Source organism: Candidatus Rhodobacter oscarellae (genome assembly GCF_001078595.1).
Lineage (GTDB): Bacteria > Pseudomonadota > Alphaproteobacteria > Rhodobacterales > Rhodobacteraceae > Rhodobacter_B > Rhodobacter_B oscarellae.
In genome coordinates, this window is sequence record NZ_LFTY01000001.1 from 13,031 (window position 1) to 68,856 (window position 55,826).

Sequence of the window (55,826 nt, forward strand, 5' to 3'; positions counted from 1 at the left end):
TTTGGCATCTATCACGTAATTGAAGTTAATTCAATTCCAGAAAATTACATTAAAGAAAATAGCATACCAGTTCCAGAAAAACAAATAGCTATAATTGCAATCATATTAATTGTAATAGCAGTATTCGGTTTAATTAAAAGAAGACAGACTAACTAGAGATTTTAGGGCCTGCCTCAACTATATCAGATGAGACATTCTCAAATTTTTTAAAGTTTTCAACAAACATTTGTGCCAATTTTTTTGCTGAAAGGTCATACGAATCTTTGTCATTCCAAGTATTTTTAGGATCTAAAATTTCTGAAGGTACCCCTTCTAATTCAGTCGGAACATCCAAGTTCAACAAATCATCATGCCTGTATTTGACTATACCAAGTGCTCCTGAAATAGCAGCTGTAACCATTGCTCTACTATACTTAATCTTAATTCGGGTTCCAACTCCATATGGACCTCCAGACCAGCCAGTGTTAACAAGATAAACTACAGTGTTGTGTTCATTGATTTTTTCTCCAAGCAGATTTGCATAAACTGAAGCAGGTCTTGGCATAAATGGAGCACCAAAACATTGGGAAAATACGGACTTTGGTTCTTTGATTCCTCTTTCAGTTCCTGCCAATTTACTGGTATATCCAGACATGAAATGATACATTGCTCCTTTTTTTGTAAGCCTAGAAACAGGGGGCAATATTCCCATCGCATCAGCAGTCAAAAATATGATTACCTTAGGATTTCCACCAACACTAGGAATTACTGCTCCAGGAATGAAGTCCAAAGGATACCCAACTCGCGTATTTTCAGTTAATGAGTTATCATCATAATCTGGAACATTGTCATTCAACACAACATTTTCTAAAAGAGCACCTGGTCTAATGGCGTTCCAAATTTCAGGTTCTGCTTCCTGACTTAGATTAATGCATTTTGCATAACATCCACCTTCAAAATTGAACGTTCCCTTATCAGACCAACCATGCTCATCATCACCAATTAGTTTTCTGTTAGGATCTGCTGATAGAGTTGTTTTTCCAGTACCAGATAGTCCAAAGAACAGGGCAGTATCACCTTTTTCACCTATATTTGCAGAACAATGCATTGGGAAAATACCACGATCAGGTAACAAGAAATTCATTATACCAAACATTGACTTTTTCATTTCTCCAGCATACTCAGTTCCTCCAATCAATACAATTTTTCTCGTTAAGTCAATTAGAATAAAGACATCGGTTCTCGTCCCATCAATTTCCGGAACTGCTGTAAAGTCATTAATACACAATATAGTAAACTCGGGATTGTGATTTTCTAATTCTTCAGTTGTAGGTCGAATGAATAGATTACTTGAAAACATATTTTGCCAAACATGATCATTAATCACCCTAATAGGTAAACGAGTTTCAGGATCAGCACCTACAAATCCATCAAAGACAAAAAGTTCTTTGTTGTCAACAAAATTTTTCATTTTTTCAAATAATTTTTCAAATTTTCCAGTTGGGAACTGATGGTTGATCTTACCCCAATCAATTGTATCATGTGTTTTATCATCGTATACAATGAATCGATCATCAGGAGATCTACCAGTATATTTTCCAGTGTTAACTGAAAGAGAACCAGTTGAATTCACCACGCCCTCTTTTCTTTCAACTGCAAGGGATACCATTTCGTCTACTCCCAAATTTCTGTGAACCTTGGAAGGTTTAACACCGAACGAATTTAATTGTGATAAGAACTGTTCTGTGGCGGCATTGCCTAATAATTCAGTCAAAAGATAATACCTCTAGATACGATTCTAGTAACAAACAATTTCACAAATTTGTGATTTGAATTTCCTTATTATATTTTCTGATCCAAAAGATTTTCTTGTCTAGGAACGTATTTATTCTAAAATTTGAGAGTCAATCTGATGCCAATTAACAAAGAAAAGATTGCAAAGAGGCAAGAAGTTAAAGAACATAATCCAGAATTCATCAGACCAGAAAGTTGGCGTTATGTCAGACTTCAAACAAATTGGAGAAAACCAAAAGGTATTGATCATCATCAACGTAAACAAAAGAGCAGAGGTCGCCCAGGTCTTGTCAAAGTAGGATATGGCGGACCAAAGAATGCAAGAGGATTGCACCCTTCAGGATATACAGATAACCTAGTTTACAATTTAACAGATTTGGAGCAATTAGATCCTAAAAAGGACGGAGTTAGATTTGGACACAGTGTTGGAACCAGAAAGAGAAAAGAGATCATCATTAAAGCAATAGAGAGTAAATTCAAAATTTTTAATGCGAGAGTGAGTGCAAGTGGTAGTAAATCTTAAGGCTAAAAAAAGACTCGCAGCCAGAGTCACTGGTGTCGGAGTTCATAGGATAAGATTTGATACTGATCATTTAGATGATGTTGCTGATGCTATCACAAGAGCAAATATTCGAAGTCTCATCACAGCCAATACAATCAAAATCAAATCGTTCACTGGTACATCAAGAGGTAGAGCACATGAAAAGAAGGCTCAGAAAAATAAGAGAGGTACAACTCAAGGATCAAAGCAAGGAAGAAAAGGTGCCAGAGTAGGTAAAAAAACAGTATACGTTGCAAAAGTTCGTGCATTGAGACGGTTACTAAAGATAGCAAAAGATAGAAAAGATTTGACTAATCCTGAATTTTGGATCCTCTACAAAAAAGTTGGCGGAAATACAGTAAGAAACAAAGCTCATCTTAGAACTTTGATGGATGACATCAGAGATAAGAGAAAAGATTAGAACCGATGAATAATATTTTCTAAGTCCAAAATCTTTCCATTTTTGATTTCTACACCCTCATTGTTTAACATCTTGGTTTTGACGTGCTCTCCATACGCATAACCACCAATTTTGCCCGTAGACATTACAACTCTGTGACAAGGAATAATGACAGGATATGGATTCTTGTTCAGGATTTTACCAACAGCTCTTTGTCCGTTTTTTAAGCCAACAGCTTTTGCCAATTCTCCATAAGTCGTGATTTGACCTTTTGGAACTTGTAATAATTTTTTGTAAATTCTTTGTTGAATATTCAAAGTTTGATCACATCAAGATCTGTTGATTTAAGTAAATTTAGTACTTTATCTTTATTAGATCCCAATCCTTTCCAATCCAAAAGGACAGTTTTTGCCATATTATTTTGTGTAAGAATATGAGAAAACAATTCCTCATCAAGAAAATCCAAAGTATGTTTCGGCATTACGGTTCCAAGGGAATATTTTCCTTCCAATAGCTCATAAGTAAATTTTGTAGGATAGTGAGTTCCACCAAAACAAATTGCCACAGGATGTTTTTTGATTGGTTGAGACAGTACCTGATGGACCAATGTAGCCACAGAATTACACAATGATACATCAGTCCATTGCTTTTCAGTAGTACCAATTTCGATAAATATCGAGGGTTTGGTTAGTGCAGTAGGCCCATGATGAGTTGCCTCAATTGTTATTTGAAATTCTGAGAATTGGGATTGATTTTTCTTCAGAGTTTGAAGATATGTTTTTTGCAGATCAGGCTTAGGAATTGCAATTTGCCTACTATTTCCTCCAAATTTTGCATCGGAAAAATTCCCAGTGCTATGACAAGTTAAAGCTAAAACGCCAGACTCTGCTGCATGTTTTGAAAGAAAAACAAATCCATCATAATCATATTTTTCCTCCAACCAATCAGCAAAAATGGTAGGAGTTGGAATAACAATTAGGTCGTAATATTTCCCACGAAAGATATTATCATCCAAAGTCATTTCTTTTGAAAGAAATTTTGCCATGTTATGACCTGCAGGATCATCTCGATATGCAATCAGTAGGTCCATGCGATAAGAGATATAAGGACACCTTATTAATTTCCAGCAATGAACCCTAGGCAGACTTTGAAAAATATGGCCAACACAATGAAAATGGCCAAAAAGCCAGACAAAGAAGAGTATCAACAGCATCTCAGACTAGTATTATTAGGAATAGCTGGAGTTGGGGCTATCGGTTTTACCATTCAGTTTGTCTTCTCCGTAATTACGTTTGGTAGATAAAATTGTCAGAAGAGATAAAATCACACTTATTTGCAATTAGAACTACAGGAGGACAAGAAAAGGTCGTAATGCGATTATTAGAAGCAAAAGCTAACGCTAATCAAATTAACATTCAATCGGTTTTGCTGGTAGACAATCTTAAAGGGTATGTTGTCATTGAAGCAATCAATCCTAGTGATGCTTACATGGCGGTTGAAGGAGTCAGACATATTCGCGGTCAACTAAGAGGAGAATTGGAATTCAAGGATATCGAAGGTTACCTTATCAAAAAATCAACAGTTTCGCAATTAACAGTAGATAACATAGTGGAAATTACAGGAGGTCCATTTAAGGGAATGAAAGCAACAATTACCAGAATAGATGTAGACAAAGAAGAAGCAACGGTGGTTTTGTTAGATGCATCATACCAATTACCAGTAACAGTTGACGCAAACTACCTAAAGATCTCAAGTGAGGCTTAGGAAGGATTAAATTTTCATATTGATTTGATTTAACATGGGAGAACAAAAAGTATCATCACTTGTAACTGGCGGAGGAGCATCAGCAGGTCCACCACTAGGTCCAGCATTAGGTCCTTTGGGTGTTAACATTATGGAAGTCATCAAGGCAATCAACGACAAGACTAAAGATTTCGAAGGAATGAAAGTTCCCGTTACTGTAATTGTCGACACAGACACTAAAAAATATGAAATTGAAATTGGAATTCCTTCTGCTGCAGCACTGATTATGAAAGAAGCAGGAATTCAAAAAGGTTCAGGAACATCAGGAACTGAATGGGTAGGAGATGTAACTATAGACTCCATCATAAAGGTGGCAAATACTAAACTTGAAAAATCCTATGCTTCATCGTTAAAGTCAGTTGCAAAGACAATCATTGGCACATGTGTAGCATTGGGAGTCAAGGTAGAAGGAAAGACTCCAAAAGAAATCACTGCCGAAATAAATGAGGGTAAGTGGGATGAAAAACTCCAATAATTACTGAGTCAGATAAACAGGATTTTTATTGGTTTTTTGTAGTTCTACAAAGGTTTCAGTATTTTGAATGCCTTCTACTTTACCAATTTTTTCAATCACCACAGAATGAAGAGCCTCAAGATTTTTTGCATAAACTTGAATCATTATGTCAAACCTACCAGTAATTTCTGAGATAGAGACAACTTCAGACGTATTCATGAATTCCTTGTGTATAGAATCTTTAAACTTTGGATCTCTATTTATTCCGACTGAAGCTTTCACACCTATCCCCAACAAGGATTCATCTATTTCTATAGTGAATTTTTNCATAACTGCCGTCGGCGCGGGATGCAGCATCCGACATTTTGGGCTCACACCTATCCCCAACAAGGATTCATCTATTTCTATAGTGAATTTTTTTATGAGTTTTTTTTTCATTAATCTCTTGATTCTACTATACAGTACAGAAGCATTAATTCCAAGTTTTTTAGACAATGTGGGAACAGAGATAGAACCATCAGCGGTTAACTCATAAAGCAATTTCATATCTAAATCATCAAATCGGTGCAACGTATTAGAAAAATATGGTTATCATTTAATATATTTAAGTTTTGGGCAACATTCCATTTAGAATTACAAATATTTTGATAAAAAATGTAATTTTTTAAAATAAATGAATATTAAAAACTTCAACCTCTAAACGATTTTAAGTAGGCTTTCTTCAAACTGGTTGTAATGATTACAGATGCGCAGCTTGCAGAAATGATTAAACAAGTAAAAACTACAACAAAAGAAAGAAAATTCAAACAATCAATAGAGTTAATCATTAATTTCAAAGATATTGATGTAAAGAAAGGTTTTGCACTAAATGAAATTGTACAATTACCAAAAACAAGTTCCCCTGCAACAGTATGTGTCATTGCTACAGGAGACATGAGTCAAAAAGCGAAAGAGGCAAATGCCGATTCTGTAATTGGAACAGAGGAACTAGACAAGTTTGCAACTAACAAGAGAGAATCACGAAAATTCATAAACAAATATGACTTTTTCTTGGCAGACACAAAAGTCATGCCTTTGGTAGGAAAAACTCTGGGTCAGCTTTTAGGTCCAAGAGGAAAAATGCCAACTCCAGTTCCATTTGATGCACCTATTGAATCATTTTTAGCAAGATTCAGAACATCAATCAAAGTCAGAACAAGAGCATCTCTGTCAATTTCATGTAAGATTGGAGATGAATCTATGGAAGATTCAGATTTAGTAATTAATGCACACACAGTTCTTAGTGCGATTGAAAAGAAATTACCAAACGGTGAAAAAAACATTAAAAAAATCATGGTAAAAGCTACAATGAGTAAGCCAGTAAAACAAGTTCAGGAGATTAAGAAGAAATATGCATGAAAATAGAACATCTTATCCTAAAAGAAAAACTGAGATGTACCAGCAACTGCAGGAGCTTCCAAAAAAATACAAAGTTTTAGCAGTAATCAAAATGGACAAAGTTCGTTCTACACAAATTTTACCCCTGAGAAAAACACTGAAAGGAGATGTAGAGTTTTTCAGCATAAAAGATAAAGTTGCAAAAAGAGCATTTGACAATCTTGATGTACCAGGGGTCAAGGAGATTGCAGACAAGCTGAGAGGACAATGTATGTTCCTATTTACCAACATGTCACCATTCAAGCTAAACGTACTTCTTGCCAAAAATAAAATCATGATGGCGGCAAGAGGAGGAGATATTGCAAGTATAGATATCACAGTTCCTGAAAAAAATACAGGAATTGCACCTGGACCAATGCTTACAGAATTTAAAGAAGCTGGAATTCCAACCAAAATTGATCAAGGAACGATTTGGATTGCAAAAGACACCACCCCAGTTCTAAAAGGTGAATCGATTAATGAAAAACTAGCATCAATTTTAGGTAAATTAGACATCAAACCAGTAGAGGCAGGAATTTCACTATATTCAGCATTGGAAGAAGGATCTGTATATGCTGAAGAAGAAATGATTATTGATGTTGAGAAAATTAGGGAGCAATTTGGCCAAGCACACCAAGAAGCAGTGTCATTATCTATTGAGGCAGCATACGTTACTGCAGATAACATTTCACAAATTCTAAGCAAGGCAGCTCAGTCTGCACGTTCCGTGTCTGTTGAATCAGGATTTATGACAGATGACACAAAAGAACAGATATTGCAAAAAGCAGATGCCCAAGCGAAGGCAGTAATTAGTCAAGCAAAAGATTACAAAGCTGCATAAGTTTTTTGTTATTAATCAAAAGTGGTATAACATATTATTCTAATTTATCACGTTGGATATATACGACATTGCAATTGTTCAAACAGTTTACACAACAATACCGATTAAAAGGATAATAGAAATTTGAAGTTCAATCAATTTGTATTAATATATTCATCTTTGAAAAAACTTTGAATTTCTTTGACAAAAATATTTCATCAAATACATTATTGGATACTGCAAATCAACCAAATATTATTAAAGTAAAACTTGAATCTACAAAAAAAATACGAAGCAGAACAGCGATCTACAAGATTAATAGTATCAACAAAAATAAGAATCAAAAATTGATTAAAAAAATTTCTAACCAAACAGAGAAGACAGTCCTTCCATGGCTGCTTCTTCATTCTTAGGTTCTTCTTTCTTTTCCTCTTTCTTCTCTTCACCACCTGCTGCTGCATCTGCTGGTGCGGCTGCTGCTGCAACTGCTACAGGTGCGGCTTTAACTGCCTCATCGATATTAACATCGGCTAAGGCTGCAACTAGAGACTTAACTTGGGCTTCATTAACTTCAGCACCAGATGCTTTAACAACTGAACTGAGATTTGCCTCGTTAACTTCTTTGTCTAGTTTGTGAAGAAGTAAAGCAGCGTAAACATATTCCATTATGTCGAGATTTCCTTAGGGCATAATATAAAACTATGGAGAAGTAACACCTAAAAAATTAAAATTTAGTTCAGGATTTTAAGACTTCTACAAACCGCATATAATGTTCGTTTCAAAGTGGGATCAGTCAAAGTATCCATTCTATTTTTTAAGACACGCTTTGCCTCATCTCTTTCAGAACCAGGAGGCAATGACAAAACAGTATTGATAAACTCTGGTAACGATTCTCTAATCCACCCATCAAGCATCGCATATATTTTTGGAGGAAGAATATCACATTTATCAACATCAAGATCTATGACTTCTGCAAAATTTTCATGTTCAACCCTGTACACCAAGGCCAACACTACATTATCAGGAGTAGGATGAAGTAGAATTTCTTGTGAACGCTCCCCAGTTTTTCCTTGTGCAATTTTATTTTTCAAACCTACAGGATTTACAATGACTCCGTTGATTCCCACTTTCCTACCATCGACTCCAGTAACGATACCAAAAATAAAGTCATTGAAGTCACCATTCTTTTTGAGAGAGAAAACAGGAGTCCCTTCTTTTAAAGAGGGTTTTTGTCCAAACATGAATAAACTGCATAAGGGATTGTATTTAATGTATCATTATTCATACTTGTTCAAGACAATATCAAAAATATCACATACCACATTCATCTTTGGAGTAAATCGAACTATCTTTGTTGTGATGCTTTGTTTCAGAATCACAATAAAATAAGTAAAAAGAATAGAACCTAAACAGATATCATTAATCGACAATTCTTAATATTGGACTAGAGCAGCCTCATCGTTGAATAAAAAAGAGATTCTAAAAGAATTTTCATCAGATCCTGATAAATACTATAATGTCAAATTGTTCCAAGAGCAAGGATTTGTCAGAAAAGCTTGTACAAAATGTGGAAGGTTCTTTTGGACTCTGAATGCGGGGAGAAATCTATGTCCTGATGATGGAGATGACACATACTCATTCATAGGTGAACCACCAACAACTAAGAGATTTGATTATACACAAGCATGGAAACAAGTGGAAGAATTTTTTGTAAAAAATAATCACAAATCAGTAAGTAGATATCCAGTAGTTTGCAGATGGCGAGATGACTTGTATTTTACAATTGCATCAATTGTAGATTTTCAAAGAGTGATGGGTTCCAAGGTAGTTTTTGAATTCCCTGCCAATCCACTTGTAGTTCCACAAACCTGTTTGCGTTTCAAGGATTTAGAAAATGTGGGAGTTACAGGCAGACATTTTTCAAGCTTTTGCATGATTGGGCAACACAGTGTTCCAGACCTAGGAGGATACTGGAAAGATGAATGTGTAGATTTGGATTTCAGACTGTTGACAAATCAGTTTGGGATCAAAAAAGAAGAAGTTGTTTTTATGGAAGACGTTTGGGCCGGTGGAGGCTCTTTTGGCCCATCGCTTGAATATTTTGTCAGGGGATTGGAACTTGGAAATGCCGTATTTACCGAATTTCAAGGCGAACTAGGACAGCACACTACACTTGATCAACGAGTCATAGACATGGGAGCAGGATTGGAGAGATTTGCATGGATTACAACTGGAAAACCTACAGCATATGATTGCTGCTTTGGTCCTGTAAACCAAATATTATTTGAAAAGANTGGCATTGATTCAGATTCGGAAATCTTGAGAAAATACTTTACAGAAATTGCAAAAGAGATTGATCATTTTGATGATCTAAATGAGGTCAGACGTATTGCAGTAAAAAATGCAGAGATAACGGACGAACAACTAAACAAAATGATAAAACCACTAGAAGGAATGTATCTGATTGCAGATCATCTCAGAACATTGATTTTTGCAATCACCGATGGTGCTTTGCCAAGCAATGTAGGTGGAGGATACAACCTCAGGATGATGTTGCGAAGAATTAATGGAACGATTAATCGCCTAAATCTAAAATTGGATGTTGATGAATTAATTGATGCCCATGTAGATTATCTCAGAGACACATATCCAGAACTTGATGAGAAAAGAGACGACGTAAAGAAAATCCTGAAGTTGGAATCTGCAAGATATGAAGAATCCAAAGTTCATATGAAAAAAAAGGCAGAAAAGATTCGCGAGAAAGGAGTACCAACAGTTGATGAACTTATTACTCTGTACGAATCAGATGGCATTACCCCTGAATATCTCAAAGAAATCAACGCAATTTCAGAAATCCCATCATCATTTTATTCTAAACTATCTGATTTACACCAGTCTGAAAAGAAAAAAGCAATCACAGAACTTCCATTAGAAGAGTTATCTGAAACTGATACTCTATTTTATAAAGACGACCCAATGGAATTTGATGCCAAAGTAATCAAGGTCTTTGATGATCAAGTGGTACTAGATAGAACTTCATTTTACGCAAGAGGTGGAGGACAAGAACCAGACTATGGTAGCATAGCAGGATTCAAAGTAGTAAATGTGGACAAACATGCAAACATTATAGTTCACAAGCTAGAAGGCGGCGTTCCAAAAGAAGGAGAAACTGTTTCATGCAAAGTAGATGAGACTCGTCGTGCAAACATTACTAAAAACCATACCAGTACCCACATCATCAATGCAGCATCAAGAGGAGTGTTAGGTTCTTGGATTTGGCAACACTCCGCATTCAAAGACGATGATCACGCAAGATTAGACATTACTCACCATTCATCATTGACTGATGAGCAGGTAAAACAGATTGAAGAGGCATCTAATCAAATGATAAAAGAAAATTATCCAGTAAACATTGATTATTACAATAGAGGAGCTGCAGAACAAAAGTATGGATTTAGAATTTATCAGGGCGGAGTAGTTCCAGTAAAATCAGTTAGAATTGTATCAATTGAAGATAAAGACATTGAAGCATGTGGTGGAACACACGTAAAGAAAACGGGAGATATAGAACTGATTAAAATTACAAAAACAAAAAGAATTCAAGACGGAGTAATTCGTATAGAATTTGTCTCAGGACCAACCGCTTTTCAATATGTAAAACAGCAAGAAAAAGAATCTAAAAAACAAGCAGCCGATTATATTGCAAAAGAGAAACTAGATAAACAAAGAGAAGAGAATAAAGAAAGAGCAAGAGAGCAGATTCCCATACTACTGGAGAAAATAATTTTGGGAGAATCAGTAGAGTCAGATGGAATCAGTACAAAGGGGAAAATTTGTTTTACATCCAGTGAGAATTATGAGGATTATTTTTATCAAAACTTTGGAAAGAAACTCGTTGCAAAGGATAACGCTGCGGCATTTTGTGGAATTTTTGAGGCAGGTCAAACTATTCGAGTAATAGTGTTTGCAGGAGAGCATTCAGGTGTGAATTCAGGGGAAATTGCCAAGGAGATAGCCTCAATTTTGGGAGGTTCTGGTGGAGGTGACGCTAAGTTTGCTCAAGGCGGAGGAAAAGACACATCTAAAAAAGAGCAGGCAATAGCCAAAGCAAAATCAATGATTTTAGGATAATACTATGATAAACTGGAATGAGATAGAAACGAAATGGCGAAACAAGTGGACAGAATCCAAAGACTTTGAAACAAATCCAAACAATAAACCAAAAAAATTCATTACCGTTGCATATCCGTATCCCAATTCCCCGCAACATATAGGACATGGACGAACATACACGCTGGCTGATGTTCACGCAAGATTTTATCGAATGCAAGGGTACAATGTACTGTTCCCAATGGGATTCCATTATACGGGCACTCCAGTACTTGGAATGGCCAAAAGAATTGAGAAAGGAGAAAAAGAAATCCTTGACGGGTTGAGAAATGTATATCATGTTCCTGAAGAAGCGATCAAAACATTTGTAGAGCCAATAAAGATTGCAGATTATTTCCATGAAGAGATAAAATCAGGAATGATTGAGATGGGTTATTCAATTGATTGGAGACGAGAGTTCACCACGATAGTTCCAGGTTATCAAAAGTTTATCGAATGGCAGATTACAATTTTAAAAGAAAGGGGTAGAATCATTCAGGGCAGTCATCCGGTTGGATGGTGCCCCAAAGATCAAAATCCAGTATCGCAACACGATACAATGGGTGATGTGGAACCAAAAATTGATGAAAAGAATTTTTTGATTAAATTCAAGCTAGGTGAATTTATTTTCCCTGTAACAACACTACGACCTGAAACAATTTTTGGAATTACAAATTTGTGGGTCAATCCAAAAACAGTATACAAAAAAGTAGCAGTTGATAATGAAACGTGGATTATTTCTGAGGAATGTGCATACAAAATTGAATTCTTTGAAAAAGAGGTAAAAATTATCGGAGACATTCCAGGTAGTGAAATTATTGGAAAATTTGCAACAAACCATAATGGACAAGAGATTCCAATATTGCCTGCGGACTTTGTAGAGCCAGGCATGGGAACGGGTCTTGTAATGTCAGTTCCTGCACATGCACCAAAGGATTACCAAGCTTTGATGGATTTGAAGGCAAAAAATCACGAATTAGCCTCCAAAATCGAGCCTATACCCATCATAGTTACAGAAGGATATGGAGAAATTCCTGCAAAAAAGATTTGTGAAAAATTAGAAGTGTCAGACCAAACGGATTCCAAACTAGAAGAGGCTACAAAAGAATTGTACGTTAAAGAATTCACAGACGGAAAGCTGAATAAAAAATGCCTACAATTCAATAATGAAAAGGTGCAGTTTGGACGAGACAAAATAAGAGAATGGCTCCAAGATAATGGTACCCTAGAGAAATTCCCAGTCCTCGAAAATTCTCCCGTACATTGCAGATGTGGTGCTGAATGTGTTGTAAAAATATTGAACAACCAATGGTTTCTCAATTACGGGGATGAAGAATGGAAGGAACTTGCTCGCAATTGTTTTGATAAGATGAATATTCTACCTAGCAATATCAGAACAGAGTTCAAAGAAGTAATAGAATGGTTACACGAGCGAGCTTGTGCAAGACAACAAGGATTAGGAACTAAACTTCCATGGGATAAGGACTGGATTGTAGAGTCACTATCGGATTCTGTAATTTACATGGCATACTATACAATTTCACGATTTGTAAATGATGGAACTGTTTTGCCTGAGAATTTAACTCGAGAGTTTTTTGATTATGTTTTGCTTGATAACGGAGATATTGCACTAGCTGCTAGCACATCCAAACTTTCTGAGGATATCATCAATACAATGAAAAAGGAAGTCCAATACTTTTATCCAGTTGATTCAAGGCATTCAGGACGAGATTTGGTGCAGAATCATCTATCATTTTTTGTTCTCAATCATGTTGCAATATTTGAGAAAAAATTATGGCCACAAGAAATCGTAGTTAATGGAAGTGTACTGATGGATGGTGCTAAGATGAGTAAAAGTATGGGAAATATCATCCCATTACGAACTGCAATCAAAGACCATGGTGCAGATCCGATTCGGTTGGCAATAATATCATCAGCTGAATTGTTACAGGATGCTGATTTTAACATGGAATCAGTCTCAGGAATTCAGAGCAAGCTTGCATCTCTACTTGAGGAGTGCTCTAGGCTCAAAAATGAGCCTATTTTGGAGCTGTATGCTGAAGACAAGTGGATTTTGTCTAAAACTCAAATCTTGATTGGAGAAGTTACCGAAGCTGTTGAGAAGATGAGATTGCGGGAGGCCTTGCACGATATTTTATTTTCGTTTGAATCTGATTTGAGCTGGTATGCTAAAAGAGTAGAAGCAAAAGGACGAGGAAATGTTTCCGGAATTCTTTACAAGATTAATTCTGCACGAGTTGCAATGTTATCTCCATTTGCACCACACATAGCTGAAGAAATGTGGGAGAAACTTGGAAAAGAAACACCAGTATCAAAATCAGCTTGGCCTGAATATTCCAAAGAAGACGTAGATGTTTCTGCAATTCAATCAGAAGTGTTATTGAAATCAACTATAGATGATATTACAAACATTCTCAAAGTTACAAAAATTATTCCAAAAAAAATTGTTCTCTATGTAAATTCGGATGACACAAAATCGAAAATATATCATAAGATGTTGGAAATAATGGTAGGAGGTCAAAACAACATGGGAATTGTAATGAAGAAACTCATTGCAAATCCAGATACAATAGATGCCAAAAAGATGCCAGACTTTGTACAAAAAACAATCAAGGATTTGCATTCAGAGTCTGAAGAAATTAAATTAATGAAGCTTGAATCTGAAAGCTTTGATGAGAAAAAATTCTTATCATCTGAACTATCCAGCATTGGCAAAAAAGAATTCGGGGTTGACATTACAGTATATTCAGAGTCTGATAACGACATTTATGATCCCAAAGATAAAGCAAGACAGGCAAGACCTTTCAAGCCTGCAATATTGATTGAATAGTTTAAGATGAATCTAATCCAATATGATTCGATTTTATGCATTAAAAAAATTGATGCCTACCTTAGACATGGATTTTAGCATAAATAATTTTTAATGACATTAATTTTAAAATTCTTAATTCAGAATTAATATTATGTTAAAAACATAACCAATTTTTTATATTTAAGAATAAATTACATTTTATGTCTGAAATTGATGAACTTAAGAAATTATTATTAAATCATAAAAAAAGAATTAGTAAATTCGAATCTGACAAGTCTTCTCAAAAAAACTTCTAAATCAAAAAGTATCTATGATAGAATGAGATTATAGAGCAATTTTAACATCCAACCTACATATCAAAATACATNGGAATAAGAAAGGAAAACTAGAGCTTTAGCCTCTAAACGACTAGCAACGATACCTTTGAGCGTGTCAAGCTGCTTGAGATCTTTTCCAATCAGATACTTTTCCGTCGACGTTGCTCGGTACTTGAGGACATCGTATAGACTATTTGTCGAGATTAGCTCCGTTTAGGCCTTACCGTGCGCGCGGCTATGCCACCGTAGACAAAGCACGTTCCCAACGGAATCAGCTTCAATCTCGATTCGGTCACTTTCATAGAAAATCCCGCGTTGACGTAGGCGTGCGCGTTCTGATAGCGAGGCATGATTTTGAACGTTGCAAACTTTTCCGTGGCGTCTTCAGCGGGAATGATAAGACTGACAATCATCTATCGCACAAGCAATACGTTGTTATCCATGCGTTCTTCCCTCTTGCGCGACGACTTACTTTTGACGTCATGTCAGTGACAAGAAACTCGGCAATATCGTATTCTTTTACCCCATCGACGACGTCAACTAAATTCGAGATTTCCGTTTGCACGCGAAATTAAATTTTAAAATGTAAACTAAATACAGAATTAAAGAAAATAGAAAGGCTAGAGTTTAAGATCAATCCCTATAAAGGACTGATGACATCTCTTTCGCTTAAGATCTGAAACGTTTGTATTCAGATGACAAACCACCTTTCTAAACTAACTACGCAGTTGTGATATTTAAGATACTCTACTATTTCGTACTAACTAGGATCATCCAAAAATCTAGCACTAATGAAATTTCCAGATAGTATATTTATTAGGCATGAATGAATTTCAATTCATCTTGAAAATAGCAGTAATGGGAATGGGTGTAGCTGGCTCTTATCTCATGGCCAGACTAAAGAACACCGAACATGAGGCTGTTGGATACGAAAGAATGACTGAAGACAGACACGACTCCATCTGCGCATGGGGAACTATAAAGTCAGTACTGGACGGATTTTGTAAAAAGACAGGAAGAAACTTTGATGACTTTTTGATTCATAACGGAAGGAACATGCACGTCAAGATGAATGATGATGTAAAATTTGACATTGGATTAAAAGGATTATGCACGTATAACAAGCTAGGACTGATCAAGGATTTCATTAAGGATTGCAAGATTATCTATGGGGCCCCACCAAGTATTGAAGAGTTAGAAAAAGAATATGATATGATTGTGGATTGTACAGGATTTCACAGGGTATATCTACCAAAAATGAAAGAAGATTTCTTTTTACCAACATATGAGTACAAGGTTGAATATGAAAACGGCGTACCATATGATGACTTTTACATTGAACCGTTTCCTGGCATGTCAGGATACTTTTGGTATTTCCCACTAGGGGACAATTTTGCACACATTGGTGCAGGAGATTACAACAAGAATCATATCAAAGCCACTGATGCATTCTTGGAAAAACATGGAGGAAAAATAGTCGCAACCAAGGGACGTCCAATTAGATTGGCAACTCCAGACAGATGTAAGCCATACTATTCAGGTAAAGTAGTAGGAGTTGGAGAATCAATAGGAACCGTATATGCACTATTGGGAGAAGGAATTATTCCATCCATGCAATGTGTAGAAATTTTTCTAGAAAACATGCATGATTTCAAGGCATATGAAAAAGCAGTAGAAAAACATTACAAGGTTTATGCAAAGGTGTTTAATTTTGTCAGAGCAAAGATTCACAAAGATTTCAGCTTCTTAAAGGCGCTGCCAGACTTTATGTCAATTTTTCTATACATGAAAAAACACGAAGACAGGTTTGGAATGAACATCAAGATTGCAGATTTACTAAAAGTGGCAAAGGCCTAGACATCATCTAGTTAAAACTTACAGAGCTATAAGATTCCCGATTGGTGCGATTTGATGCCATGTTATAGTCATAAATAATTGTAGAATAAGATTTAAGCTCATCCTTCATTTGATCTAGATTATCTGCAAGATAAAATCCTGGACAATCTCCAGTAAACTGATATGTTGCATGTACTCGTGCAATACCTTTTTCATTTTCCAGCCAGCTTGCAAAAGGATACAGATAACATACACCAGGTCTATCAGGATGCATACTACATCCACCCTCATCATCCAAGAACCTACATGAAATATGGGTTCCATCTTCGGCTTCGATTTCATCATCTTTTCTCTTAAGATTGATGGTAGTCATGGTAGTCATCTGTCCTGACGGACCAGGTTCTTCATATGTAACGGTGAGTGTTTCATTTTTGATAAAATCCGAAGTGCTTTTGTATTTGAGACCTTTTCCAATTGTAATCAAATCGTCTGAAGTCAGAGGAAGTCTACCTTGTCTATCACAACAGTTGTGACAGTCGGGCCAAAAACATTTCCATAGAATATATTTTTTTTCTGAATTCAAATAGGGTACGTGAAAAACTACATCCTTAACCTTGATTGCAAAGTCAGACACATCTGTAATATTTCCTAGCACAAACTTTTTTAATATTGGGTCAAAGTCCCAATCCTTTTCCAACAAATCTAATGATTCTTGAATTTCTTTTTGAGACAACTCTTAAGTAATAACATCTTTTGCAGATGTTATTAATGTTGAGCGATAAAGGAAAGTATGCATCAGCTACAGAGAATAGGAGATTTGTATGGAGTGAAATTGTTTGGCCTTTGATTTTAGAAATCAACGATGTAGCATTTTCATTAAAACAATTTCAAGCAAAGCGAGAACAAATCTGCAAGGAAAAAAATATGACAAAAACTATTCCTTCTAGAGGACTAGTATCACTGATGCAAAAAGGAATCATTCTAAAAGAAAAAAACATCTATTCTATTCATTTCAAATTAATTCCATACATGCGGTTAAAAGCAGTGTGTGATTATGCAACTGCAATTCATGAAGTCAGAATTAGATAACACCTGCAAATGATTATATTCCAAAACACATCAATTCATTTTGGTAGCCCGATAGTCTAGCGGTCAAATAATTACAATTTAGATCAAGGATTCTGCCCTCTGGATCTCAAGAGTGGATAGGCGGAGACGGCAGTTCGAATCTGCCTCGGGCTACTTTAAAAATTATTTAACTATCGAGATGCTTGTGCTATACGTTCCAGCTCATGTTTTTTCTTAACTGATGGCGCACTAGAGTCATTTGATGCAGCAAGCATTAGTTGTTCAGCCATATGTTCCTCAATTGGTTTTGGATTGGAAAAAGTTGCCTCTTTGATTGCATCAGAAATAAATTTCAAAGCTAAATCAACTCTTCGTATTGGAGCAACATCTACTGATACGTGATAGACTGTACCACCATAGACTATTCTGGTTGTATCCTCATTTGGAGCAGAGAACTCAATAGCTCGGACCAAAACCTCAACAGGATTCTGGCCAGTTTTTAATGCAATAATATCAAAAGCAGTTTTTACAGTGTTAAGTAATTTGGTTTTCTTACCAGTCATTCTACCAGTATTCTTTGCGTATTTCTTTCCAAAATGCATCGTCTTGTTGATCAGTCTCTCAACAATATTGACATCAGCTTTATTGAACCGTTTAAGAGCTGAACGACCATACGTATAGGGCAAAATTTGTTTTCTTAACGAAATAGCAGTTTTTAATCCAGGATCCTTAACTTCTATATCGGATAAATCCCATTTTCTAAATAACAAAAGATTCTTTGTCTGAGCCATTTCTCTATCTCCTAGGTTTCTCCTTCTTTCCTATTACCAACTCATGTAGCGCAGTACCATTAACTTTGAAAACTTTGAATCTAACTCCCGGAATATCCCCCATTGCACCACCCTGAGTTGCACCCATACCTTGAATGTGTACCTCGTCATGTTCATCAATAAAGTTCATTGCGCCGTCTCGGGGCAAAAAAGCTGTAACCGTCTTTCCATTTTTAATTAATTGTACCCTTACACATTTTCTAATGGCAGAGTTTGGTTGTTTAGCAGCAATACCAACCTTTTCTAAGACAATACCACGAGCTTGCGGAGCACCGCCAAGTGGATCAGATTTCTTATCAATACCTAATTTTCGTCTTTTAAAAGTTGAGATTGCCCATCTTTGTTTCTTCTTTTTATTCGTAAGAACCCTACCAGCAAATAATCCAAGAGGTGATTTTCTCATATCTTACATCTCCAAAGTTGTACGTTCAGGACTATTGATCAATACACTGCTAATATCAAAATATCGTTTTGCAAGTAATCTTGCCTTTTCGGCATTTCTACCTTCCCTACCAACAACAATTCCTTTCTTTCTTGGATCAACCATAACAATTGCCTGTTTTGTTCCATCTACTCGTTTATTTATTTTTACTTCGGAAATAAGTTTTGAATTAAGCAAGTTAGTCAAAAACTTTGCAGGATCTTCATCAAATTCTACTAACTCTACATTTCTCTTTACAATATTCTGTAGAGATTTAATGTGAACACCACCCTTGCCAATTGCAAGTCCCATCTTACCAGTATTAACCACAAAAATTACTCTATCTTGCTTTTCATCCTCCACACAATCACGAGCAGTTGCACCCGTAACATTTTGAAACAAAGACATCATACGCATTTGATCAGTTGTGAGTTTGATAGATTGCGCCATTAGAGTTCCTATTTATCTCCGACAAAAAATGTCTCATTTAAACTTTCATTAAGTAAATTGCAATTATTCATTTTTTTTTTCAGCCTCTGTATCTTTCAAAATTGATTTGATGCTTGCATCATCAATGGAAGTAAATGAAATTGTTGAAATTCTAAATTGTAAGCCACATAACCTACCTAATGCGACTGATGTTCCCTGAAAGTTTACCAATGGTATTTTTTCTTTTTTTGGCATCGGCTGTCTGTGTCGGCATTTTAGTCCCCCGCTCCATGGCGCGCGGCGATCTGGCATCGGCGCATATTTTCAATTCTTGAGATAAAAATTTAACGGTTTACACAGGACTTGAGGTGAATCATTAAACATTAACAAAGTAGCTGTCTACACTGCTCCACTTGAGAATATTGCAAACAACTGAAATCACATTATTTTATCTGTACTTTGTCGCGCCGAGGGATACTTCAGACCAGGCCGCCTTCGTCAACGGCGACCATTCCGGTTGCGCAACGTCACGAAACATCCACCCAGGGCTGTGGATTCGGATTGACCATCGGGCGCTTGCCCCCTCGCGCAACATCGCTACGCAGCGGGGGCGGGAGGCGTGCAAGCACACAGCCTACCGGCTTGCTGCAACATGCTTGCAAACTTGCCCAACCGCACGTATACGCGCGCACGTCAACAAGGCGGATCAACCGCGGGACACATGAGCAGGGCCGGGAACCTCCGGCCCTCTTTGTTTTCTCGGGCCCGTCTGACCAAAGAGCAACCGTTCCGCGCCGGCAAACCGGCGTGGGCCTTAGCAAAGACCCGTGGAGCCAACCGCGCGGCCCGTTAAATCCCGCCCCAAACTGGGGTCTGAAAAGGAAAAGTTAGATTGGCTAACGCAACCATGGAGGAATTCGAAGCCCTCCTCGCAGAAAGCTTCGAAATCGACACGCCCGCCGAGGGCAGCGTCGTCAAGGGCAAGGTCATCGCCGTAGAGGCCGGACAAGCCATCATCGATGTCGGCTACAAGATGGAAGGCCGCGTCGATCTGAAAGAATTCGCAGAGCCGGGCGAGGCGCCCAATGTGAACCCGGGCGACGAGGTCGAGGTCTATCTGGACCGCGTCGAGAACGCCCGCGGTGAGGCCTCGATCAGCCGCGACAAGGCCCGCCGCGAGGAGGCCTGGGACCGCCTCGAGAAGGCCTATGCCGACGAGAACCGCGTCGAGGGCGCCATCGTGGGCCGCGTCAAGGGCGGCTTCACCGTCGACCTGGGCGGCGCCGTGGCGTTCCTGCCGGGCAGTCAGGTGGACGTGCGCCCCGTGCGCGACGCCGGGCCGCTGATGGGCCTCAAGCAGCCGTTCCAGATCCTCAAGATGGACCGCCGCCGGGGCAACATCGTTGTGTCGCGCCGCGCCATCCTCGAGGAGAGCCGCGCCGAGCAGCGCGCCGAGGTCATCGGCAACCTGTCCGAGGGCCAGTCCGTGGACGGCGTGGTCAAGAACATCACCGAGTACGGCGCCTTCGTCGACCTGGGCGGTGTGGACGGCCTGCTGCACGTCACCGACATGGCCTGGCGCCGGGTGAACCACCCCTCCGAGATCCTCTCCATCGGCGAGACGATCAAGGTGCAGGTGATCAAGATCAACAAGGAAACGCACCGCATCAGCCTCGGCATGAAGCAGCTGCAGGCCGATCCTTGGGACTCTGTGTCCAGCGCCTACCCGCTGGAATCGACCCATACCGGCCGCGTGACCAACATCACCGACTACGGCGCGTTCGTCGAGCTGGAGCCGGGCGTCGAGGGCCTGGTGCACGTCTCCGAGATGTCCTGGACCAAGAAGAACGTGCATCCCGGCAAGATCGTCTCCACGAGCCAAGAGGTCGAGGTCATGGTGCTGGAGATCGACGAGGCCAAGCGCCGCGTGTCCCTGGGGCTCAAGCAGACCATGCGCAACCCGTGGGAGGTCTTCGCCGAGCAGTTCCCGGTGAACACCGAGGTCGAGGGCGAGGTGAAGAACATCACCGAGTTCGGGCTCTTCATCGGGCTGGACAACGACATCGACGGCATGGTGCACCTCTCGGACCTGTCCTGGGACGAGCGCGGCGAGGACGCGATCCAGAACTACCGCAAGGGCGATCTGGTGCAGGCGGTGGTCACCGAGGTGGACACCGACAAAGAGCGCATCTCGCTGTCGGTCAAGGCGCTGGGCGGCGACAAGTTCGCCGAGGCCGCGGGCGGCGTGAAGCGCGGCTCGATCATCACCGTGGCGGTCACCGCCATCGAGGATGGCGGCATCGAGGTGGAGCACGAGGGCATGAAGGCCTTCATCCGCCGCTCCGACCTGTCGCGTGATCGCGCCGAGCAGCGCCCCGAGCGCTTCGGCGTGGGCGACAAGGTGGACGTGCGCGTCACCAACGTGGACATGAAGTCCCGCCGCCTGGGCCTGTCGATCAAGGCGCGCGAGATCGCCGAAGAGAAAGAGGCCGTGCAACAATACGGCTCCTCCGACTCCGGCGCGTCCCTGGGCGACATCCTGGGCGCGGCGCTGAAAGGCGACGAGTAACGCCCGTAGGGCGGGACTTGTCCCGCCTTCACCCCAAAAACAAGAAAGGCCCCGCCAACCGGTGGGGCCTTTTCTTTGCTGACGGCGCCCCCGCGGCAGCCGCCCCCAACAACGCCGCCCGCACCAATCAACGCGTTCGGACCATTGACGGCATCAGGCGATCAAAACAAATGGAGCGGAGCGCCACACCGGGCCACCGCAGAGCATGCAACGGCCAAATGGCAGGTCTGAGCCCAGAACCACCGATGCTGCGCGATGCAAGAATGGCGGCATGAACCGAATTGCCGAACAACAACTGTCACGCGAACGCAAGCTGTGGATCAAGCCGCGATTATCCGCTGACGTGTTTTATGTTGTGCAAGGTGGGATTGAAAAATTGGACATGTCCAATGGCAACTCTGAGCCCTCTTTGACCGATGCTGCAACCTGAATGAACGTCAGCTTTGTAGCTCGGCTCTATTTAACCCGAGCGATGCTGTGACGCTGCCAGTGCGCCTCCAAGCGCGATCAGGATGCCGCCGCCTACCGCTTCTATCAATTCAATGACACGCTCCTTCATGAGGCGTGCAGACAGCGCGGAAGCAAAGCCGTAGAAGACAAGTATTGGAAGTTCCAACAGAACCGAGACGACGCCAAGAATAACTAGCTGGGCGGCGACATTCCCGTCAGGTGATATGAATTGCGGGAGGATCGCCACAAAGAATAAGATATTCTTTGGATTTGATGCCTGAAGGGTGAATCCCTGCCAATAAGATTTGACCGGAGTTTGCGGAACCTTTGGCGCAGCGGCTTTCGCGTCTGACAAGTCCAGGCCTTCACCCAAGGATCGTTTTTGCCAGAGGTGTTTTGCCAGTGGCATGATCATTCCAACGCCAAGAAACACTAGATAGGCAGCGCCTATCCATTTGATTATGGTAAAAAGGGTGGCGCTAGCGACAATCAAGGCCCCGATCCCGAGTGCGGACAGTGTGAAGAAGATCGCGTTCGTTGACAGGATCCCCAACGTCGCCATGAAGCCGATGCGAAATCCCTGACGCATGGACAACCCAATCACCAGCAGCACCGCCGGTCCCGGCGTGAGCGAAAGCAGGAACTCAGTCAGAGCAAACAAAGCCAGTGTGTTGAGGTCCATTAAAATCTCCACTCAGTATTCCCAATAAGCATCTTGGATTTCAGTGAAATTGACCAGACTAAAACTTTAAAAGCCGACATTGGCGTGCTCGCAGCGAAGGTTGAAAAAGTCCGCCGAGCGGAGATCTGGTGAGGGGCTACATAATAGCCTCTAGGGAGCCTTAAGGTCCGCTTCGAGCCCAGTGCTGCCGTTGCTTGCCCATCCTGGATGCTGCACGTGCAGCCCGCATCGCGGCCATTCATGCAGACCGCAGAAAATAGGAAAGGGTCGATTCACAGATCGCGGGCGCAGCGCCCTTTCGCTGCGGATGCACCAATGTCAGCTTAACGCGTTATCCGGCGTCTACGGCTAGCTTGAGGTCTGGCTTGGATGCAAGCTTCATTGTCCTTGTCCCCCTTGCTGCTTCTGCCAGGATCGGGATCAGTTTATCATGCTGTTGATACATCAGTGCCAAACCAGCGTTTGGGACGATCTCAAAATGCATCCAGGGATAGGCGGTGCGCAAGGCGCTGATCGCATTAATGTCGATCGTTGGATCCTGTTCCGCAATGTAAACACGCACCGGGATATGGCGCATTCTCTGCATCAAGTGGCTCCAGTCCGCGTGGAAGGCGACGTACTCCATGGCAAATGCCTGCGCCGCGTTGGTTGATGGTCCGGCCATGAGCTCGAGATTGGCGACCAGAATTTGTCTGACCTCATCGGTCTCGAGAAGCATCAAGTCGGCCGGTGAGTCCTGACATAACTTGCGCAGCATGGCCTCTGGCCCGATACGCTTGGCCATCATCATCACGGCCTTCGCCGCGAACCGGGCCAGTCCCGGGTTATGGCGTGCAGCCCAGACAAAAAAGCGTTGCCATTGTCCTGCGCCCTGAACGTCCAGGCCGTTTGGAAGACAGGGCCGCGCACCTATGCCAATCAGCTCGGAAACGACCTCTGGATGTCGTGCGACAAGATCGGCGGCAAAGGGGAAATCGCTTCCGTGAATGGCGTAGGGCAAGCGAGAAAGACCCAAATGTTGCAACAAAAAGACCGCGTCCGCGCTTGTGGTGCTCAACACGTCCGCATCGGTTCTTAGATTGTCGCTGTGCCCATAACCTGCCCGGATCGGGCAGATGACGCGCAGATTGTGTTCGAAAGCCGAATGGACCATTGCGGGCGTCCATCGCACCATCGCAGACCCCATATGAGAAAAAAGGATCGGGTTGCCACTTTGGGGGCCCATGTCGTGATAAGTCATGTGACGACCATCGGGCAATGTGACGGACTTGAAGGGTTTCCAGACCTCGGACTGAAGCCAGCGGCCCTTGGCGGCAAATGCGGTTTCGGGTGCCTGCGAAGGCCGCGTCTCCGCAGCTTGTGCCTGGGGGAATTCGCCAAGCGTCAGGGCAAGGCGCACGACATCCGCCTGAGAGCGCACATTCATTTTGGAGATGATCGACTTTAACTGCTCGCGCACTGTGCCGACGGTGGTGCCGCGCGCGTTTGCGATGGATTTTGTATCCTGGCCCTCGGTCAGGCGACGCACGACGCCTTGTTCGGCCTGGGTCAGCTGAAAGGCCTGCTTCAAAATGGTTCCAACTGACTCTCGCCAATGAATATATGTTGAGACAAGGAGCGCGACAGGTTCTCGGTCGGCGGTTTGCGTGACCCGTACGATCCGAAACAGCATGGTGCCCTGCTTGGTCTGGGCCTCAGCCTTGAGCAGTCTTTCGAGGCAATCAGGCCGGTGCAGAACATCTCGAGTCAAACGCAGTAAAGAGGCCTGCACATCCTGGGGGATGTCCAATGACGCCAGCGTGTCCCCGGCCTGAACGTCAAAGGCCGCCTTAGCACCGGCGTTCACGTCCTCTACGACAAGGGATGTGTTTACGGTGAACGCAGCGAAGGACGCGTAGGGCTTTAGATGATCCTGCGCGTCCGGGGGTGACGTGTCACCGCGCCTCAGAAACGCTTCGGCCCTCTCAAGATGTGCATTGAAATACGCATCAAATGCGCTTGCTGCTCCGTCCTTGCCTGGCGCAAATTGTTCGGCAAGGTCGGCATCAGCCCAGAGCTGGATGAAATCCTCTAGGAATGATGGATCAAGCGCAATTTCATAGATCCGGTCAAGGATAAGCGCGTGATCTGTGTCCAAGCCTGAACTGGTGCCTTCTGGCATTTGATTTGTCTGCGTCCTTGCGTCGTTGCGACACAAGTTAGTTCATTTCAGACCGTTGCATAGGGCTCTTATTTAATATGTTTGGCTTGCCCTGCGGCTTCGGCCAGAATGGGCAACACATAGGCATATTGATTGTAGATCAACAGCTGCCCTGCTTTCTGGATCACTTCGATATCAATCCAGGGATAGGTATCGCGGTAGGCGGCAATCACGGCGGCGTCATAGAGCGGATCCTCCGTCCCGTTGATGAAACGCGTGGGGGTTGCCCTGGCGGACAACATAAGGTGGGTCCAGGATGCTTCGCTGACCAGCAACTCCATGACGTAGGCCTGCGAAACATCGGTGGTTTTGCCGGCAACGAGCTCTCCGTTCGCGACAAGAACTGCGCGAAGATGGTCGTCTTCCAGCAGCAACATATCCGATGGAGAGCTGCCGTTCATATGTCGGAACATTTCCAACACGCCGATGCGCCTGCTCATGGAAACCCCGGCCTTGGCGGTGAATTTCAGCAGATGGGGAGCATATTTGGCGGTCGACATGAAAAAGCGGTGCCATTTGCTCATGCTGGCATAGTGGTCATCCCCCTCGAGGCTGGCCCGCGCGCCTATGCCGATGATCTGGCTGATCCGTTCCGGGGCATGTGTCGCCAGATCAACGGCAAAAATCAGATCGTTCCCCTGCGGGACATAAGGCAACCGGTCGATCCCGAGATGGTCCAGCAGACACAGCGTATCCGCCCGGGTGACGGCGAGGATGTCGTCTTTCATATCAACGTTGTCCGAGCGTCCGTATCCCGCGCGTATCGGAACGATGACCCGCAACCCAAGTTTAAAGGCCAGGCGGATCATCGGCCGGTGCCACCGCGCCATACCGTACCCCATGTGCGTCAACAGGATTGGCGCACCAAGGCGGGGGCCGATTTCCAGATAATCCATGCGCCGCCCATCCGGAAGGGTAAGCGTTTCAAATGGTTTCCAAACCTCGGCATGAAGCCAGTCAGCGGGCGCCACATCGGGCAGGCTGTTGGTGGTATCCGCTCTGTCCTCTGCCGTCTTGCTGACTTCTTGCAACGACATAATGAGGCGGATCACCTCGGACTGCGTGCGCGCGTTCGTCTTGGCGAGGATCGATTTGATCTGCCCCCGCACGGTGCCTTCGCTTGTGCCTCGGCTTTCAGCGATGGTCTTGGCATCCATCCCTTCCACAAGGGCGCGCACGACGGCTTGTTCTGCGGCAGCCAGCTGGAACACCTCTTGTAAGGTTTGGCCAAGGGCAGCGCGCCAATGATACTGCGTCGTTACAACAAGCGCGTAAGAGAGGGTTTGACCGGGAAGTTTCGGAAGTTTGTGGATTTGGAACAACGCGGCGCCGCGTGGTTTTGCCAAATCTACTTTGATCAAACGATCTGATGGCTTGGGCGACGCAAACGCCGATCTCAAACAACCATCGAGCGCATCCAAAGACGCTTCGGGCAGATCAAGCGCGTCAAGGCACGCGCCTGGTTCAAGGCCAAAGGCATGCCCCGCACCTGCATTTGCCGCCACAACGCAGTGATCATGATTGACGACAAAGGCCGCCAGGCTATCGAAGCGCGCCAGCATTTCGGCGAAATCCGGTCCCGTGTCCTGGCTTTCCGCACGACTTAGGAATGTCTCTGCGCGTCGCAGGTGGGCTGCGTAGATCGCATCGAATTGATCAATTTGTGCAAACGTTTGCCGCGCTTCATGGGTGTCGAGGCCGGCACCATTCCAAGCTCCGATGAAATCATCCAGGGACTCGGGATCAATCGCAATGTCGTAGAGTTGATCAACGATATTATGGCGTGGCAGATTGGGCTTCAAACTTAGGTCCATTTATTCAATCTCAAGTCGTTAATAATCTTTTGCGCCAACGGTTTCGGGTGGCATGTCGGTGTGCCTGCACATGTTAATTATCATATCAACGCATGCAGACACACCTTAAGTTCCGGAGGAGCTAACGGAAGAGGAAGTTACCTCCGGAATTCCGCGACGGAATCCCGCAATCAAAGGAAAACCATCGTCCCGCCACCACCAACGAGCAGGGCGGAAAGACCCCTGTTCATATACAGCTGCCCCATTTCGGATCTAATCAAGCGGCGCAACTGCGCCGCAAACACAACCACCAGTGCCGCCGCCAGGGCGAGGCTGCCAAAGGTGATCAGTGCAATGATTAGAAAGTCCGGAAGCGCGATCGTGGTCATATTCATGACCTCGGGCAAGGACAGCGGAAGCATGATTGCGATGTAGGGCGAGATAAAGCAGGTCGCGATGCCTGCCAGAACCGAAGACCCCTTGGACGCCGGAACATCCGCGTCTTTCTGGGCAAGGTCCACGCCGCCTTTCCAGATGTCATAGGCGACCCACAGAATGTAAGCCATCATGACGTATTTAGTGTAGTCAAAGACCTCGGGTACGGACGTCAACCAGGTGCCGAGGCCGAAACAGACGGCACTGATGATAATCACACCGCCAATCGCGTAGCCAAGGCCAAAGCCCGCGGCCCCCTTGGTATCGTTGCTCGCAGAGCGCACGATCAGCATGAGCACAACCGGCCCCGGCGCAATCGCAAGAACGAAGACAGTCAGAAAGAAGGACAGAGTATCTGCATAAGACATTAACAAGTTTCCGGATCTGAATTGGCGACCAAGACGTTACTCGTCTTTGACCATTTTCGACGCAGCCGCAGGCAAAGCCCCGTTACGCCAATGATTATGACGCTCCCTTGGATGAGAGCAGCCGAAAGGTTGAATTCAGCAATCAAACTGAGTGCAACAAGGCTCGAAGACATCACGTTGGCCAGGGAATAGGCCGTGCTGTTGCCGTTCATCAGCCCCCACTGCACGGCCGCAAAGGCGGAAATGTACATAATGAAGCCAACAACACCCAGAGTCTCAAGCAGGCCGAGCGTTTCAGCGTAGCGAACAATGTGATCCATGGGTCTTCCTTCGATGTCACAAACGAAGGGGTAGGCAGTTCGGAAAAATGCGGCATCTCCCATTTGGGGGATGCGGGTCAGAAATTTGTGGAAAGTAAGGTTTTCCATACTCTTACGAGTAAGCGACGATCTCAAATAATGGCCTCTTCAAGCGCCTGAATCTAACCCCAAATGGCGACATTGGTACAGCGTGCAGCATCGGTGAGTTTGGGCTCTCTGCCACCGTTAGATCGGTCGCAGCATCCTCTAAGATCTGCCCAGATCGCGGCGTCACGGACGGCCCATAAGAGACACTCAGCACCCAGCTGGCTTTCTGCGGTCGCAGCCCGCATCGCGGCCATTCGCGGCACCGCCGACAACAGATGACAGGTGAATTCACACATCGCGGGACTAAGCCGTCGCTCGCTTTGCCAGAGCGCAGGGCTGCTCTACCCTTCAAACGCCGCTACCAGATCAACCTCTTGATCCGAGAACCCAAACTTCCCGACCATTTTTCGATGTGCTTCGGTCCCCAGATATTGGGAGAGGACAGCATCAACTTCCCGCAGAAGCTCGGTCTCTTCCAGCCAGAATGCAAATGATCCAAACGCTGGCGGTTTTTCGTTCGGAGGCACCAAGATCAATTCGATCGGCCATTCGGCGTTCTGCACGATAAAGCCCGTGTGCGCCATTCCCACACTGGCATAGGCATCGGCCCTTCCCTCTCGCACCGCTTTCGCCGCCTCCTTGTATGTCTCGAAAATCATGATCCTGTTTTCATCGACACCAAATTCAACCGCAGAGCGGTGCTGGAACTGATCGCGGATAACCGCCAGCCGAGCATTTGGATTATCTGCGACCGATTGATAGCCGCTTAGTCCCAGGGGATTGCTCTTGGCGACCAATAGCCCATCCGGCAGCGCCCAGATTGGCCGACTGAATCGTGCGCTTTTTCTGCGTTCGTCAGTCCCGAACAATCCGGTCGTCATACGCCAGCGACCGTCCCCAAGACCGGGCAACAGCTCGGCAAACTCTGTCTCGACCGGCTCAAAGTCAGCGGCCCCGAGTTCGGCAAACACATGCCTTGCAAGTTCCACATCACTGCCAGTGACGTGGCCGGTGTTGTCGACGTAGTTGAAGGGGGGCTCGATTAAGTAGGCAAATTTCAAGGATCATCCTCTTTTGTGTCTGGGCCATAGCTGGCAATCTTGATGGCGAGGACTTCTTCGCATTTTTCGAGCTTCGCGCGCTTTGCCTTCAGGGTGTCCGCATGATCGGCGAGGATTTTCCGACGCTCTGCGATACCGGTATCACCCGCCTTGGCGAGCGTCGTGAACCGTCGCATCTGCTTGAGCGACATGCCCGTTTCGCGAAGCCAGTACAGCAGTGTGAGCCATTCAATCAGCCGCGGTGTGAACCGCCGGTGCCCATCCGGGCCGCGCTCGATCTTGGGCAGCATACCCGACTTCTCATAGAACCTTATCGTGTACGCGGACAATCCGCAGGCTTCTGACGCCTCTGCAATTCTCATCTTGGCAAGTCTTCCTCTAACAAATTTGGTAGCGGGTTAGAGTTACTCTAAGTCAATGCTGAATTCTAAAAAGCAGTCTTTTGTGGGGAGCGCAGCACCGGTCAAATTGGGCTCAGAGCCGCCATCGGAGCCGACGCAGCATCTGAACTGTAGGAGACCAGGAGCACCATCGTGGTCGGCCTATTCCGGATGTTGGCCAAGTCGTTCGCCGCTGCGGTGAAGCTTTCGCAAATCAGACCTTCAATCTACTCTGCCCATAAGACCGTCTCCGAGTAAAACTGCGACCAAGCAAACCAAAACGCCTCATGACTCATTAGTTCCTCGCCTTTTGATTTGGTCGCTCTCACGCCTCCGGCGGACAGCTCCAGTCTCACGTCCTCGAACGAGACTTCTTGGCCTGCTACCAGTGCAGCGACTGCTGCTGCGCGGGGAAAGGCGACAGGAGTACCGTTATCGGTGATGGTGCCGATGATGTCTTCGTGCACAGGTAGGCGCGGGTCGACGTCCCCTATCGGGAAGATAGGGCCATTGGCATCGCGTGTTTCGCGCAGATTGAAGTCACGACCGAGGGCCAAAGCTTCAACCATGACTGTTGTGTTCGGATAGGCCAAGCGCCAAGACCCCCAGTCGGATGTGATGACCGTCGCTTGTTCCAATTGGAGCCCGATATCAGCCAACGGGCCCGTCACCGCCTTGCCAAGGAATGTATCAAACACCGAATGTGTTTCGATGTCATACATAACTTTGTTTGAGCGGATCAGCAGGCCGGACGTACGTAAGATGGGCCGTTTCACACCTGCTGGCAGGCGATCTGTAAAGAAGGCCTGCGCGGCTCCGCACAGAGTGCAATATGGAATGCCAAGATCGCGGCCGCCGAGTGTGTCATTCACCATTTCACGCACTTCCATGATCCTTCGAGGATAGGCGCGCGCCTGACCGTTCACTACGATACCGAAGATGATTTCATCATCTGCCAACCAAGTTGCCTCTTTTGCGGTGCTGACTTCGGGATTATCGACAGCAGGGATGCAATGGCAGACATTGTCAGTTGTGTCATAGGGGCGCGCATCAATGTTCACCCCGCCCCAATCCACGAGCTGCCATGCGATATCACCCTCGACAAAGATTTCGTCCCAACCGGGAACATAGTTGGTAAAGACGCTGCGCTTATGCGCGAGGTATCCTGGATAGGCGGGCATGTCCCACGCGATCATCTTGTTGATAATCTGCTGACGCAGACGACCGCTACTAAAAGCGGTGTCGAGGATGGTCGCCGCGACGCGCGTTAACGCAGCACGGAATTCCGGCCGCCAAGCAAAACGCTGCATATCGGTGATAATCCAAACCAGTCGCGGATCATGTGTTCGCGCGAGAGTATCAAACGCCTTGGTGTTTGCTGGGCTCCAATCGGACTGGTTCACCGCGATTGCTAGAACCTCATCCAACGCCTCATTCACCGTTGCGACCAACGGGCCTTCTGGGATCGTCGGTGGTGCTCCAAATTCAGCGATCACATAGTCGGGCAAAGGCGCAAGGTCCTGCCCCCAAAGCACGTTGGACGGGAAACAGAGCGTGACGGCCATAGCGAACAGGTGGCGAAGCACAGCGGTTCCTTCGATGCGAAATTGTTTCGCAGATGCTATGCCCAGAATGCAGCAACGTGGCTTCACATTTTCATCAGGCGACAGCGCACCTAATGATTGGGGCCAGCATAAGGCGGCCCATACCCGGCTCGAAGCGCATTGCCTGAATGCTACGACGCAGCCCGGCGTAGCTGCCATTCGTGCGCGGCGCAGCAATACCTGAAGGTCAGTTTTCGCAGTCAAGGGTCTAAGGCGCCCACATTCTCCTAGTGCGGCCCATGGCTTTGACGTTTAGTCCATTTGGGGAAGATTCCATGAAAGGCCGGACCAATGACGCTCCCAGGACCGCGAGTGCTCGGATTAATAGCGGCGCTTGCCACAGTGACGATTTGGGCAGCATTCATGTTGATCACGCGATTTGCGGTGCAGGGCAGTTTCACAGTTGAGGAACTTTTGATCCTGCGCTTAGTGCCAGGTGCTTTGGTTATGGTCCCATTCATGTGGCAGCTTGGTGTGATGCCGCACGGGCAGTCATGGCCGCGCGCGGCAATGTTGATGGTCGGCGCAAGCGCAGTCTTTCCGTATGTCGTGTCCAAGGGGCTGGCCTATGCCCCTGCCTCGGATGGCGGAGCGCTGGCCCCCGGGATGTTGCCATTTTGGACCGCGCTTGCGGCATATATCTTGGCTGGAGAAGTCACGGGTCCGCGCCGCCGGTTTGGTCTTGCGATGATTTTGACCGGCGCAATGATCGTCAGTCTTTGGCAAATCCTTTTAGGCACTGACAATGGCGCTTGGAAAGGTCACCTCATGTTTCTGACCGGCTCGGGTTGCTTTGCGATCTATTCCATCATCTTTCGACAGAGCGGACTCAGCCCATTGCACAGTTTGGTCATTGGGCTGTTTTGGGGTACACTGTTAATCACTCCGCTTCTCCTGGCCACGGGCAACGTAAGCTTCGCTACGTCCGATCTGAAGGACGTAGCCGTAATGATCGTGCTTCAAAGTTTCATAATTGGGATTTTGGCAATGTTCTTGTTCGGCTATGCGGTGCAACTTATCGGCGCTGCGGAAACCGCTGCATTTGGTGCATTGACTCCCATCCTTGCCTTACTTGGGGGCGTGGCCTTTCTGGGAGAAACCGTGACCACGCTTAAAGTCTTTGGCGTCATCCTCGTAGCGGCTGGGGTCTTTTTGGCATCGGGTGTTCTAAGCAAACCAAAGACATCGACCACATCCTAAATCCAAAAAACCGCGTGCTTCAGCACGACCGGCCCATACCGACTCTCAGCTCCGCTACCGGATGCTGCGGTCGCAGCCCGCTTAGCGGCCCTTCGCTGCTCCTGCGAAGATCGAAGATGGTCGAACTCACAGTGTGCGGACAAAACAGCCCTACATTGCAGCCGTGCAATTGACCGCTGTCGGTCATAAGCAGACGCAATCTAGTCGTGGATCGGGCCGTATGCTTCCCGATCAACTCGGTTCGGTTCAACCTGCTTTCAGATAGGGGATCGCTCCGGCGATATCCGTGTCGTCAATTACATGGAAGTTTGAGACGCTTCCAGACCGGCGAGCTTGGCCATAGGGAGCGTAGTCAGGGTCAGCTGCGAAGCTATCGAGTGCTTCCCGGCTCGGGAACTCAAGGATTGCGATCAGAGTGCTGTCTTTCGCAGTACCCTCGATAGTTTCGATATTGCCGCTCCGAGACAAGTGTCGGCCTCCGTGCTTTTCGGCCAGCTTGTGAACGTTCGAGCCGTATTCTGGTACCCATCCGTCATGCGTGATCTTGATATCGGCGATTAGATAGACACTCATGCTTGCTCTCCTTTTGTGCGGCGGGCCGGACTGGCCGCGCCAGCTACCAACAGGTTGGTGTCCGTCTTGGCATCATAGGCGAAGTCTGCCTTGTCGAAGCGACCCCGTGCTCGCGCATTCGAAGTTTGCGGCTTCGGAACAACGACTGAGATACCCGCCTCCTCACAGGCAAGGATTTCTTCGCTCTTGAAGTAGCCCTTATCCGCGACAGCCTCGATCTGGTCGGCAGCCATGGCCTCCCGCGCTGCCAACGCCATCATCGATAGCGCGTCCCGGTCATAGCCGTGTATCGTCACCTCGTGAGCGACAATGAGATGGTTCTCGGCATCCACCGCCGTCTGCACATTGTAACCAACCACGCGTGGCATACGAGGTGTCGTGGCCATAGAACGTGCGTCTGGATCGCTCAGCGAGACCTGGGCCTCACCGGTCTCATCCATGCGTTTCTCAATGGAGCGATAGCGTGCCGCTTCCTTCTGGAGGTGCTGAACCTTGCACAAGGCGCGTTCCATCCGGGCTTCGGGCATCACCGTGCCTGTTTGTTCATACACCTCGTCCGCGCGATCAAGCTCACCCAAATACCGTACAATGGCCAAATCAATATCGCTCAGCTTCTGGCGCAACTTGCCGCGGGTGTAGTTCTTGGCCTTCGCATTCATTGCCTTGAAGCGACTGCCGTCGATGGCAACTAGGGTGCCGTCCAGAAGGCTGATATCACGGCACAACGCGACAAACTGCTGGCATAGCTTGCGGATCGCAGGACCGTTACCTCTGCGGAAATCGGCAATCGTTTTGAAGTCAGGCTTCAGCTGGCCCGTCCGCCAGATCAGTTCCAGATTGCGACCACATTTCCGTTCAGCCGCCGCGACGACTGCACTTGGTTCAAATAGCCGTAAAGGTAAATCCGAAGCATCGATTGCTCGGACTGTGCAGTCTTAACCAACATAGTCCCCAAATACTCAGGCAGCAACATCGCCTGCTGACGATTTAAACCCTAGATAAAATGACCCATCAAAAGCCTCTGATTTACACCCGAACACGATACCAGAAATCAAACAAAACAAGAAATTTTCAAACAGTCTCTCCGCTTAACCGACATTCGGGACAAACACGTCGCCTAGCCGCAAACGTCGCGCGCAGGACTGTGCCTAACCCTCCGCACGGTCTGTTAACCATGGGGTTCCGCGGAGCGGGTGCCCGACGGAAGTCCGACGTTTTGCCGACAAAAGTCCGACGCGGGTTTTCTCAACAAAATAAGGCGTTAACTCCCGATTCGCGGCGATGCCCCACGGACTCACCGCGCGGGCCGTTTGGGCCGAGTTTTGCGCAAGGCAGAAAGTGCCAACGGGTCCGGCGCTGCCGTCAGACCACTTTCACCGTCAGCCCGCTCAGCCCTGTGACCGCGACCTCCATCACGTCGCCGCGCTGCACCGGGCCGACCCCGGCGGGCGTGCCCGAAAGGATGACGTCGCCGCCCGCCAATTCGAAATAGGCGCTGAGGTAGGAGATCATCTCGGGCACCTTCCAGATCATCTGGTTCAGGTCCCCCTGCTGGCGCGGCTCACCGTTGACGCTCAGCGAGATAACGCCCTCATTCAAGAGCCCCGTTTCGCCCACCTCGTGGATCGCGCCCACCGGGGCGGAGCGTTCAAACGCCTTGCCGATCTCCCAAGGGCGGCCCAGTTTCTTTTGCGCGCCCTGCAGGTCGCGGCGGGTCATATCCAGCGCGGCCGCATAGCCAAAGACGTGGCCCTCGGCCTCCGCTACGGGGATGTCCGTGCCGCCGGATTTCAACATCACCGCAAGCTCGGCCTCGTGATGCACATCCGACGAGTGCGGCGGGTAAGGGAATTCCCCGGACGGGTCCAAGTTGTTGGGGTTCTTCTGGAAAAAGAACGGCGGCTCGCGATCCGGGTCATGCCCCATCTCGATGGCGTGGGCGGCATAGTTGCGCCCGATGCAGTAGACGCGACGCACCGGGAACAGCTCCGACGAGCCCGCAATGGGCAGCGCCGCCAAGGCCGGCGTTTCGATGGCATGTTTCGGCATGTTGTGGCGTCTCCCTGCGGCGCATTCGCCCTGGCATAGCGAGGCACCGGCGAGGAATCAAACACACGGCACACCGCGCGGCGCGAATTTTGACAAAAAGCGTCAGGGATCCGGTTGATTTACATGCGAATTTTCCGCGTGACCATTTTGGGGCAGGCCTGCCCTCTGCGATGCGACACACACGGAGGCCCCAGTCACGGTCACCTCAGATCGGGCCTCAGCGCTTCCCGGCACACTATACAGGCCGCCGAATCATTTTTTGCACTTGTGTATCAACCTTTCCGCCGCGCCTATTGCCCGGTCAACACACCGCTCAAATCAGCTAAATGCAGCGCACTCGCCCGTAGAAAGGCCAAATTTATCACCCGTTTGTGAGTGAAACTGTTTCATGAGGCAAGATTTCTGCCTATAGTCTCACAATTGCTTGGCCGCATATTGTAGCGGTGAATACTGGTGCGCAAAGGGGGTGCTGCCATGATCCGGTCGGAGTTAATCCAGAAGGTAGCGGACGAAAATCCGCATCTCTACCAAAGAGATGTCGAGCGGATTGTTAACACGATCTTTGAGGAGATTATCGAGGCGATGGCCCGTGGGGACCGGGTCGAGCTGCGCGGTTTCGGCGCGTTCTCGGTAAAGCAACGCGACGCGCGCGTCGGTCGCAACCCGCGCACCGGCGAGAGCGTCCAGGTCGAGGAAAAGCACGTGCCCTTCTTTAAGACCGGCAAGCTTTTGCGCGACCGCCTGAACGAGGGCTAGGGTTCCGCAACCTGTTGGCCCGCGCGGGCGTCTGGTCGCGGCACAAGCCCTTCCAATTCGCCGCCCGGCGCCTTAAATATCCAGTAGGTTCAGCCTGGGCGTGCCGCGAGTCGGCGCGCCGGTCATCAGAATGGATGCACGCAAATGCGCTATATCCGCTACGCGCTTCTGGCGCTTATCGCGATCGTCTTGATCACTCTCGCCGTGGCGAACCGGGGGCCGGTCACGCTGCGCCTGCTGCCCGAGGACATCGCCAACCTGGTCCGCTGGCCGGAGGCCGCTACCGGGGTCACCGTGCCTCTGTTTGTGGTGATCTTCGCGGGTGTGGTGCTGGGCGTTCTGCTGGGCTTCGTGACCGAGTGGATCCGCGAGCATAAGTTCCGCGCCGAGGCCGCGCTCGGGCGCCGCACCGCCGCACGGCTAGAGCGCGAAGTATCCGAGCTTAAGACCGACAAGCACGATGGCGACGACGTTCTGGCGCTCTTGGATGACGCCAGCCCCTCGCGCTAGACGCAATGCCCAGCACAAGGGTCAAGATCTGCGGCCTCAACGAGGCGGATCAGGTCGCCGCGGCGGTGGCTGCCGGTGCCGCCTATCTGGGCTTTAACTTCTTCCCCAAATCGCCACGCTATGTAACCCCGCAAGAGGCCGCGGCGCTCGCCGTCGAGGTGCCGCCGGGCGTCTGCAAGGTCGCACTCTCTGTGGACCCCGATGACGCGCTGCTGGACGAGATAACTACGGTCATGCCCGTCGACATGCTGCAACTTCACGGCCACGAGACGCCCGCGCGCGTGACCGAGGTAAAGACCCGCTATGGCCTGCCGGTGATGAAGGTCTTGGGGATCGCCGAGGCGGCGGATGTCGCGCAAATCGACCTCTACATGGGCGTCGCGGATCAGATCCTGATCGACGCGAAGGCACCCAAGGGCGCGGTGCTGCCCGGCGGAAATGGCATGCCCTTCGACTGGCGCCTGCTGCAAGGGCAGCGCTGGACGACACCGTGGATGCTCGCGGGGGGATTGACGCCCGACAATGTGGCCGAGGCCGTGGCGCTGACCGGCGCGCCGCAGGTCGATGTCTCCTCGGGCGTCGAAAGCGCGCCCGGCGTAAAGGACGCCGCCATGATGGCCGACTTCGTTGCAGCGGTGGCCTAAAGCCCAAGCCTGTGCCACCATCGCCCCATGTCGCACGCGCATGATCTCGAGGCCAAATACAGCGCCGCCGCGCCGCGCTGGGCCGATAAGATGCGCCTCTTGGGCTATTACGACGCCTATCTGGGGCTCCTCTCATCGCAGAACTTTCGCGTCCCACCGGGGCATCGCGTGCTGGATATCGGTTGCGGCACCGGCGCTTTTGCGGAGGCCTGGGTGGCGATCCAGGGGGCCGAGCAATCGGTGGCGCTCTTGGACCCCTCGCAGGCCATGCTGGATCACGCTGCGGGCGCGCTGGCGCGGCGCGGTGTGACAACCACGCTCCTGCCAGAGACCTTAGAGACGCATAGCCCAGCGCAGCCCTATCACTGCCTCTTGGCGGCGCATGTGATCGAACACGCGGCGGATCCTGTCGCCGCGCTGCGCCAGATGCGGCGGCTCGTGTCCGCAGAGGCGCGGCTGTGGCTGGCGGTGTCCAAGCCGCATTGGTGCAACGCGATCATCTGGTTCCAGTGGCGGCATCGGGCCTATCGGCCCGAGCGCGTGGCGGCGATGCTGGCCGAGGCGGGCTGGGCTTTGGAGGTGGAATACGCCTTCCCCTCCGGTCCGCCGTCCCGGACCTCGCGCGGGTATTTGGCGAAAGCCCTCTAGGACCGCTCTGGCCCCCGCGCGGCGCATGGATTTTCGGGTAGCTTCCGTTAAGCGCGCGCAATGACGACGGGCGCGCGCCTCTATAACCGAGGTTTAAATTGATATCCCGTCCGTTTGTGCCGCCGCCCGTAAACGCCGCGCCAATATCGGCGCCGGTCAATTCCCGGCATTCCTGTTTGCATCGGTGCTCGCTCCCCACTGCGACCCGAGCCACATCAGATGGAGACAAGAGATGTACAAAATAACAGTGATCACCTTGACCGCCGCGGCCGCCCTCCTGGGCACCACCGCCCTGGCCCAGGCTCAAGACGGTACGACCACCGACGATACGGTCACGGACGATGAAACGCCGATAATTCTGCTCGATGACGGCGATGACGACGACGACGATGACGGCGACGACGATGACGGCGACGATGACGATGACGATGACGATGATGACGGCGACGATGACGACGGCGACGACGGCGGCGACGACGGCGGCGACGACGGCGGCGATGACGGCGGCGACGATGACTAAAACCATCCTCGTCTAAGAGCATCCCCGGTCAGCCATTAGCGCCTCTCTCGCAATCCCCCCCGTCCCACTTATCCCTAGGCGGGCGGCGGGCCCTTACCCCGCCAAGCCCCGCACGGAGGCTTTGCGCGAGTTGCGATAGACGGCAGACCGGGGATGTTTTATTGGAGATACCCATGCGCGCGATGCTTCTTGCCCTTGCTCTGGCCTTATCGGCGATCCCTGCCGCCCCGGCCAAAGCCGACGTGGTCTCTGCCTGGAGCCAGCAGCTGCGCATTGATGGCTACGAAAAGGTCGTGGTGACGCGCACTTGGTTGGGGCGCGTCCGCATCATCGCCGAAAAGACAGGGGTCACCCGCGAGATCATCATCAACCCGCGCACCGGCGAGGTGCTGCGCGATTACTCCCGGGATGAAAAAGGCCGCCTGCGCCTGCCGCTAGGCTTCGATCCAGAGATGGAGAACGAGCTGGACGACGACGGCGATGCTCGTGGCGGCGGAGATGGCGGCAGCGGCGATGATGACGACGGGGACGATGATAGCGACGACAGTGATGGTGATGGTGATGGTGATGGTGATGGTGGTGGCGGCGATGGTGGCGATGACTAGCACGATCGGGCCCGAATGACTCGACTCCCCGTCCTGATCGCTATTCTCGTTGTACAGGCCCTCTGCGCGGGCGTGTTCCTGTGGGACCTGCTCAGCAACATCTTTTCACTGCGCACGACGCCGATCAGCTGGCAGACCCGCGAGCTGATGGAGATCGGCGCCGCCATTGGTCTGCTGATGGGGCTGGCGATGGGCGGGCTTGTGCTCTACCGCGCGCATCGGCGCTCCAACCGCGTCGAGGCGCAGCTTCGCGTGGCCTCCGGCGCGTTTGCCGAGCTGCTAAACGAGCGCTTCGCCGAGTGGGGCCTGACCAAGGCCGAGCGCGACGTGGCGCTCTTTGCGATCAAGGGGCTCAGCCTGCAAGAGATCGCGCAGATGCGCAACACCTCCGAGGGCACGGTGAAGGCGCAGACCAACGCGATCTATCGCAAGGCCGGGGTGAACGGGCGGCCGCAGCTGCTCAGCGTATTCATCGAGGATCTGCTGGCCGACCCGCTGGTCGAGGGCGAATCCCCCGCCGAGTAGGCCGCTAGAACCGGTCCAGCAGGCGGCGCAGGTAGTCCAGCTCTGCTTCGGGGCGCGTCTGGTCGCCCGAGCGGCGCCGGATCTCATCCAGCAAATCACGCGCCCGGCGATAGACGTCATCGCCCTGCAAGAGCTGTTCGTCCGTGCTGACGGTGCCGTTATTGCCGGGCTCGCGGCCCAGCGGGTCCACGGGCCGGTTCGCTTGGCGGTTGCCGAAAGCGTCGCCCTGCTGACCGGGCCGCTGTTGTTGCTGCTGCTGGGCCAGCGCCTCGCCGAGGTTGCGCATGCCCTCGCGCAGGGCCTCGATGGCCTCGGACTGGTTATCAAGCGCCCCGGCGAGGTCATTCTCGCGCAGGTCCTGCTCGGCGTCGTCCATCGAGCGGCCCGCGCGGCCCAGGGCCTCGCGCGCGGCGTCGCCCTCGGGTGTGCCCGCGCCGGGCATGTTGCCCTGCTGCCGGCCAAGCTCTTGGCGCAGCGCGCGCTGCCGCTCGGCAAGCTGTCCGCGGCTCATGCCAGAGCGGTCCCCCTGCCCTGGCGCCTGCTCGCCCTCTTGACCCTGGCCTTGGCCCTGGCCGAACTGCTGGCCCTCGCCCTGCTGGCCGCCCTGGCCGGGCTGCTCGCCGTTCTGGCCGGTCTCGCCCGGCTGCTGGCCGGGCTGCTGTTGGCCGGGCTGTTGGCCCTGCTGGTTGAATTGCTCTTGCAGGTCGCCAAAGGTCTCGTCCGAAAGCTCCTGCTGCTGGCGCAGAGTGTCCGCGAGCCCCTCCATCGCCTCTTGGCCCTCGCCCTGGCCCTGGTTCTGGGTGATCTGGGCGTTCTCCATGAACTCCATGAGTTGGTCGAGCAGCTCCTGCGCCTCGTCCATGCGGCCCTGTTCCATCAGCTCTTGGATGCGGTCCATCAGCTCTTGCATCTGCTGCTGATCCATCGCGAACTGGTCTTGGTTCTGTCCCTGGTCGGGCTGGTCGGCGTTCTCCTGGTTTTGCTCGCCCTGCTGCTCGGCCAGTTGTTGCATGTAGTCGCGCATCGCCTCGCGCAGCTCTTGCATCAGCTCGGCGATCTCCTCGTCGGTGGCGCCGTTGCGCATCGCCTCTTGCAGGCGCTCGCGGGCCTCGTCGAGCCGCGCCTTGGCGTCCGCAAGGCTGCCGTCCTCGATCAGGATGGCGACGTCCCACAGCGCCTGGGCCAGCTCCTCGACCTGGTCGTCATTCATCACTTCAAACCGCGCCAGCGCCTCGATCCGGCGCAGCACCACGCGCAGCTTGAGATAGGCGGTCTCCTGGTCGAACACCTCGTCGGGGCGGTGGCTGATCGCGCGCAGCACCTGCGCGATGCGCGTGCCGTTCTGGCGGTTCCACAGAAGGTCGCGGCGCTGCTCGATGATGGCGCCGGCCAGCGGGTCAAAGAACCGCCGTCCAGGCAGGATGCCAAGCTGCGGGGTCGAGGCCCCCTCTTGGCCTAGGGCGTCCAGGGCATAAAAGTCCAGCCGCACCGGCAGGGTCGCCCATGGGTGCTGGCTGAGATTGTCGATCAGAGTTTCTTCGAACTCCGCGCGGTCACCAGAGATGGTGATCGGCAGGTCCAGAGTGATCACTTCGCGCGGCTCGGGGTCCAGCACCAGCCCATGGCGCCGGTCAATCGAGTCCATGTCCAGCGAGATCTCGGCCCGCCCCGCCACAACGCCGTAATCGTCCCGGGCAACAAAGCTCTGGCGCATCTCGCCGCCCAGGCCCCGCGTGGGCGCGCCCAGGATCTCGATTGTCGGCGTCGCGTCATCCAGGACTGTGATCTCCCAGGAAGCGCCGCCGGGCCCGGCGATCTCCAGCCAGCCTGCCCGATTGCGCGATCTCAAAGCTCTGGGTGTCCTCTGCGGCACTAGGCAGGTCGCCTAACCGGCCCGAGACCGTTTCGGCCACGGTCAGCGCGCCCACCTCGCCATAGAGACGGATGGTCAGGCGGCTGGCCTCGGGCACCTCAAAGGTGCCGGGCTTGATGTCGTTAAGATAGATCGACGGCTTGCCGGTATAGGCGGGCGGCTCGATCCAGCCCTCCCAGGCGGGGCCCGTCGCCAGCGCCGCGGGCCCAAGGCCCGGCGTCATCTCGGCAACCGAGGCCACCCGCAGCACCGATCCAAAGAGCAGCGCCATCGCCAAGGCCAGCACCGCGACATACCGCAATGCAAACGGGTCGCGGTCGGCCACGCGCAGGTCGGGTTCTACCGCCCGCGCCGTCGCCGCGCGCTCGGCCATGCGTTTGACATGCGCCCGCCAGACCGCCTCGGACGCGCCGTCGCCAGCGCCAACGGCCTGCGTATCACCCAAAGTCGTCAGCGGCCGCCCCGGCATGGTCCTATCCAGCCGGTCCAGCGCCTCGTCGCGGCCCGGCATCCGGAACCGCCGAGCACCCCAGAACAGCGCCGCGCCCGCGCCCAGCACCGCAAGGACCGCACCGGCCCAGACGGCCTCCAGCGGCAACAGATCATGCAGCCCCAGCATCAGCGCCGAAATAGCGACGAAGATCACGCTCCATAGCGGCCAGAAGGCGCGCGTCGCGCGCTCGGCCACCATGCCCAGCCGCGTCAGGCCCAAAGGCCAGCGGACCGATTGGAAGGCGTCGTTGACGGGGTCGTTGCTACCGCGCATGCACCGCTACTTTCGTGGCACGCGGGGAATCCGCGTCACATCCACTCTGGGATGATATCGCGATTGATCATTTCGTCAAAGGTCGGGCGTGGCCTAATGACGGCAAATTGATGCTCATGCACCAGAACCTCTGGGACCATTGGTCGCGAATTGTACTCGCTGCTCATTACCGCACCGTAAGCGCCCGCCGAGCGGAAGGCCACCAGGTCCCCCGCGCCGACCTTGGCCATGGCGCGCCGCTTGGCGAAGGTGTCCCCCGATTCGCAGACCGGGCCGACGATGTCATAGGTGGCGGGCTCGGCGCCCGGCGCCGGCTCGATCACCGGGATCACCTCGTGATAGCTGTCATACATCGCGGGTCGGATAAGGTCGTTCATCGCGGCATCCAGGATCAGGAACTGACGGTCCTCGCCCTCTTTGACGAAGATCACCTTGCTCACCAGCAGCCCCGCGTTGCCCGCGATCAGGCGTCCGGGCTCGATCTCGACCTCGACGTCAAGATGACCGACCTTTTCCTTGATGAGATTGCAGAACTCGATGGGCAGCGGTGGCGCTTCATTGGAGCGCTCATAGGGGATGCCCAGCCCGCCACCCAGGTCCAGGCGGCGGATGTCGTGCCCATCAGCGCGCAGCGCCTCGGTCAGCGAGACCACCAGGTCGAAGGCCTCGGCAAAGGGCGTCAGGTCGGTCAGCTGCGAGCCGATATGGCAGTCGATCCCGATCACTTCCAGCCCCGGCAGGGCGGCGGCCTGCGCGTAGACCTCGCGCGCACGGCTGATGGGGATGCCGAACTTGTTCTCGGATTTGCCGGTGGCGATCTTGGCGTGGGTCTTGGCGTCCACATCGGGGTTCACGCGGATGGTGACGGGCACCGTCGCGCCAAGGCTCGTGGCGACCTCGCTGAGCAAGAGCATCTCGGGCTCGCTCTCTAGGTTGAACTGCCGGATGCCGCCCTGGATGGCCAGGGCCATCTCCTCGCGGGTCTTGCCGACGCCGGAGAAGACGATCTTCTCGCCCGGCACGCCCGCGGCCTTGGCGCGCAGATATTCCCCGCCCGAGACCACGTCCATGCCCGCGCCCGCCTCGGCCAGCACCTTCAGCACCGCCTGGTTCGAGTTCGCTTTCATCGCGTAGCAGACCAGGTGGTCGAGCCCCGCCAGCCCCTCGTCGAACAACCGGAAATGGCGCGTCAGCGTGGCGGTGGAGTACAAATAGAACGGCGTGCCCACCGCTGCGGCAATCTCGGGCAGCGGCACGTCCTCGGCGTGCAAGACGCCGTCGCGGTAGAGAAAATGGTCCATCCGGGCGTCTTATCGCGCTGAGGCAGACACGCAACCCCCCTCCTTCTGCGGTTTAGAAATATCCCGAGGAGGCGCCGCTCCGTGCGCGCCGTTGTTTCCAACCTAAATGGCCGCGCTAGCGGGTTAAACCTTGCGCGTCCGCAGGAACAGATAGAGCGGCAAACCGCAGCTCACCCCGATGCAAAACGTCGCCGGGATCGCCACCAGCGCCAGCCAGTTGCGGCGCACCCAGGTCTCGGCGATCACCCAGACGGTCAAAGCGATGGCCGCGATGGTCAGATCCCACACCAGCCCGTGGCTGGAGGCGTTCACATACCACGCATCCATCAGCCCGCCCAACCCCGTACCCTCCGCGCGCATGTAGCTGACGAAGTAGTACATCGGATGGATCGCGCCCCATACGGCCAGGGCAAGGTAGATGAACCTAAGCGGGGACATGAGGCGTGGCTCCTGAATTCGCAGCCCCAAGTGTTCCCGGAAGCACGGCAGGATACAAGGGGCAGCTTTTGGACTCGACCGGACCTTGGCACGAGACAATTTTCTTGCAAGAAAATTGCGAAACTCTTGCAAGAGTTTCTTCAGCGCGCCCCGAAATGATTCTTCTATCGCAACCTCTTTCCGGCGCGCGGGGCCACTTTCCTTGGAAGGAAAGTGCAAATCTCTTGCAAGAGATTTGGCGCGCGCAAGGCCCGCTTCAGGCCACAAGAGATCTGCCCATCACTCCGATAAGCGGACAAACTCCCAAAGCGACGTCGCACGCTTAGCTCACCAAAACCCGCCATCGGTTTTGTCCATGAAATTGGGCGTTTGACAGCTAATCTGAAACCGCACAGCAAAATCAACGCGCGTATCTGTAAAACAAAGAAAACACGCTGAAAATCAAACCCGACCGAAGCGGTCTAGAAGTAAGCGGACGGATCGATCTCGTCGATGCTGCGGATGTTCTCTGGGTTTTCCTCGCCCGGCGGCACCGGGGGGGCGTCCACGCCGCAGGCGGACAGCATTAGGATCGCGGCCCACAGGGTCGCCGCCCTCTTCACCCCAAACGCTCTTTCCATGTCGCCACCTGCTCTCTTACGCGCGCCGGGGCGGTCCCGCCAAAGGTCGTCCGGCTCGCGACCGAATTATGCACGCCCAGGACCTCAAATACACCCTCTTTGATGTCCGCATGCACCGATTGCATCTCCGCCAGGCTCAGGTCCGGCAGGTCGCAGCCCTTTCCCTCGGCCATGGCCACAAGGGCGCCGGTGACGTGGTGGGCGTCGCGGAAGGGCATGCCCAGCGCGCGCACCAGCCAGTCGGCGAGGTCTGTCGCCGTCGAGAACCCGGTGGCCGCGGCAGCCTCCAGCGCCTCGGTCTGCGCCACCATGTCCTTGGCCATGCCCTCCATCGCCGCCAGAGCCAGCATCAGCGAATCCGCGGCGTCAAAGACCTGCTCTTTGTCCTCCTGCATGTCCTTGGAATAGGTCAGCGGCAGGCCCTTCATCACGGTAAACAGCCCCACCATCGCGCCCATGATGCGCCCGATCTTGGCGCGCAGCAGCTCGGCGGCGTCTGGGTTGCGCTTTTGCGGCATGATCGAGGACCCGGTCGAGAACCCGTCCGACAGGCGCACGAACCGGAACTGCGCCGAGGACCAGATCACCAGCTCTTCGGCCAGGCGCGACAGATGCATCGCGCAGATCGAGGCGTTGGCCAGGAACTCCAAAGCAAAGTCGCGGTCGGCGACCGCGTCCAGCGAATTCGCCATCGGCCGGTCGAACCGCAAAGCCTCGGCCGTCATCTGCCGATCAATCGGAAAGCCCGTGCCCGCAAGGGCGGCAGCGCCCAGGGGAGACTCGTTCATCCGCGCCCGCGCGTCCCGGAACCGCGACACGTCGCGGCCAAACATCTCGACATAGGCCAGCATGTGATGGCCCCAGGTCACCGGCTGCGCCACCTGCAGATGGGTGAAGCCCGGCATGACCCAGTCGGCCCCGGCCTCGGCCTGCGCCACCAGGGCGCGCATCAAGGCCTCCAGCCCGTCGATGGCCGCGTCCACCTGGTCGCGCACCCACATGCGGAAATCCAAGGCGACCTGGTCATTGCGCGAACGCCCGGTGTGCAAGCGCCCCGCGGGCGCGCCGATCAGCGCCTTCAGGCGGGCCTCCACATTCATGTGGATGTCCTCCAAAGCGGCGGAGAACTGAAACGTCCCGCCCTCGATTTCTGACAAGACCGTGAGCAGCCCTTCCCGGATCGCCTCTGCATCGCTATCGGTGATGATGCCCGTGGCGGCCAGCATGGCGGCATGGGCGCGAGAGCCCTCGATGTCCTGGGCCGCCATCCGCTTGTCAAAACCGATCGAGGCATTAATTGCCTCCATGATCGCGTCCGGACCAGCGGCAAAGCGGCCGCCCCACATCATGTTTGATTGGGGGGCATTGGAACTCTTGTCTGTCACGTCTTTGACCTCGGAGATAAATATGCGTCTTCTTCGCCTCGCCGCCCTCTACACCGCGCTCGCATTAGGTGCAAATGCCAGCGCGACGACTTCTTTCGCCGATCCCGCGCTAGAGGCGCTGCGCGAGGGCGGCATGAAAAAGCTGATCTTCCATGCCGAGCCCAAGCCCGTCTCGGACGCGGTTTTCCTGCACGAGGACGGTTCCGAGATAACCCTGGCGGATCTGGCCGGCAAGTATACCGTGCTGAACTTCTGGGCGACCTGGTGCGCGCCCTGCCGGCACGAGATGCCTTCGCTGAACGCGCTTGGCAACGAATTCAACGGCGACACATTCCAGGTCGTCACCATCGCCACCGGGCGCAACAAGCCCGCCGCCATCGACCGCTTCTTTGACGAGGCCGAGATCGATGTGCTGCCGAAACACACCGATGCCAAGCAGACGCTGGCGCGGGGAATGGCGGTGCTGGGTCTGCCGATCACGGTGATCCTGGATCCCGACGGCCAAGAGATCGCCCGCCTGCGAGGCGATGCGGACTGGTACTCGGACAGCGCGCGCGCCATCGTCGCCGCGATGATCGCGCCCCCGGAGAGCTGATATCATCCCCTTGGCGCCCGGCCTATGACCTGAGGGATCAGATAGCGGCGGGACGCGGGCAACCTCTTGACCGTCTTGGCGCGCTGCCAAAGGCGTAGCAGCGGCTGTTTCTAAGTTCCGGCAATCACCCCAAAAACGGCCCAATTCTCCCCAAGGTTGACCACATTCCTCTGAGATAACCAAGCTGAGGCAAACCAGAGGTGGCGGTCCAGAAGGGGCCGACAGAGACATGTTGGCATTTCTAACGCTTGTGAGCATCGCGGCCGCCGGGATTGGCGCAGATGCATTCTTGTCGTCCCTCGACGAACAAAACGCCGAAGACGAAAACGGCCTGGATCCCAACTCGAACGCATTCGGCAACGCGCAGTCAATCGGCCACCAGATCCCAGGGACATCCATGGACGACATCATCTTCGGCACATCCGGTGACGAAGTGATCATGGGCATGGAAGGGCATGACAGCATTGAAGGCACCGGTGGTCACGACACGCTTTTTGGCAACTCGCAGGGCGATACTCTGATCGGCAATGACGGGGATGACTCCATCCGCGGCGGCAGCGGCAATGATAGCCTTTCCGGTGGTTTGGGCGATGATACTCTGCGCGGCGGAACGGGCAACGATCTTGCCAGCGGCGGCGACGGCAACGACTATGTGAACGGCTTTACCGGCAATGATACTCTGCTAGGTGGCGACGGCAACGACTCGATCCGTGGCGGCGGCGGCAACGATAGCCTGAGCGGCGGCCTGGGTTGGGACACGTTGCGCGGCGGCCTTGGCGACGACACGCTGGAAGGCAACGCTGGCAACGATATGCTCAGCGGGTTCGACGGGGCCGACACCCTACGAGGCGGTGACGGCGAGGATACCATACGAGGCGGTGCTGGCGCGGATCTGCTGAATGGCGGCGGAAATAACGACTGGCTGCGCGGGCAAAGCGGCAACGACACGCTCTATGGCGGCCTCGGCGCGGACACGCTGTCCGGCGAGGGCGGCAATGACGTGCTGATCGGTGTATCGGATGCCGATGGCAACCTGATCGTGGACGCGACCGATACGGACGGCGCTGACACGCTGGACGGCGGCGCGGGCGACGACAGCATCTTGATGGGCAGCGGCGACGCGGCCTTGGGCGGCGCGGGCGCCGACACGTTCTCGTCGGGCACTTTCGTGGACGAGAACGACCTGCCCGTGGTGCAGGATTTCGACCCCGCCGAGGACGGAATTGCCATCCTCTACGATCCCAGCACGACAACCAGCACCGACGTCACTCTGGATACTGTGCCGGGCACATCGGATGTGATTGTGGCCTTCAATGGGACGCCGGTCATGACCGTGCTCAATGGCAGCGGCGCGGTGTCCGCAAGCAGCGTCACCCTGGTGCCCACTCAGATACAGTAACAGAGGTTTTCTGGGCGGCGGCGCCTTAGGTCGCTAGTTTCGGCGCGGCCAGCGCCGCGCAGGCTTCACGACGTGGGCAGCCGAGCACGTGATCATTGACCAGCCCGCAGGCCTGCATCCAGGCGTACACGATCGTGGGCCCGCAGAACCGAAACCCCGCCTTTTTGAGCGCCTTCGAAAGCGCCTTTGATTCCTCGGTCTCGGCGGGCACGTCCGCGGTGCTCTGCCAGGCATTTTGGATCGGCGCGCCGCCCACATGGCGCCAGCAGAATGCGCTGAAGCCCTCGGTCTCTTCGATGTCGATCCAGGCGCGGGCGTTGCCAATGGTGGCCTCGATCTTGCCGCGGTGGCGCACGATGCCTTCGTCCTGCAAGAGCCGCACGACCTCGGGCTCTGCCCATTGAGCGATCACGCGCGGGTCGAACCCCTCGAAGGCGGCCCGGAAATTGTCCCGCTTGCGCAGGATCGTTATCCAGGAGAGGCCCGCCTGGAACCCATCAAGGATGAGCTTCTCCCAAAGCGCACGCGCGTCGTATTCGGGCACCCCCCATTCGGTGTCGTGATACGCGATATAAAGCGGGTCTGTCCCCGGCCAGGTGCAGCTCTCAGGCATCTCGGTCCCTCCGAAGATCAGTTGCTGTCAATTTTAAGGGGATATCCAGCAGAACAAAACGCGAAAATTAGGAACTTGTTTATTGAATGCGTTCAGTATGCGCCCAAGACAACGGGAGTAACTGATGCCCAGTTCGCCAAATCAGGCGCATGCACCACGCAGTAACAAAAGCAACCCGCTGGCCGAGGCGCTGGCGGAACGCGACAAGGCGACCATCCAAATGGTGCAGCGCGCGCTCGCCAACCAGGAGGTTCTGCTGGCCTTTCAACCGGTCGTGTCCACACAGAACCCCGAACAACCCGCCTTCTACGAGGGTCTGATTCGCGTAATGGACCCAACCGGGCGCATCATTCCCGCGGCGGAGTTTATCGAGCAGATTGAACATACCGAATTGGGGCGGCAGATTGATTGCCTTGCCCTAAAACTCGGGTTGGAGACGCTGGCCGCCGTACCGGGGCTTCGGCTATCGATAAACATGTCCGCGCGATCCATCGGCCACGACCGCTGGATGCAAACGCTGAACCAGGGGCTTAGCCTCAGCTCCACGGTCGCAGAGCGGTTGATCCTGGAGGTCACGGAAAGCTCTGCGATGGAATACCCCGAACAGGTCTGCGCGTTCATGGATGACCTGCAGCACCGCTCGATCACCTTCGCGCTTGACGACTTCGGTGCAGGGCACACGTCCTTTAGGTATCTCAAGGACTTCTTCTTCGATATCCTAAAGATCGACGGGCATTTCATCCGCGGCATCCATAAGGACCCTGACAATCAGGTGCTGGCCTCTGCGCTTATGTCGCTTGGGCGCCATTTTGAGATGTTCACCGTCGCGGAGTCCGTCGAAACACCCGAGGACGCCGCGTTCTTGACCCAGCTGGGGGTGGACTGCATGCAGGGCTATTTGTTTGGCGCTCCCACGACCAAGCCGCATTGGATCAAGGCTGGCGACCGACGCGTCGGCTAGGCCGTGCCAAGATCGCTCGGCGCGCCACAGGGTCATTCGCCCTCCAGATGCACCTGACCTTGCCACGCTGCGCCGCAGAATGTATGGAATGGCGCCGTGGCCAAGAGTTGCCTCCTGCTTATTTAGGGGGCGACAAACCTATTAAATGGTCACGGATAAACTCGACAAAGAGGATGGCCCCATGACCAATGTCGTTATCGCCTCAGCCGCACGCACCGCCGTGGGCAGCTTCGGTGGTTCCTTTGCAAACACGCCCGCGCATGACCTGGGCGCGACGGTGCTTGACGCGATCGTTAGCCGCGCCGGGATCGACAAGTCGGAAGTGTCCGAGACCATTCTTGGTCAGGTGCTGGCCGCCGGTCAGGGTCAAAACCCCGCGCGTCAGGCGCATGTGAACGCCGGGCTTCCCGTCGAAAGCGCCGCTTGGAGCATCAACCAGGTTTGCGGCTCGGGCCTGCGCGCCGTGGCGCTTGCCGCCCAGCATATCCAGCTGGGCGATGCGGATATCGTGGCCGCGGGCGGCCAAGAGAACATGTCGATGAGCCCCCATGTGGCGAACCTGCGCAACGGCCACAAGATGGGCGACATGAAGTACATCGACTCGATGATCAAGGACGGGCTTTGGGACGCGTTCAACGGCTACCACATGGGCCAGACCGCCGAGAACGTGGCCGAGCAGTGGCAGATCAGCCGCGACGCGCAGGACGCGTTCGCGCTGGCCAGCCAAAACAAGGCGGAAGCCGCGCAAAAGGCCGGTAAGTTCGCCGACGAGATCGTCGCCCATGTGGTGCCGAACCGTAGGGGCGACATCACCGTGGACGCCGACGAGTACATCCGCCACGGCGCCACCATTGAGAACATGCAGAAACTGCGCCCGGCCTTCACCAAGGACGGCTCTGTCACCGCGGCCAACGCCTCTGGCATCAATGACGGCGCGGCCGCCGTGCTGCTGATGTCCGCTGACGCCGCCGAGGCCAAGGGCATCGAGCCGCTGGCCCGCATCGTCAGCTACGCAACTGCCGGGCTTGACCCATCGATCATGGGCGTGGGCCCGATCCACGCCAGCCGCAAGGCCTTGGACAAGGCGGGCTGGTCCGTGGGCGATTTGGACCTCGTCGAGGCCAACGAAGCCTTCGCCGCTCAGGCCTGCGCTGTGAACAAGGATATGGGCTGGGACCCGGAGATCGTGAACGTCAACGGCGGCGCCATCGCCATCGGTCACCCGATCGGCGCCTCGGGTTGCCGTGTGCTGAACACGCTGTTGTTCGAGATGAAGCGGCGCGACGCCAAAAAGGGCCTCGCCACGCTTTGCATCGGCGGCGGCATGGGAGTGGCGCTCTGCGTCGAGCGCTAAGGGCGTTTGGGGCGAGGGGTCAGCCCTCGCCCATTTTCAATTGCGGAAGTTTTCTGCGCAATTTTATTGCGCCCCTCTCACCACGTGCGTAACAGTATTACCAAATGATTCTGACTGTCTGGAGGAAAACTAATGGCACGAGTTGCACTCGTCACCGGCGGCAGCCGCGGCATCGGCGAAGCTATTTCCAAGGAACTTAAAGCCAAGGGCTATGAGGTCGCGGCCACCTACGCGGGCAACGACGAGAAGGCCGCGGCCTTCACCGCCGAGACCGGCATCAAGACCTACAAGTGGAACGTGGCAGACTATGAGGCCTCTGCGGCTGGCATCGCCCAGGTCGAGGCCGATCTTGGCCCCATCGACATCGTGGTCGCCAACGCGGGCATCACCCGCGACGCGCCGTTTCACCGGATGACTCCGGAGCAATGGAAAGAGGTGATCGACACCAACCTCACCGGCGTGTTCAACACGGTGCATCCGGTCTGGCCCGGGATGCGCGAGCGCAAGTTCGGCCGTGTGGTGGTGATCAGCTCGATCAACGGCCAAAAAGGGCAGTTCGCCCAGGTGAACTATGCCGCCACCAAAGCCGGTGACCTGGGCATCGTGAAATCCCTCGCACAAGAGGGCGCCCGCGCGGGCATCACGGCCAACGCGATCTGCCCCGGCTACATCGCGACCGAAATGGTCATGGCGGTGCCGGAGAAGGTGCGCGACTCGATCATCGCGCAAATCCCGACGGGCCGCCTTGGCGAGCCGGAAGAGATCGCGCGCTGCGTGGCGTTCTTGGTCTCGGACGATGCGGGTTTTGTGAACGGATCGACGATCTCTGCCAATGGCGGGCAGTTCTTCGTCTAAGAGCCCTGCGGCTGGCAACAAAGCTGAATTAGCGAGAAAGGGCCGCCTGACGAGGCGGCCCATTTTTTTGGCGGGCCGGGCGGCCCCATCCATTTCTATTGTTGGGACCGAATCACTAAGAATTGTTGAAGATTCTCGACCCCGCGCGCATCAGCCGCGCTGAAACACCCAACGCAAAGCGTCGCGAAAGGCCTGGGCGCGGGCGGCATGCGCGGCCTTGTAGGCGGCGGCGTAGCGCGGGTCGATGATTGGCTCGTCCATGGCAGGCTCCTTTGATCAGTGAATTTGAACTGTATCTTATATGCGCCTTTGCATTCCCTCTTACAAACGAGACTTCTCATCCCTTCGGATAAGTATTACTTAACTGAAATGGACCGCCTTCCGCCCCTTACAGCCCTGCGTGCCTTTGAGGCCGCGGGCCGGCATATGAGCTTTGCCAAGGCCGCCGCAGAGCTGAATGTCACCCCAGCCGCCTTGTCCTTCCAGATCAAGTCCCTGGAGGAGCATCTGGAGCATCCCCTGTTTCGGCGCCTGAACCGCGCGGTGGAGTTGACCGAGGCGGGGCGGGCGCTGCTGCCCGGCGCCAGCGCGGGGTTCGAATCGCTGCACCTCGCGTGGCGGGCGGCGCGGCGCACGACCGAGACCAACGTGCTGAACATCACCGCGGGCCCAGCCTTTACGGCGAAATGGCTGGCGCCCCGCCTCTTTCACTTCGCGCAAGCCCACCCCGAGATCGAACTGCGCTTTTCCGCGTCTCTGCGCATCATGGATTTTGAGCGCGACGAGGTGGATGTGGCGATCCGATTCGGGGCCGGGCAGGATGAAGGGCTTTTCTCGACGCCAATATTCGACGAGTGGCTCACACCGATGATGGCCCCAAGCCTGGCGGCAAAGTATCAGGAGCCAGAGGACCTCTACCACGCCACGCTTCTGCATGCCCGCGACGTCACCGATATTTCGCGCCAGGCGGATTGGGCGGCGTGGTTTCGCGGCGCTGGCCTGGGCGCGGTCCCCAGCGGCGGGCCGCAGTTCAGCCAGCCAGACCACGCCGTAGACGCCGCAATCGCGGGTGGCGGCGTGGCGCTGGGTCGGGTCTCGCTAACCTATGGCGCGCTGGCAGAGGGGCATCTTTTGGCCCCGTTCCCCTTGGCGCTTAAGACCGACAGCTATTACCGGTTCGTGTGCCCCAACGGCGCAGAGCAGCGCCCGCATGTTGCGGCATTCTTAGACTGGGTTCTGGAAGAAGCCCGAGACGCCACCCGTTTCAACGAGGGGCGCCGGGTCGTTCATGTAAAGGACCTATAGGCCGACCGCGTTCTGTCTATGCCGCCTGCAGGCGCAGGATCTCTTCCTTGATCCGCAGCTTCTGCTTTTTGAGTTCCGTGATTTGGTATGCGTCGAAACTGGGACTGCGTTGCGCTTCTTCGACCTCGGCTTTTAGGGTTGCGTGTTTCCTGCGAAGCTCTTCCAGATGCGAACTCAGGCTCATCAGCGTCTCCTATTTTGTTACCGTGCAACAATATCACCACAAAATCTGGGATTTGTCATCTCATTGTTACGTTGAGATATGAATCATCCGTTAATTTAGACTTGGGGCTTCACCAGACGACCTTCAAGGGGGCCGCGCGGCGCAGCACGTCCTGCACCTCAGCGCAGTAACTTTCCCCGTCCGATACATGGCCCGCGCCCTCGTGCATCACCAGCGGGGCCAGGATCGCAAACGCCCCGAGCGCGCCCTTGCGGGCACGAAGGATCACCAACTCCGCGGCGCGCCCCGCGCGCGGCGCGATCGGCAGCACGCGAAGGTCCCCAAGCCGGGCATCGCAGGCCGCCAAAAGATCAGGCAACCGGTCGGCGCGCTGGATGAATGTCAGGTAGCCCCGCGGTTTCAACCGCCGCACCGCGGCATCCACCCACTCTGCTAAATCTGCGCCCTCGCCCAGCGCGGCCTCGCGCCCCGCATCCCTGGCGGCGGTGCCCCGCGCGCGCTCGAAATAGGGCGGGTTGGCGAGTACATGGTCAAAACTCTGCGCGCGCAGCGCCGCGGGCATAGCACGCAGGTCGCCATCAAGAACCTCAAATGGCAAAGAGTTCTCGCTCGCGTTGCGGCGCGCCAGGTCCGCGTAATCCGGCTGCATCTCCAGCCCGGTCACCGCCGCCCCGGTCCGCGACGCAAGGCACAGGGACGCAACGCCCACGCCGCAGCCCAGCTCTAGCACGCGCTCCTCGGGACCGGCCTGCACCGCCGCCGCCAAAAGCACCGGGTCCACCCCCGCGCGGTACCCCCTGCGCGGCTGCCAGACCTGCAATCGCCCGCCCAGAAACGCGTCGCGCGTCAGCTCACCTTCCAAGATCGATGTCATTGTCCCGCAGAACCGCCTCGGCCTGGAAGTGATAGCGGTCCGCCACCATCAGGCGGCGCGGCAATATGCCAATGCTGCCCTCCAGCACGCTCATATGGACGTCCATTTCGAAGACCTCTATATCTTCGCCGTCAAGGAGCGCCTTGGCGTAGGCGATCACAGTGGGGTCGGTGCTGCGTAGGAGCTCTTTCATAAGATTAGATTTAAGGGGAGCAGCGGGTGAATGTCGAGACCGCTGACGCGAGGGTGATGGCGCTGGACAACGCAAAGAGACCGCATGAGCGGCTGGCGGCGGCCCTGGCGGGCGATCTGGCCGAGGTGAACGCGCTGATCGCGACTCGCATGGCATCCGAGCACGCGCCGCGCATCCCCGAGGTCACCGCGCATCTGGTCGAGGCCGGCGGCAAGCGCCTGCGCCCCATGCTGACCTTGGCGAGCGCGCGCATGTGTGGCTATGGCGGGCCCTATCACGTGCATCTCGCCGCCACGGTAGAGTTCATCCACACCGCGACCTTGCTGCATGACGACGTGGTCGACGAAAGCGCCCAGCGCCGCGGGCGCCCCACAGCGAACCTGCTTTGGGACAACAAGTCCAGCGTTCTGACCGGCGACTACCTCTTCGCGCGAGCCTTCCAGCTTATGGTCGAGACCGAGAACCTGCGCGTGCTGAACATCCTGTCGAATGCCGCGGCGACCATCGCCGAGGGCGAGGTGCTGCAATTGACCGCCGCCCAGGACCTGCGCACGGATGAAAGCGTCTATCTACAGGTGGTGCGCGGCAAGACCGCCGCGCTGTTCTCGGCGGCAACCGAGGTGGGCGGCGTGATCGCCGGGCGCCCCGAGACCGAGATACGGGCGCTCTTTGACTATGGCGACGCGCTTGGGATCGCCTTCCAGATCGTTGATGACCTGCTGGACTACGGTGGCGACGCCGCCGCGACCGGCAAGAATGTGGGCGACGACTTTCGCGAGCGCAAGCTGACCCTGCCGGTGATCAAAGCCGTGGCATTGGCAGACGATGAAGAGCGCGCCTTCTGGTCGCGCACCATCGAGAAGGGCAAGCAGGAGGACGGCGATCTAGAGCACGCCCTGGCGCTGCTGGCCAAGCACGGCGCGATGGAGGCCACGCGCGTGGACGCGATTGCCTGGGCAGAGAAGGCCAAAACGGCGATCAAAACCCTGCCCTCGCACGACCTGCGGGACATGCTGCACGACCTGGCCGATTACGTAGTCGCTCGGATCAACTGAACTTAGGCATAGCGGCCTTGAACTGGCTGCCCAGCGGACCGCCCGCGACCCACCATTCCGGGTGATCCACCGAAAGTTTGTTCGTTGCTTCCCGCGCGTCTTCCATGGAGGCAAAGAGCCCAAAGCAGGTCGCGCCCGACCCCGACATGCGCGACAGACCACAGCCTGGCTGTTCCGCCAGCGCCGTCAGCACATCCGCGATGGCAGGGGCGGTGGCAATTGCAGGCTCTTGAAGATCGTTGCGTTGTGACTGGAGCCATTCGATGCAAGAGGCCGCGTTCGCGAAGCTCGGGATTTCGTCCTGGAGCGGCGGGTTCTCACGCCCGGCGAGCCTTGAGAACACCTCGGCGGTGGATACGGGCAGACGTGGATTGACCAGCACCGCAGGGAGAGCGCCGAGGGACACGAACTCGATCTTCTCGCCGATCCCGCGCACCCGCGCAGAATGGGAGAGCATACACATTGGGATGTCCGCACCGAGAGCCAGTATGTCGTATGCAAATGGCCGCAGCTTCTCCTCTGGCCAGTGCACTGCGTCCTCGCCGTCAATCCAGCCATCGTTCATGCCGAGGATACCGCGGAACACAGCAGCGGCATCCGCGGACCCGCCCCCGATGCCCGAAGCTGCGGGTAGGTTCTTGGTCAGTGTAAGCGCATATCCGTCCACACCGGCCACCATCGCTGCCGCCTTCATGGCCAAGTTTTGCATATCGGACGGCACACCTTGCGCTTCAGGCCCCTCAACCGTCAGCGACAAAGTGTTTCCGCGATTAATGTCCAGGTGATCCCCGAATGGCGCAAAGCAGACCAGGCTATCGATCAAGTGGTAGCCATCCTCGCGCCGCCCGGTCACATGCAGGCAGAGATTGACCTTTGCGGGGGCGAAGACCTGCGCCCACCCACTGCCGCGCTCATGCGTCATACTCGATCAGCCCGCCGGGAAATCGACGAGTATTCGCTGAATATTCACCGAATCGCCGAACAAT

At 52.5% G+C, this 55,826-nt stretch carries 61 protein-coding genes and 4 pseudogenes; 30 read left to right on the top strand and 35 right to left on the bottom strand.

What is annotated here, in order from left to right; translation table 11 throughout:
• Positions 1-148: 148 nt before the first annotated feature.
• Positions 149-1,753, bottom strand: coding sequence for a phosphoenolpyruvate carboxykinase (ATP) (gene pckA, locus AIOL_RS00070; protein ID WP_082152331.1), 1,605 nt, complete (start codon positions 1,751-1,753; stop codon positions 149-151).
• A 138-nt stretch (positions 1,754-1,891) separates the two neighbouring features.
• On the opposite strand from pckA, the gene AIOL_RS00075 reads away from it, so the two are divergent.
• Positions 1,892-2,296: a 50S ribosomal protein L32e gene (locus tag AIOL_RS00075; RefSeq protein ID WP_049641022.1), complete on the top strand. Its 405-nt coding sequence runs from the start codon at positions 1,892-1,894 to the stop codon at positions 2,294-2,296.
• Complete coding sequence (locus tag AIOL_RS24070; protein WP_200898706.1) at positions 2,274-2,735, top strand: 50S ribosomal protein L19e; 462 nt, start codon at positions 2,274-2,276, stop codon at positions 2,733-2,735. The genes AIOL_RS00075 and AIOL_RS24070 overlap by 23 nt, the downstream gene beginning before the upstream one ends.
• On the opposite strand, the gene AIOL_RS00080 is transcribed toward AIOL_RS24070, so the two are convergent.
• Both AIOL_RS00080 and AIOL_RS00085 read right to left on the bottom strand, forming a co-directional pair.
• A complete protein-coding gene (locus tag AIOL_RS00080; RefSeq protein WP_049641023.1) occupies positions 2,732-3,031 on the bottom strand; it encodes a methylated-DNA--[protein]-cysteine S-methyltransferase in 300 nt (99 codons plus the stop codon). The genes AIOL_RS24070 and AIOL_RS00080 overlap by 4 nt on opposite strands.
• Complete coding sequence (locus AIOL_RS00085; protein ID WP_049641024.1) at positions 3,028-3,804, bottom strand: D-aminoacyl-tRNA deacylase; 777 nt, start codon at positions 3,802-3,804, stop codon at positions 3,028-3,030. Before AIOL_RS00085 ends, AIOL_RS00080 begins: the two co-directional genes overlap by 4 nt.
• 39 nt (positions 3,805-3,843) lie before the next feature.
• On the opposite strand from AIOL_RS00085, the gene AIOL_RS26265 reads away from it, so the two are divergent.
• Genes AIOL_RS26265 through AIOL_RS00100 form a run of 3 tightly spaced genes read left to right on the top strand, consistent with a single transcriptional unit; the run spans position 3,844 to position 4,992 of the window.
• Entirely contained in the window at positions 3,844-4,017 is a 174-nt protein-coding gene (locus AIOL_RS26265; RefSeq protein ID WP_049641025.1) for a protein translocase SEC61 complex subunit gamma, read from the top strand.
• A gap of 2 nt (positions 4,018-4,019) precedes the next feature.
• On the top strand, positions 4,020-4,478 hold the full coding sequence (locus AIOL_RS00095) for a transcription elongation factor Spt5 (RefSeq protein WP_049641026.1): 459 nt from the start codon (positions 4,020-4,022) through the stop codon (positions 4,476-4,478).
• A gap of 34 nt (positions 4,479-4,512) precedes the next feature.
• Positions 4,513-4,992, top strand: a complete 480-nt coding sequence (locus AIOL_RS00100; protein ID WP_049641027.1) for a 50S ribosomal protein L11 — start codon at positions 4,513-4,515, stop codon at positions 4,990-4,992.
• On the opposite strand, the gene AIOL_RS26270 is transcribed toward AIOL_RS00100, so the two are convergent.
• Both AIOL_RS26270 and AIOL_RS26275 read right to left on the bottom strand, forming a co-directional pair.
• Complete coding sequence (locus tag AIOL_RS26270; RefSeq protein ID WP_369094743.1) at positions 4,993-5,253, bottom strand: Lrp/AsnC family transcriptional regulator; 261 nt, start codon at positions 5,251-5,253, stop codon at positions 4,993-4,995.
• 45 nt (positions 5,254-5,298) lie between these two features.
• Positions 5,299-5,517, bottom strand: a pseudogene (locus AIOL_RS26275) (Lrp/AsnC family transcriptional regulator); the annotation flags it as partial.
• Between the two features lie 189 nt (positions 5,518-5,706).
• On the opposite strand from AIOL_RS26275, the gene AIOL_RS24075 reads away from it, so the two are divergent.
• The gene (locus tag AIOL_RS24075) at positions 5,707-6,369 is read left to right on the top strand and encodes a 50S ribosomal protein L1 (RefSeq protein WP_082152333.1); all 663 of its coding nucleotides are present in this window, start codon (positions 5,707-5,709) and stop codon (positions 6,367-6,369) included.
• Positions 6,362-7,228, top strand: coding sequence for a 50S ribosomal protein L10 (locus AIOL_RS24080; protein ID WP_082152334.1), 867 nt, complete (start codon positions 6,362-6,364; stop codon positions 7,226-7,228). Before AIOL_RS24075 ends, AIOL_RS24080 begins: the two co-directional genes overlap by 8 nt.
• Before the next feature lie 342 nt (positions 7,229-7,570).
• Here the strand turns inward: AIOL_RS24080 and rpl12p are convergent, their stop codons facing one another.
• Positions 7,571-7,873: a 50S ribosomal protein P1 gene (rpl12p, locus tag AIOL_RS24085; RefSeq protein ID WP_082152335.1), complete on the bottom strand. Its 303-nt coding sequence runs from the start codon at positions 7,871-7,873 to the stop codon at positions 7,571-7,573.
• 65 nt (positions 7,874-7,938) lie between these two features.
• Entirely contained in the window at positions 7,939-8,448 is a 510-nt protein-coding gene (locus AIOL_RS24090; RefSeq protein WP_082152336.1) for a hypothetical protein, read from the bottom strand.
• Positions 8,449-8,668: 220 nt separating this feature from the next.
• Between AIOL_RS24090 and AIOL_RS26280 the strand changes: the two genes are divergently transcribed.
• The 3 genes and pseudogenes from AIOL_RS26280 to leuS form a co-directional block, all read left to right on the top strand.
• Positions 8,669-9,500 (top strand): alanine--tRNA ligase-related protein (locus AIOL_RS26280; RefSeq protein WP_369094742.1); only part of this gene is annotated, 832 nt, incomplete at its 3' end.
• Between the two features lies 1 nt (position 9,501).
• A pseudogene (locus AIOL_RS26285) lies at positions 9,502-11,338 on the top strand (alanine--tRNA ligase-related protein); the annotation flags it as partial.
• A 4-nt stretch (positions 11,339-11,342) separates the two neighbouring features.
• On the top strand, positions 11,343-14,207 hold the full coding sequence (leuS, locus tag AIOL_RS24100; protein ID WP_082152337.1) for a leucine--tRNA ligase: 2,865 nt from the start codon (positions 11,343-11,345) through the stop codon (positions 14,205-14,207).
• 502 nt (positions 14,208-14,709) lie between these two features.
• Here leuS and AIOL_RS26290 read toward each other — a convergent pair.
• Positions 14,710-14,919: a hypothetical protein gene (locus AIOL_RS26290; RefSeq protein WP_049641030.1), complete on the bottom strand. Its 210-nt coding sequence runs from the start codon at positions 14,917-14,919 to the stop codon at positions 14,710-14,712.
• 409 nt (positions 14,920-15,328) lie between these two features.
• Here AIOL_RS26290 and AIOL_RS00120 point away from each other — a divergent pair, with 409 nt between their 5' ends.
• Complete coding sequence (locus tag AIOL_RS00120) at positions 15,329-16,363, top strand: NAD(P)/FAD-dependent oxidoreductase (RefSeq protein ID WP_235438808.1); 1,035 nt, start codon at positions 15,329-15,331, stop codon at positions 16,361-16,363.
• A 7-nt stretch (positions 16,364-16,370) separates the two neighbouring features.
• On the opposite strand, the gene AIOL_RS24105 is transcribed toward AIOL_RS00120, so the two are convergent.
• Positions 16,371-17,075: a YkgJ family cysteine cluster protein gene (locus AIOL_RS24105; protein WP_082152338.1), complete on the bottom strand. Its 705-nt coding sequence runs from the start codon at positions 17,073-17,075 to the stop codon at positions 16,371-16,373.
• A gap of 26 nt (positions 17,076-17,101) precedes the next feature.
• Here AIOL_RS24105 and AIOL_RS24110 point away from each other — a divergent pair, with 26 nt between their 5' ends.
• Positions 17,102-17,431: a hypothetical protein gene (locus tag AIOL_RS24110; RefSeq protein WP_235438809.1), complete on the top strand. Its 330-nt coding sequence runs from the start codon at positions 17,102-17,104 to the stop codon at positions 17,429-17,431.
• 45 nt (positions 17,432-17,476) lie between these two features.
• A pseudogene (locus tag AIOL_RS24740) lies at positions 17,477-17,584 on the top strand.
• A 17-nt stretch (positions 17,585-17,601) separates the two neighbouring features.
• Here AIOL_RS24740 and AIOL_RS00125 read toward each other — a convergent pair.
• The 4 genes from AIOL_RS00125 to AIOL_RS24120 form a co-directional block, all read right to left on the bottom strand.
• On the bottom strand, positions 17,602-18,201 hold the full coding sequence (locus tag AIOL_RS00125; RefSeq protein ID WP_049641031.1) for a 30S ribosomal protein S7: 600 nt from the start codon (positions 18,199-18,201) through the stop codon (positions 17,602-17,604).
• A gap of 4 nt (positions 18,202-18,205) precedes the next feature.
• Positions 18,206-18,643: a 30S ribosomal protein S12 gene (locus AIOL_RS00130; RefSeq protein WP_049641032.1), complete on the bottom strand. Its 438-nt coding sequence runs from the start codon at positions 18,641-18,643 to the stop codon at positions 18,206-18,208.
• Positions 18,644-18,646: 3 nt separating this feature from the next.
• Positions 18,647-19,111: a NusA-like transcription termination signal-binding factor gene (locus tag AIOL_RS24115; protein WP_082152339.1), complete on the bottom strand. Its 465-nt coding sequence runs from the start codon at positions 19,109-19,111 to the stop codon at positions 18,647-18,649.
• 63 nt (positions 19,112-19,174) lie between these two features.
• Complete coding sequence (locus tag AIOL_RS24120; RefSeq protein ID WP_200898710.1) at positions 19,175-19,345, bottom strand: hypothetical protein; 171 nt, start codon at positions 19,343-19,345, stop codon at positions 19,175-19,177.
• Between the two features lie 652 nt (positions 19,346-19,997).
• Between AIOL_RS24120 and rpsA the strand changes: the two genes are divergently transcribed.
• Together rpsA and AIOL_RS25340 are read left to right on the top strand one after the other, a co-directional pair.
• Positions 19,998-21,659 (top strand): 30S ribosomal protein S1, encoded by a 1,662-nt coding sequence (gene rpsA, locus AIOL_RS00135; protein WP_049641033.1) that lies wholly within the window; start codon positions 19,998-20,000, stop codon positions 21,657-21,659.
• Between the two features lie 271 nt (positions 21,660-21,930).
• Positions 21,931-22,089, top strand: coding sequence for a hypothetical protein (locus AIOL_RS25340; protein ID WP_160314368.1), 159 nt, complete (start codon positions 21,931-21,933; stop codon positions 22,087-22,089).
• A gap of 30 nt (positions 22,090-22,119) precedes the next feature.
• On the opposite strand, the gene AIOL_RS00140 is transcribed toward AIOL_RS25340, so the two are convergent.
• The 8 genes from AIOL_RS00140 to AIOL_RS00175 form a co-directional block, all read right to left on the bottom strand.
• Entirely contained in the window at positions 22,120-22,791 is a 672-nt protein-coding gene (locus AIOL_RS00140; protein ID WP_152912287.1) for a LysE family translocator, read from the bottom strand.
• Positions 22,792-23,122: 331 nt separating this feature from the next.
• Entirely contained in the window at positions 23,123-24,952 is a 1,830-nt protein-coding gene (locus tag AIOL_RS00145; RefSeq protein WP_082152340.1) for a LuxR C-terminal-related transcriptional regulator, read from the bottom strand.
• 68 nt (positions 24,953-25,020) lie between these two features.
• A complete protein-coding gene (locus tag AIOL_RS00150) occupies positions 25,021-26,805 on the bottom strand; it encodes a LuxR C-terminal-related transcriptional regulator (protein WP_082152341.1) in 1,785 nt (594 codons plus the stop codon).
• A gap of 170 nt (positions 26,806-26,975) precedes the next feature.
• Positions 26,976-27,587 carry a LysE family translocator gene (locus AIOL_RS00155; protein WP_049641037.1) on the bottom strand — a complete coding sequence of 204 codons (612 nt, stop codon included), beginning with the start codon at positions 27,585-27,587 and terminating at the stop codon, positions 26,976-26,978.
• Positions 27,587-27,907 (bottom strand): CBU_0592 family membrane protein, encoded by a 321-nt coding sequence (locus tag AIOL_RS00160; protein WP_152912288.1) that lies wholly within the window; start codon positions 27,905-27,907, stop codon positions 27,587-27,589. Before AIOL_RS00160 ends, AIOL_RS00155 begins: the two co-directional genes overlap by 1 nt.
• 428 nt (positions 27,908-28,335) lie before the next feature.
• Positions 28,336-29,055, bottom strand: a complete 720-nt coding sequence (locus AIOL_RS00165) for a transporter substrate-binding domain-containing protein (protein ID WP_082152342.1) — start codon at positions 29,053-29,055, stop codon at positions 28,336-28,338.
• A complete protein-coding gene (locus AIOL_RS00170) occupies positions 29,052-29,417 on the bottom strand; it encodes a MerR family transcriptional regulator (protein WP_049641039.1) in 366 nt (121 codons plus the stop codon). The genes AIOL_RS00165 and AIOL_RS00170 overlap by 4 nt, the downstream gene beginning before the upstream one ends.
• Positions 29,418-29,662: 245 nt before the next feature.
• On the bottom strand, positions 29,663-31,000 hold the full coding sequence (locus tag AIOL_RS00175; RefSeq protein WP_049641878.1) for a DUF3179 domain-containing (seleno)protein: 1,338 nt from the start codon (positions 30,998-31,000) through the stop codon (positions 29,663-29,665).
• Positions 31,001-31,330: 330 nt separating this feature from the next.
• On the opposite strand from AIOL_RS00175, the gene AIOL_RS00180 reads away from it, so the two are divergent.
• Positions 31,331-32,239, top strand: coding sequence for a DMT family transporter (locus tag AIOL_RS00180; RefSeq protein WP_082152343.1), 909 nt, complete (start codon positions 31,331-31,333; stop codon positions 32,237-32,239).
• A gap of 246 nt (positions 32,240-32,485) precedes the next feature.
• On the opposite strand, the gene AIOL_RS00185 is transcribed toward AIOL_RS00180, so the two are convergent.
• The 3 genes and pseudogenes from AIOL_RS00185 to AIOL_RS00195 all read right to left on the bottom strand — a co-directional run bounded on the left by AIOL_RS00185 (position 32,486) and on the right by AIOL_RS00195 (position 34,861).
• On the bottom strand, positions 32,486-32,812 hold the full coding sequence (locus tag AIOL_RS00185; RefSeq protein WP_049641041.1) for a DUF1330 domain-containing protein: 327 nt from the start codon (positions 32,810-32,812) through the stop codon (positions 32,486-32,488).
• Between the two features lie 2 nt (positions 32,813-32,814).
• Positions 32,815-33,725, bottom strand: a pseudogene (locus AIOL_RS00190) (transposase); the annotation flags it as partial.
• Positions 33,726-34,174: 449 nt separating this feature from the next.
• Entirely contained in the window at positions 34,175-34,861 is a 687-nt protein-coding gene (locus AIOL_RS00195; protein ID WP_049641042.1) for a fumarylacetoacetate hydrolase family protein, read from the bottom strand.
• 474 nt (positions 34,862-35,335) lie between these two features.
• On the opposite strand from AIOL_RS00195, the gene ihfB reads away from it, so the two are divergent.
• From ihfB to AIOL_RS00230, 7 genes are all read left to right on the top strand, one after another.
• Positions 35,336-35,617: an integration host factor subunit beta gene (gene ihfB / locus AIOL_RS00200; protein WP_049641043.1), complete on the top strand. Its 282-nt coding sequence runs from the start codon at positions 35,336-35,338 to the stop codon at positions 35,615-35,617.
• A 144-nt stretch (positions 35,618-35,761) separates the two neighbouring features.
• A complete protein-coding gene (locus tag AIOL_RS00205) occupies positions 35,762-36,127 on the top strand; it encodes a LapA family protein (RefSeq protein WP_049641044.1) in 366 nt (121 codons plus the stop codon).
• Between the two features lie 5 nt (positions 36,128-36,132).
• On the top strand, positions 36,133-36,771 hold the full coding sequence (locus tag AIOL_RS00210) for a phosphoribosylanthranilate isomerase (protein ID WP_049641045.1): 639 nt from the start codon (positions 36,133-36,135) through the stop codon (positions 36,769-36,771).
• A gap of 27 nt (positions 36,772-36,798) precedes the next feature.
• The gene (locus tag AIOL_RS00215) at positions 36,799-37,419 is read left to right on the top strand and encodes a class I SAM-dependent methyltransferase (RefSeq protein WP_049641046.1); all 621 of its coding nucleotides are present in this window, start codon (positions 36,799-36,801) and stop codon (positions 37,417-37,419) included.
• A 232-nt stretch (positions 37,420-37,651) separates the two neighbouring features.
• Positions 37,652-37,939 (top strand): hypothetical protein, encoded by a 288-nt coding sequence (locus AIOL_RS00220; RefSeq protein ID WP_049641047.1) that lies wholly within the window; start codon positions 37,652-37,654, stop codon positions 37,937-37,939.
• A 173-nt stretch (positions 37,940-38,112) separates the two neighbouring features.
• Positions 38,113-38,544, top strand: a complete 432-nt coding sequence (locus tag AIOL_RS25635) for a hypothetical protein (RefSeq protein WP_049641048.1) — start codon at positions 38,113-38,115, stop codon at positions 38,542-38,544.
• Positions 38,545-38,559: 15 nt separating this feature from the next.
• A complete protein-coding gene (locus AIOL_RS00230) occupies positions 38,560-39,069 on the top strand; it encodes a helix-turn-helix transcriptional regulator (RefSeq protein ID WP_049641049.1) in 510 nt (169 codons plus the stop codon).
• A 4-nt stretch (positions 39,070-39,073) separates the two neighbouring features.
• On the opposite strand, the gene AIOL_RS00235 is transcribed toward AIOL_RS00230, so the two are convergent.
• The 6 genes from AIOL_RS00235 to argH all read right to left on the bottom strand — a co-directional run bounded on the left by AIOL_RS00235 (position 39,074) and on the right by argH (position 45,413).
• Positions 39,074-40,918 (bottom strand): DUF4175 domain-containing protein, encoded by a 1,845-nt coding sequence (locus AIOL_RS00235; RefSeq protein ID WP_326973070.1) that lies wholly within the window; start codon positions 40,916-40,918, stop codon positions 39,074-39,076.
• On the bottom strand, positions 40,839-41,708 hold the full coding sequence (locus AIOL_RS26185) for a DUF4175 family protein (RefSeq protein WP_326973071.1): 870 nt from the start codon (positions 41,706-41,708) through the stop codon (positions 40,839-40,841). Before AIOL_RS26185 ends, AIOL_RS00235 begins: the two co-directional genes overlap by 80 nt.
• 35 nt (positions 41,709-41,743) lie before the next feature.
• A complete protein-coding gene (gene lysA, locus AIOL_RS00240) occupies positions 41,744-43,009 on the bottom strand; it encodes a diaminopimelate decarboxylase (protein WP_049641050.1) in 1,266 nt (421 codons plus the stop codon).
• 123 nt (positions 43,010-43,132) lie between these two features.
• Entirely contained in the window at positions 43,133-43,447 is a 315-nt protein-coding gene (locus tag AIOL_RS00245; protein WP_049641051.1) for a DUF2834 domain-containing protein, read from the bottom strand.
• Positions 43,448-43,908: 461 nt separating this feature from the next.
• The gene (locus AIOL_RS25345; protein ID WP_160314370.1) at positions 43,909-44,049 is read right to left on the bottom strand and encodes a hypothetical protein; all 141 of its coding nucleotides are present in this window, start codon (positions 44,047-44,049) and stop codon (positions 43,909-43,911) included.
• Positions 44,046-45,413 (bottom strand): argininosuccinate lyase, encoded by a 1,368-nt coding sequence (argH, locus tag AIOL_RS00250; RefSeq protein WP_152912361.1) that lies wholly within the window; start codon positions 45,411-45,413, stop codon positions 44,046-44,048. The genes AIOL_RS25345 and argH overlap by 4 nt, the downstream gene beginning before the upstream one ends.
• 61 nt (positions 45,414-45,474) lie before the next feature.
• Here argH and AIOL_RS00255 point away from each other — a divergent pair, with 61 nt between their 5' ends.
• Both AIOL_RS00255 and AIOL_RS26190 read left to right on the top strand, forming a co-directional pair.
• Positions 45,475-46,047, top strand: a complete 573-nt coding sequence (locus AIOL_RS00255) for a TlpA family protein disulfide reductase (protein ID WP_049641053.1) — start codon at positions 45,475-45,477, stop codon at positions 46,045-46,047.
• Between the two features lie 229 nt (positions 46,048-46,276).
• Entirely contained in the window at positions 46,277-47,446 is a 1,170-nt protein-coding gene (locus tag AIOL_RS26190) for a calcium-binding protein (RefSeq protein WP_053101120.1), read from the top strand.
• Positions 47,447-47,471: 25 nt separating this feature from the next.
• Here AIOL_RS26190 and AIOL_RS00265 read toward each other — a convergent pair whose 3' ends face one another.
• The gene (locus AIOL_RS00265) at positions 47,472-48,059 is read right to left on the bottom strand and encodes a DNA-3-methyladenine glycosylase I (RefSeq protein WP_049641054.1); all 588 of its coding nucleotides are present in this window, start codon (positions 48,057-48,059) and stop codon (positions 47,472-47,474) included.
• Positions 48,060-48,183: 124 nt separating this feature from the next.
• Here AIOL_RS00265 and AIOL_RS00270 point away from each other — a divergent pair, with 124 nt between their 5' ends.
• From AIOL_RS00270 to gcvA, 4 genes are all read left to right on the top strand, one after another.
• A complete protein-coding gene (locus AIOL_RS00270) occupies positions 48,184-49,020 on the top strand; it encodes an EAL domain-containing protein (protein WP_049641055.1) in 837 nt (278 codons plus the stop codon).
• A gap of 181 nt (positions 49,021-49,201) precedes the next feature.
• Entirely contained in the window at positions 49,202-50,374 is a 1,173-nt protein-coding gene (locus AIOL_RS00275; RefSeq protein WP_049641881.1) for an acetyl-CoA C-acetyltransferase, read from the top strand.
• A 132-nt stretch (positions 50,375-50,506) separates the two neighbouring features.
• On the top strand, positions 50,507-51,229 hold the full coding sequence (phbB, locus tag AIOL_RS00280) for an acetoacetyl-CoA reductase (protein ID WP_049641056.1): 723 nt from the start codon (positions 50,507-50,509) through the stop codon (positions 51,227-51,229).
• A 369-nt stretch (positions 51,230-51,598) separates the two neighbouring features.
• Complete coding sequence (gcvA, locus tag AIOL_RS00285; RefSeq protein ID WP_049641057.1) at positions 51,599-52,534, top strand: transcriptional regulator GcvA; 936 nt, start codon at positions 51,599-51,601, stop codon at positions 52,532-52,534.
• Positions 52,535-52,550: 16 nt separating this feature from the next.
• Here gcvA and AIOL_RS24125 read toward each other — a convergent pair whose 3' ends face one another.
• From AIOL_RS24125 to AIOL_RS00295, 3 genes are all read right to left on the bottom strand, one after another.
• Complete coding sequence (locus AIOL_RS24125; RefSeq protein ID WP_082152344.1) at positions 52,551-52,718, bottom strand: YdcH family protein; 168 nt, start codon at positions 52,716-52,718, stop codon at positions 52,551-52,553.
• 109 nt (positions 52,719-52,827) lie between these two features.
• Entirely contained in the window at positions 52,828-53,592 is a 765-nt protein-coding gene (locus AIOL_RS00290; protein ID WP_049641058.1) for a tRNA1(Val) (adenine(37)-N6)-methyltransferase, read from the bottom strand.
• Complete coding sequence (locus AIOL_RS00295) at positions 53,570-53,785, bottom strand: putative signal transducing protein (RefSeq protein ID WP_049641059.1); 216 nt, start codon at positions 53,783-53,785, stop codon at positions 53,570-53,572. Before AIOL_RS00295 ends, AIOL_RS00290 begins: the two co-directional genes overlap by 23 nt.
• A gap of 56 nt (positions 53,786-53,841) precedes the next feature.
• Between AIOL_RS00295 and AIOL_RS00300 the strand changes: the two genes are divergently transcribed.
• Positions 53,842-54,840 (top strand): polyprenyl synthetase family protein, encoded by a 999-nt coding sequence (locus AIOL_RS00300; protein WP_049641882.1) that lies wholly within the window; start codon positions 53,842-53,844, stop codon positions 54,838-54,840.
• Here AIOL_RS00300 and AIOL_RS00305 read toward each other — a convergent pair.
• Entirely contained in the window at positions 54,833-55,762 is a 930-nt protein-coding gene (locus tag AIOL_RS00305; protein ID WP_049641060.1) for a 4-(cytidine 5'-diphospho)-2-C-methyl-D-erythritol kinase, read from the bottom strand. The genes AIOL_RS00300 and AIOL_RS00305 overlap by 8 nt on opposite strands.
• Positions 55,763-55,826: the final 64 nt, after the last annotated feature.

Excerpts from the sequence above, each read along its gene's own strand:
- leuS (WP_082152337.1), top strand. The coding sequence starts at position 11,343 with ATGATAAACTGGAATGAGATAGAAACGAAATGGCGAAACAAGTGGACA.
- AIOL_RS00155 (WP_049641037.1), bottom strand. The coding sequence starts at position 27,587 with ATGTCTTATGCAGATACTCTGTCCTTCTTTCTGACTGTCTTCGTTCTT.
- AIOL_RS25340 (WP_160314368.1), top strand. The coding sequence starts at position 21,931 with ATGAACCGAATTGCCGAACAACAACTGTCACGCGAACGCAAGCTGTGG.
- AIOL_RS00230 (WP_049641049.1), top strand. The coding sequence starts at position 38,560 with ATGACTCGACTCCCCGTCCTGATCGCTATTCTCGTTGTACAGGCCCTC.
- AIOL_RS00125 (WP_049641031.1), bottom strand. The coding sequence starts at position 18,201 with ATGGCTCAGACAAAGAATCTTTTGTTATTTAGAAAATGGGATTTATCC.
- AIOL_RS26185 (WP_326973071.1), bottom strand. The coding sequence starts at position 41,708 with ATGCGCGGTAGCAACGACCCCGTCAACGACGCCTTCCAATCGGTCCGC.
- AIOL_RS00100 (WP_049641027.1), top strand. The coding sequence starts at position 4,513 with ATGGGAGAACAAAAAGTATCATCACTTGTAACTGGCGGAGGAGCATCA.
- argH (WP_152912361.1), bottom strand. The coding sequence starts at position 45,413 with ATGTGGGGCGGCCGCTTTGCCGCTGGTCCGGACGCGATCATGGAGGCA.
- AIOL_RS00180 (WP_082152343.1), top strand. The coding sequence starts at position 31,331 with ATGACGCTCCCAGGACCGCGAGTGCTCGGATTAATAGCGGCGCTTGCC.
- AIOL_RS24080 (WP_082152334.1), top strand. The coding sequence starts at position 6,362 with ATGCATGAAAATAGAACATCTTATCCTAAAAGAAAAACTGAGATGTAC.
- AIOL_RS00195 (WP_049641042.1), bottom strand. The coding sequence starts at position 34,861 with ATGCCGAAACATGCCATCGAAACGCCGGCCTTGGCGGCGCTGCCCATT.
- rpl12p (WP_082152335.1), bottom strand. The coding sequence starts at position 7,873 with ATGGAATATGTTTACGCTGCTTTACTTCTTCACAAACTAGACAAAGAA.
- AIOL_RS00150 (WP_082152341.1), bottom strand. The coding sequence starts at position 26,805 with ATGGACCTAAGTTTGAAGCCCAATCTGCCACGCCATAATATCGTTGAT.
- AIOL_RS00300 (WP_049641882.1), top strand. The coding sequence starts at position 53,842 with ATGGCGCTGGACAACGCAAAGAGACCGCATGAGCGGCTGGCGGCGGCC.
- AIOL_RS00295 (WP_049641059.1), bottom strand. The coding sequence starts at position 53,785 with ATGAAAGAGCTCCTACGCAGCACCGACCCCACTGTGATCGCCTACGCC.
- AIOL_RS00220 (WP_049641047.1), top strand. The coding sequence starts at position 37,652 with ATGTACAAAATAACAGTGATCACCTTGACCGCCGCGGCCGCCCTCCTG.
- AIOL_RS00145 (WP_082152340.1), bottom strand. The coding sequence starts at position 24,952 with ATGCCAGAAGGCACCAGTTCAGGCTTGGACACAGATCACGCGCTTATC.
- AIOL_RS00205 (WP_049641044.1), top strand. The coding sequence starts at position 35,762 with ATGCGCTATATCCGCTACGCGCTTCTGGCGCTTATCGCGATCGTCTTG.
- AIOL_RS24115 (WP_082152339.1), bottom strand. The coding sequence starts at position 19,111 with ATGGCGCAATCTATCAAACTCACAACTGATCAAATGCGTATGATGTCT.
- lysA (WP_049641050.1), bottom strand. The coding sequence starts at position 43,009 with ATGGACCATTTTCTCTACCGCGACGGCGTCTTGCACGCCGAGGACGTG.
- AIOL_RS00170 (WP_049641039.1), bottom strand. The coding sequence starts at position 29,417 with ATGAGAATTGCAGAGGCGTCAGAAGCCTGCGGATTGTCCGCGTACACG.
- AIOL_RS00160 (WP_152912288.1), bottom strand. The coding sequence starts at position 27,907 with ATGGATCACATTGTTCGCTACGCTGAAACGCTCGGCCTGCTTGAGACT.
- AIOL_RS25635 (WP_049641048.1), top strand. The coding sequence starts at position 38,113 with ATGCGCGCGATGCTTCTTGCCCTTGCTCTGGCCTTATCGGCGATCCCT.
- AIOL_RS26290 (WP_049641030.1), bottom strand. The coding sequence starts at position 14,919 with ATGATTGTCAGTCTTATCATTCCCGCTGAAGACGCCACGGAAAAGTTT.
- AIOL_RS00290 (WP_049641058.1), bottom strand. The coding sequence starts at position 53,592 with ATGACATCGATCTTGGAAGGTGAGCTGACGCGCGACGCGTTTCTGGGC.
- ihfB (WP_049641043.1), top strand. The coding sequence starts at position 35,336 with ATGATCCGGTCGGAGTTAATCCAGAAGGTAGCGGACGAAAATCCGCAT.
- AIOL_RS00085 (WP_049641024.1), bottom strand. The coding sequence starts at position 3,804 with ATGGACCTACTGATTGCATATCGAGATGATCCTGCAGGTCATAACATG.
- AIOL_RS00245 (WP_049641051.1), bottom strand. The coding sequence starts at position 43,447 with ATGTCCCCGCTTAGGTTCATCTACCTTGCCCTGGCCGTATGGGGCGCG.
- AIOL_RS00185 (WP_049641041.1), bottom strand. The coding sequence starts at position 32,812 with ATGAGTGTCTATCTAATCGCCGATATCAAGATCACGCATGACGGATGG.
- AIOL_RS00175 (WP_049641878.1), bottom strand. The coding sequence starts at position 31,000 with ATGGCCGTCACGCTCTGTTTCCCGTCCAACGTGCTTTGGGGGCAGGAC.
- AIOL_RS00130 (WP_049641032.1), bottom strand. The coding sequence starts at position 18,643 with ATGAGAAAATCACCTCTTGGATTATTTGCTGGTAGGGTTCTTACGAAT.
- AIOL_RS00140 (WP_152912287.1), bottom strand. The coding sequence starts at position 22,791 with ATGGACCTCAACACACTGGCTTTGTTTGCTCTGACTGAGTTCCTGCTT.
- AIOL_RS26190 (WP_053101120.1), top strand. The coding sequence starts at position 46,277 with ATGTTGGCATTTCTAACGCTTGTGAGCATCGCGGCCGCCGGGATTGGC.
- gcvA (WP_049641057.1), top strand. The coding sequence starts at position 51,599 with ATGGACCGCCTTCCGCCCCTTACAGCCCTGCGTGCCTTTGAGGCCGCG.
- AIOL_RS24090 (WP_082152336.1), bottom strand. The coding sequence starts at position 8,448 with ATGTTTGGACAAAAACCCTCTTTAAAAGAAGGGACTCCTGTTTTCTCT.
- AIOL_RS00075 (WP_049641022.1), top strand. The coding sequence starts at position 1,892 with ATGCCAATTAACAAAGAAAAGATTGCAAAGAGGCAAGAAGTTAAAGAA.
- AIOL_RS00120 (WP_235438808.1), top strand. The coding sequence starts at position 15,329 with ATGAATGAATTTCAATTCATCTTGAAAATAGCAGTAATGGGAATGGGT.
- AIOL_RS00305 (WP_049641060.1), bottom strand. The coding sequence starts at position 55,762 with ATGACGCATGAGCGCGGCAGTGGGTGGGCGCAGGTCTTCGCCCCCGCA.
- AIOL_RS26265 (WP_049641025.1), top strand. The coding sequence starts at position 3,844 with ATGAACCCTAGGCAGACTTTGAAAAATATGGCCAACACAATGAAAATG.
- AIOL_RS00275 (WP_049641881.1), top strand. The coding sequence starts at position 49,202 with ATGACCAATGTCGTTATCGCCTCAGCCGCACGCACCGCCGTGGGCAGC.
- AIOL_RS00255 (WP_049641053.1), top strand. The coding sequence starts at position 45,475 with ATGCGTCTTCTTCGCCTCGCCGCCCTCTACACCGCGCTCGCATTAGGT.
- AIOL_RS24125 (WP_082152344.1), bottom strand. The coding sequence starts at position 52,718 with ATGAGCCTGAGTTCGCATCTGGAAGAGCTTCGCAGGAAACACGCAACC.
- AIOL_RS24075 (WP_082152333.1), top strand. The coding sequence starts at position 5,707 with ATGATTACAGATGCGCAGCTTGCAGAAATGATTAAACAAGTAAAAACT.
- AIOL_RS00270 (WP_049641055.1), top strand. The coding sequence starts at position 48,184 with ATGCCCAGTTCGCCAAATCAGGCGCATGCACCACGCAGTAACAAAAGC.
- AIOL_RS24120 (WP_200898710.1), bottom strand. The coding sequence starts at position 19,345 with ATGCCAAAAAAAGAAAAAATACCATTGGTAAACTTTCAGGGAACATCA.
- AIOL_RS00265 (WP_049641054.1), bottom strand. The coding sequence starts at position 48,059 with ATGCCTGAGAGCTGCACCTGGCCGGGGACAGACCCGCTTTATATCGCG.
- phbB (WP_049641056.1), top strand. The coding sequence starts at position 50,507 with ATGGCACGAGTTGCACTCGTCACCGGCGGCAGCCGCGGCATCGGCGAA.
- AIOL_RS24110 (WP_235438809.1), top strand. The coding sequence starts at position 17,102 with ATGTTATTAATGTTGAGCGATAAAGGAAAGTATGCATCAGCTACAGAG.
- AIOL_RS00215 (WP_049641046.1), top strand. The coding sequence starts at position 36,799 with ATGTCGCACGCGCATGATCTCGAGGCCAAATACAGCGCCGCCGCGCCG.
- rpsA (WP_049641033.1), top strand. The coding sequence starts at position 19,998 with ATGGAGGAATTCGAAGCCCTCCTCGCAGAAAGCTTCGAAATCGACACG.
- AIOL_RS00210 (WP_049641045.1), top strand. The coding sequence starts at position 36,133 with ATGCCCAGCACAAGGGTCAAGATCTGCGGCCTCAACGAGGCGGATCAG.